The sequence below is a fragment of the Sphingobium salicis subsp. salicis genome (assembly GCF_049472635.1).
Lineage (GTDB): Bacteria > Pseudomonadota > Alphaproteobacteria > Sphingomonadales > Sphingomonadaceae > Sphingobium > Sphingobium yanoikuyae_A.
Map to the genome: position 1 here is coordinate 1,353,207 of NZ_JAYRCS010000001.1, position 57,671 is coordinate 1,410,877.

General features: G+C 65.9%; 47 protein-coding genes (2 of these 47 cut by a window edge). 19 read left to right on the forward strand and 28 right to left on the reverse strand.

The features are described 5' to 3' along the window. The 17 genes from VHN57_RS06565 to VHN57_RS06645 form a co-directional block, all read right to left on the reverse strand. Window positions 1-82, reverse strand: partial view of an acyltransferase family protein gene (locus tag VHN57_RS06565; RefSeq protein ID WP_423283200.1) — the beginning only. It extends 1,004 nt beyond the left edge of the window; the window shows 82 of its 1,086 coding nt (coding positions 1-82); it begins with the start codon at window positions 80-82; its stop codon lies beyond the left edge, outside the window. Next, window positions 79-1,200: an endo-1,4-beta-xylanase gene (locus VHN57_RS06570; protein ID WP_278988720.1), complete on the reverse strand. Its 1,122-nt coding sequence runs from the start codon at window positions 1,198-1,200 to the stop codon at window positions 79-81. The genes VHN57_RS06565 and VHN57_RS06570 overlap by 4 nt, the downstream gene beginning before the upstream one ends. Next, window positions 1,197-2,162 (reverse strand): glycosyltransferase family 2 protein, encoded by a 966-nt coding sequence (locus VHN57_RS06575; protein ID WP_004212417.1) that lies wholly within the window; start codon window positions 2,160-2,162, stop codon window positions 1,197-1,199. Before VHN57_RS06575 ends, VHN57_RS06570 begins: the two co-directional genes overlap by 4 nt. Next, window positions 2,162-3,103, reverse strand: a complete 942-nt coding sequence (locus VHN57_RS06580; protein ID WP_037507003.1) for a glycosyltransferase family 2 protein — start codon at window positions 3,101-3,103, stop codon at window positions 2,162-2,164. Before VHN57_RS06580 ends, VHN57_RS06575 begins: the two co-directional genes overlap by 1 nt. Further along, window positions 3,100-4,029 carry a glycosyltransferase family 2 protein gene (locus tag VHN57_RS06585; RefSeq protein WP_017499216.1) on the reverse strand — a complete coding sequence of 310 codons (930 nt, stop codon included), beginning with the start codon at window positions 4,027-4,029 and terminating at the stop codon, window positions 3,100-3,102. The genes VHN57_RS06580 and VHN57_RS06585 overlap by 4 nt, the downstream gene beginning before the upstream one ends. After that, window positions 4,022-5,404 carry an O-antigen ligase family protein gene (locus VHN57_RS06590; protein ID WP_136187150.1) on the reverse strand — a complete coding sequence of 461 codons (1,383 nt, stop codon included), beginning with the start codon at window positions 5,402-5,404 and terminating at the stop codon, window positions 4,022-4,024. The genes VHN57_RS06585 and VHN57_RS06590 overlap by 8 nt, the downstream gene beginning before the upstream one ends. 3 nt (window positions 5,405-5,407) lie before the next feature. Then, window positions 5,408-6,682: a polysaccharide biosynthesis protein gene (locus VHN57_RS06595; protein ID WP_423283204.1), complete on the reverse strand. Its 1,275-nt coding sequence runs from the start codon at window positions 6,680-6,682 to the stop codon at window positions 5,408-5,410. Next, a complete protein-coding gene (locus VHN57_RS06600) occupies window positions 6,675-7,481 on the reverse strand; it encodes a WecB/TagA/CpsF family glycosyltransferase (RefSeq protein WP_278986306.1) in 807 nt (268 codons plus the stop codon). Before VHN57_RS06600 ends, VHN57_RS06595 begins: the two co-directional genes overlap by 8 nt. Next, complete coding sequence (locus VHN57_RS06605; protein WP_099232688.1) at window positions 7,478-8,383, reverse strand: P-loop NTPase family protein; 906 nt, start codon at window positions 8,381-8,383, stop codon at window positions 7,478-7,480. Before VHN57_RS06605 ends, VHN57_RS06600 begins: the two co-directional genes overlap by 4 nt. After that, entirely contained in the window at window positions 8,380-9,735 is a 1,356-nt protein-coding gene (locus tag VHN57_RS06610) for a GNVR domain-containing protein (RefSeq protein ID WP_010339077.1), read from the reverse strand. Before VHN57_RS06610 ends, VHN57_RS06605 begins: the two co-directional genes overlap by 4 nt. Then, window positions 9,732-11,144, reverse strand: a complete 1,413-nt coding sequence (locus VHN57_RS06615) for an AAA family ATPase (protein WP_278986312.1) — start codon at window positions 11,142-11,144, stop codon at window positions 9,732-9,734. Before VHN57_RS06615 ends, VHN57_RS06610 begins: the two co-directional genes overlap by 4 nt. Window positions 11,145-11,149: 5 nt before the next feature. Next, on the reverse strand, window positions 11,150-12,013 hold the full coding sequence (locus VHN57_RS06620) for a polysaccharide biosynthesis/export family protein (protein WP_278986308.1): 864 nt from the start codon (window positions 12,011-12,013) through the stop codon (window positions 11,150-11,152). 19 nt (window positions 12,014-12,032) lie between these two features. Next, window positions 12,033-13,190 carry a hypothetical protein gene (locus VHN57_RS06625; RefSeq protein ID WP_278986310.1) on the reverse strand — a complete coding sequence of 386 codons (1,158 nt, stop codon included), beginning with the start codon at window positions 13,188-13,190 and terminating at the stop codon, window positions 12,033-12,035. Between the two features lie 261 nt (window positions 13,191-13,451). Continuing rightward, entirely contained in the window at window positions 13,452-13,661 is a 210-nt protein-coding gene (locus VHN57_RS06630; protein ID WP_010339081.1) for a hypothetical protein, read from the reverse strand. 168 nt (window positions 13,662-13,829) lie between these two features. After that, window positions 13,830-15,221 (reverse strand): sugar transferase, encoded by a 1,392-nt coding sequence (locus VHN57_RS06635; RefSeq protein ID WP_278986311.1) that lies wholly within the window; start codon window positions 15,219-15,221, stop codon window positions 13,830-13,832. Between the two features lie 286 nt (window positions 15,222-15,507). After that, window positions 15,508-15,738, reverse strand: coding sequence for a hypothetical protein (locus VHN57_RS06640; protein WP_125997025.1), 231 nt, complete (start codon window positions 15,736-15,738; stop codon window positions 15,508-15,510). Between the two features lie 97 nt (window positions 15,739-15,835). Next, complete coding sequence (locus VHN57_RS06645; protein ID WP_423283209.1) at window positions 15,836-17,983, reverse strand: TonB-dependent receptor plug domain-containing protein; 2,148 nt, start codon at window positions 17,981-17,983, stop codon at window positions 15,836-15,838. Between the two features lie 75 nt (window positions 17,984-18,058). Between VHN57_RS06645 and VHN57_RS06650 the strand changes: the two genes are divergently transcribed. Both VHN57_RS06650 and VHN57_RS06655 read left to right on the forward strand, forming a co-directional pair. Beyond that, window positions 18,059-18,586 (forward strand): hypothetical protein, encoded by a 528-nt coding sequence (locus VHN57_RS06650; RefSeq protein ID WP_278987078.1) that lies wholly within the window; start codon window positions 18,059-18,061, stop codon window positions 18,584-18,586. After that, a complete protein-coding gene (locus VHN57_RS06655) occupies window positions 18,583-19,569 on the forward strand; it encodes a cytochrome-c peroxidase (RefSeq protein ID WP_278987079.1) in 987 nt (328 codons plus the stop codon). The genes VHN57_RS06650 and VHN57_RS06655 overlap by 4 nt, the downstream gene beginning before the upstream one ends. Here the strand turns inward: VHN57_RS06655 and VHN57_RS06660 are convergent. Continuing rightward, window positions 19,564-19,941: a winged helix-turn-helix domain-containing protein gene (locus tag VHN57_RS06660; RefSeq protein WP_278987080.1), complete on the reverse strand. Its 378-nt coding sequence runs from the start codon at window positions 19,939-19,941 to the stop codon at window positions 19,564-19,566. The two genes, VHN57_RS06655 and VHN57_RS06660, sit on opposite strands and share 6 nt — an antisense overlap. 160 nt (window positions 19,942-20,101) lie before the next feature. Here VHN57_RS06660 and VHN57_RS06665 point away from each other — a divergent pair, with 160 nt between their 5' ends. The 3 genes from VHN57_RS06665 to VHN57_RS06675 all read left to right on the forward strand — a co-directional run bounded on the left by VHN57_RS06665 (window position 20,102) and on the right by VHN57_RS06675 (window position 24,655). Continuing rightward, entirely contained in the window at window positions 20,102-22,543 is a 2,442-nt protein-coding gene (locus VHN57_RS06665; protein ID WP_278987082.1) for a hypothetical protein, read from the forward strand. Between the two features lie 62 nt (window positions 22,544-22,605). Continuing rightward, the gene (locus VHN57_RS06670; protein WP_278987084.1) at window positions 22,606-23,574 is read left to right on the forward strand and encodes a magnesium and cobalt transport protein CorA; all 969 of its coding nucleotides are present in this window, start codon (window positions 22,606-22,608) and stop codon (window positions 23,572-23,574) included. Window positions 23,575-23,659: 85 nt separating this feature from the next. Next, window positions 23,660-24,655, forward strand: coding sequence for an AraC family transcriptional regulator (locus VHN57_RS06675; RefSeq protein WP_278987086.1), 996 nt, complete (start codon window positions 23,660-23,662; stop codon window positions 24,653-24,655). Between the two features lie 4 nt (window positions 24,656-24,659). Here VHN57_RS06675 and VHN57_RS06680 read toward each other — a convergent pair whose 3' ends face one another. The 4 genes from VHN57_RS06680 to VHN57_RS06695 all read right to left on the reverse strand — a co-directional run bounded on the left by VHN57_RS06680 (window position 24,660) and on the right by VHN57_RS06695 (window position 27,721). Continuing rightward, on the reverse strand, window positions 24,660-25,499 hold the full coding sequence (locus tag VHN57_RS06680) for a TauD/TfdA dioxygenase family protein (RefSeq protein ID WP_278987088.1): 840 nt from the start codon (window positions 25,497-25,499) through the stop codon (window positions 24,660-24,662). 18 nt (window positions 25,500-25,517) lie between these two features. Then, a complete protein-coding gene (locus tag VHN57_RS06685) occupies window positions 25,518-26,291 on the reverse strand; it encodes an SDR family NAD(P)-dependent oxidoreductase (protein ID WP_278987090.1) in 774 nt (257 codons plus the stop codon). Continuing rightward, window positions 26,288-27,043, reverse strand: coding sequence for an SDR family oxidoreductase (locus VHN57_RS06690; RefSeq protein ID WP_278987091.1), 756 nt, complete (start codon window positions 27,041-27,043; stop codon window positions 26,288-26,290). The genes VHN57_RS06685 and VHN57_RS06690 overlap by 4 nt, the downstream gene beginning before the upstream one ends. A 108-nt stretch (window positions 27,044-27,151) precedes the next feature. Further along, window positions 27,152-27,721 (reverse strand): TetR/AcrR family transcriptional regulator, encoded by a 570-nt coding sequence (locus VHN57_RS06695; protein WP_423283215.1) that lies wholly within the window; start codon window positions 27,719-27,721, stop codon window positions 27,152-27,154. Between the two features lie 149 nt (window positions 27,722-27,870). Here VHN57_RS06695 and VHN57_RS06700 point away from each other — a divergent pair, with 149 nt between their 5' ends. Genes VHN57_RS06700 through VHN57_RS06710 form a run of 3 tightly spaced genes read left to right on the forward strand, consistent with a single transcriptional unit; the run spans window position 27,871 to window position 29,936 of the window. Beyond that, entirely contained in the window at window positions 27,871-29,043 is a 1,173-nt protein-coding gene (locus VHN57_RS06700) for an FAS1-like dehydratase domain-containing protein (protein WP_278986193.1), read from the forward strand. A 41-nt stretch (window positions 29,044-29,084) separates the two neighbouring features. Further along, entirely contained in the window at window positions 29,085-29,333 is a 249-nt protein-coding gene (locus tag VHN57_RS06705) for a hypothetical protein (protein WP_004212448.1), read from the forward strand. Between the two features lie 12 nt (window positions 29,334-29,345). Further along, window positions 29,346-29,936 carry a TetR/AcrR family transcriptional regulator gene (locus VHN57_RS06710; protein ID WP_278986192.1) on the forward strand — a complete coding sequence of 197 codons (591 nt, stop codon included), beginning with the start codon at window positions 29,346-29,348 and terminating at the stop codon, window positions 29,934-29,936. Between the two features lie 38 nt (window positions 29,937-29,974). Here VHN57_RS06710 and VHN57_RS06715 read toward each other — a convergent pair whose 3' ends face one another. The 4 genes from VHN57_RS06715 to VHN57_RS06730 form a co-directional block, all read right to left on the reverse strand. Beyond that, the gene (locus VHN57_RS06715; RefSeq protein WP_278986191.1) at window positions 29,975-30,289 is read right to left on the reverse strand and encodes a hypothetical protein; all 315 of its coding nucleotides are present in this window, start codon (window positions 30,287-30,289) and stop codon (window positions 29,975-29,977) included. Between the two features lie 125 nt (window positions 30,290-30,414). Further along, a complete protein-coding gene (gene nagA, locus VHN57_RS06720; protein ID WP_278986189.1) occupies window positions 30,415-31,548 on the reverse strand; it encodes an N-acetylglucosamine-6-phosphate deacetylase in 1,134 nt (377 codons plus the stop codon). Further along, window positions 31,548-32,591, reverse strand: a complete 1,044-nt coding sequence (locus tag VHN57_RS06725; RefSeq protein ID WP_278986188.1) for an SIS domain-containing protein — start codon at window positions 32,589-32,591, stop codon at window positions 31,548-31,550. Before VHN57_RS06725 ends, nagA begins: the two co-directional genes overlap by 1 nt. 8 nt (window positions 32,592-32,599) lie before the next feature. Next, entirely contained in the window at window positions 32,600-33,343 is a 744-nt protein-coding gene (locus VHN57_RS06730) for a GntR family transcriptional regulator (RefSeq protein ID WP_278986187.1), read from the reverse strand. A gap of 200 nt (window positions 33,344-33,543) precedes the next feature. On the opposite strand from VHN57_RS06730, the gene VHN57_RS06735 reads away from it, so the two are divergent. The 4 genes from VHN57_RS06735 (at window position 33,544) to nagE (ending at window position 42,752) form a co-directional block, all read left to right on the forward strand. Further along, the gene (locus VHN57_RS06735) at window positions 33,544-36,204 is read left to right on the forward strand and encodes a TonB-dependent receptor (protein ID WP_423283220.1); all 2,661 of its coding nucleotides are present in this window, start codon (window positions 33,544-33,546) and stop codon (window positions 36,202-36,204) included. A gap of 130 nt (window positions 36,205-36,334) precedes the next feature. Continuing rightward, the gene (locus tag VHN57_RS06740) at window positions 36,335-38,611 is read left to right on the forward strand and encodes a beta-N-acetylhexosaminidase (RefSeq protein ID WP_278986185.1); all 2,277 of its coding nucleotides are present in this window, start codon (window positions 36,335-36,337) and stop codon (window positions 38,609-38,611) included. Further along, complete coding sequence (ptsP, locus tag VHN57_RS06745) at window positions 38,608-41,076, forward strand: phosphoenolpyruvate--protein phosphotransferase (protein ID WP_278986184.1); 2,469 nt, start codon at window positions 38,608-38,610, stop codon at window positions 41,074-41,076. The genes VHN57_RS06740 and ptsP overlap by 4 nt, the downstream gene beginning before the upstream one ends. Then, entirely contained in the window at window positions 41,073-42,752 is a 1,680-nt protein-coding gene (nagE, locus tag VHN57_RS06750; protein ID WP_278986183.1) for an N-acetylglucosamine-specific PTS transporter subunit IIBC, read from the forward strand. The genes ptsP and nagE overlap by 4 nt, the downstream gene beginning before the upstream one ends. Here the strand turns inward: nagE and VHN57_RS06755 are convergent. Then, window positions 42,749-44,329, reverse strand: coding sequence for an ABC-F family ATP-binding cassette domain-containing protein (locus VHN57_RS06755; RefSeq protein WP_423283223.1), 1,581 nt, complete (start codon window positions 44,327-44,329; stop codon window positions 42,749-42,751). The two genes, nagE and VHN57_RS06755, sit on opposite strands and share 4 nt — an antisense overlap. A gap of 294 nt (window positions 44,330-44,623) precedes the next feature. Here VHN57_RS06755 and VHN57_RS06760 point away from each other — a divergent pair, with 294 nt between their 5' ends. From VHN57_RS06760 to VHN57_RS06790, 7 genes are all read left to right on the forward strand, one after another. Further along, window positions 44,624-45,796: an FAS1-like dehydratase domain-containing protein gene (locus VHN57_RS06760; RefSeq protein ID WP_037521545.1), complete on the forward strand. Its 1,173-nt coding sequence runs from the start codon at window positions 44,624-44,626 to the stop codon at window positions 45,794-45,796. 192 nt (window positions 45,797-45,988) lie between these two features. After that, window positions 45,989-46,336: a hypothetical protein gene (locus VHN57_RS06765; protein WP_099230088.1), complete on the forward strand. Its 348-nt coding sequence runs from the start codon at window positions 45,989-45,991 to the stop codon at window positions 46,334-46,336. Then, on the forward strand, window positions 46,336-47,055 hold the full coding sequence (locus tag VHN57_RS06770; RefSeq protein WP_423283226.1) for a ParA family protein: 720 nt from the start codon (window positions 46,336-46,338) through the stop codon (window positions 47,053-47,055). The genes VHN57_RS06765 and VHN57_RS06770 overlap by 1 nt, the downstream gene beginning before the upstream one ends. Next, on the forward strand, window positions 47,052-51,428 hold the full coding sequence (gene bcsA / locus VHN57_RS06775) for a UDP-forming cellulose synthase catalytic subunit (protein WP_278986861.1): 4,377 nt from the start codon (window positions 47,052-47,054) through the stop codon (window positions 51,426-51,428). The genes VHN57_RS06770 and bcsA overlap by 4 nt, the downstream gene beginning before the upstream one ends. Then, the gene (locus tag VHN57_RS06780) at window positions 51,425-54,799 is read left to right on the forward strand and encodes a cellulose biosynthesis protein BcsC (protein WP_278986862.1); all 3,375 of its coding nucleotides are present in this window, start codon (window positions 51,425-51,427) and stop codon (window positions 54,797-54,799) included. The genes bcsA and VHN57_RS06780 overlap by 4 nt, the downstream gene beginning before the upstream one ends. Then, a complete protein-coding gene (gene bcsD / locus VHN57_RS06785; RefSeq protein ID WP_010339109.1) occupies window positions 54,799-55,263 on the forward strand; it encodes a cellulose biosynthesis protein BcsD in 465 nt (154 codons plus the stop codon). Before VHN57_RS06780 ends, bcsD begins: the two co-directional genes overlap by 1 nt. Then, window positions 55,253-56,263, forward strand: coding sequence for a glycosyl hydrolase family 8 (locus VHN57_RS06790; protein WP_278986863.1), 1,011 nt, complete (start codon window positions 55,253-55,255; stop codon window positions 56,261-56,263). The genes bcsD and VHN57_RS06790 overlap by 11 nt, the downstream gene beginning before the upstream one ends. Before the next feature lie 19 nt (window positions 56,264-56,282). Here the strand turns inward: VHN57_RS06790 and hutU are convergent, their stop codons facing one another. Beyond that, window positions 56,283-57,671, reverse strand: the 3' portion of a protein-coding gene (gene hutU, locus VHN57_RS06795; protein WP_423283230.1) for a urocanate hydratase. The gene runs 279 nt beyond the window's last position; the window shows 1,389 of its 1,668 coding nt (coding positions 280-1,668); its start codon lies beyond the right edge, outside the window; its stop codon occupies window positions 56,283-56,285.

Here is a 57,671-nt window from a genome sequence, read left to right on the forward strand (position 1 = left end):
AGGCCGGCGCATGGGGAATATGGTAGAGCAGGACCGAAACGGCGGCGATGCCGCGCAGGCCCGTGAGCGAGGAAATTCTCATGCGGCATGTCTCCCGGCCGGCGGCGCGTCGTCGAAGGCGGCGGCGATGGCGTCCCACAGCGGCTTGCGGCGCAGGGAACCGTCCAGCGGTAATCCGCGCGACAACTGGCCGTCGGGCCATTTATAATCCTTGTAGTTGGACAACCAGGAATAGCGGTCCGACAGGCCCCAGCAGAGCACGGCCTGCATCGCCGGATTGTCCAGCGCGACATCGATGAAGGCGCGGCCGACACTGGCAACTTCGCTGTCACGCTTGGCCGGGTTGGGCGGGCCGCCAATGTCGGCAATGTCGAACTCGGTAATCTCCAGCTTCAGGCCATAGCCGCGCAGCAGGTCGAGGAAATCGGCGAAGCGGCGCTCGTTGAACCCTTCCTTATAGGGTTTGAGATGACCCTGGATGCCGATCGCGTCGATCGGCACGTCACGCGCCTTCAGCCGGTCGAGTAGCTTCAGCATCGCGGTCCGGCGCCGTTCGCAGCGGGGCGAGTCATGTTCGATGCCATAATCGGTCAGGAACAGGGTCGCCTTGGGATCGGTCTCGCGCGCGGTGTGGAAGGCGATGTCGATATAATGTTCGCCCAGCGCCTGCATCCACATGCTGTCGGCGCGCATCCCGTCGGCGCGGCCATCATTGGGCTCCAGCGCCTCGTTCACCACGTCCCATTCCTGGATGCGGCCGGCATAGCGGGGCATGGCCGTGGTGATATAGCTCGTCATCAGCTTCTGGCGGCCGCGATCGCTGGCGGCCTGCAGTGCGGGCTCCAGCCATTTGGGCTGGGCGGCATACCAGACCAGGGCATGGCCGCGCGCGCGCATGTCATGCTTCTGGGCGAAATCGATGATCTGGTCGGCACCGCTGAAATCATATTGGCCCGGTTTGGGTTCGGTCGTGCCGCGCTTCAGCTCATATTCCTGCACCAGGATATTGCATTCCTGCGCCACCGCCTGGGTGAAGCCCGCATCCTCGCGCAACTGGCGCGACTTGACCGCCGCGCCGAAATAGCGGCCCTTGGCACGGGCATGGGTGGCGAGGCCGGGCGGCATGGCGGCCGCCGCTACGCCAGCGGGCAGTGTCGCCGCCAGTGCCATGCCGCCGGCCAGAAATTCGCGACGCTTCACAGGCGCGGCCTCCCGCCCACCATTTGGGCCATGTCGATCCAACGGTCGGAAATCCGGCGATAGACGGGATCGGGCAGGATGATCTGCATCAGCACGGTCGCGGCCAGCCGCGGGCCGAAGGCGCCGCGCAGCACGGCGCCGACATAATAGCGCATCGCCTGGAACCGGCTGGTCGGCCAGATGCTCTTGGCCGCATGCCAGCCCATATAGGCGGAAAAGGCACGGGCCGAGATATGCGGGCGCAGGTCGCGCAGCCAGATGAGGCTGCCGACGCTGCCGCGCACCGCCGACAGCCGATGTTCGGCATCGCGGTCGGCCCAGATCGTGCCGGGCCGCGCGGTCATCTGGAACTGACCGCCGGCCAGCGCCAGACGCACGGCAAAGTCGGTATCGTCACCGAACTTCACATCCTCGCGATAGCGGACCTTGTTGGCGAGGCCGCGACTGAGCGCCAGGCTGCTGGTCTGGATGAAACCGCGATCGCACATGAGATAGCGGTCGATCGTCTCGCCGGTCGCGATCGCGCGGGGAGGTTTGAGGAAATTGCGTCCCTGGCCGCGATCGACCAGCACCTGGCCGTAGGCGACCACATTCTCGTCCTGTTGCAGCAGGGGCAGCAGGTCGGCGAGATGATGAGGCAGGAAGCGGTCATCGCAGTCGAGGAAGGCGATATAGCGCCCGCGCGCCTGCGCAATCCCGGTGTTGCGCGCCGCCGATGCGCCGCGATTGGGCTGGACGATGACGCGCAGGCGCGGGTCTGCGATCCCGGCCAGCACCTGTTCGGTGTCGTCGGTCGATCCGTCGATCACGACGATCACCTCGATCAGCGCGATGGTCTGGTCGAGCGCGGACAGCACTGCATCGACCACCTTGTCGCGACGCTGATAGGTCGGGATGACCACGGAAAAGAGCGGCGAAGCCGCCTGTTCCTGCAGCGCGGACGGAGGTTGCCAGGCCGCCATCACGAACGGGCGCCGCTACTGAGGGCATCGGCCTTGCCGAAACGCAGGACGAAGCCGTTGACGAGCGAACGATAGAGCGACTTTGGCATGTAGGAGCGCAGCAGCTGGCGCGCGATCACCCGTGGCGGAACACCACCCGCGGTCAGGCCGATGGCGAGGTCGCGGATCGCCGCGACCGGGCGGATCGGCGCCATATGATAGGCGAGCACCGTCGCGCGATAGCCACGCCGCGCCCGGTTGGTCAGCATATGGCCGCAGCGATCGAGCCAGTCGAGCGAGGTTTCATAGCCGCGCACATAGGAGGTGCGGCCGACCTCTGTGGCGTCCAGCCAGATGGTGAGCGGCCGTTCGATCATCCGGAAGCGCGCGCCGGCGCCCTGAAGCCGGACGCAGAAGTCGAGATCCTGCCCCTTCTTGAGCGCGGGGTCGAACAGCACCTGCTGGGCCATCCGGGTCGGTACGACCATCGTTGAGGTCTGCATGAACTGGTTGGCGCAGAAGAGATATTCGCCAACATCCTCATCTTCCCGGATGCCGCGGTCGGGGCGGATCCAGTAGCGATCGACGCCTCGATCGACTTTCATCCGCGAATAGAGAACCGTGCGGCCGCCGTCGCCCGCCAGCGCTTCCGCCATGGTCGACAGCTTGCCGGGCAGGAACAGGTCGTCGGAATCGAGGAAGGCGATGTAGCGCCCCTCGGCGGCGAGAATGCCCCGATTGCGCGCCGCACCACCACCGGCATTGTCCTGCCGGATGTAACGCAGGCGCGGGTCGCCGATCGCTTCGATCACCGGGCCGGGATTGTCATGCGAGCCATCATCGACGACGACGATCTCGAAATCGGTCCAGTCCTGCGCCAGTACCGACCGGATCGTGTCGGTGACCACGTCGGCGCGGTTGTAGAGCGGGATGACGACGGAGAAGAAGGGGATGTTGGTCATGCGCCATGGACCTTTCGATATTCTTCATAATGGATGCCGGTGAGGCCGGCGATTTTGCCCGCGGCGCGATAGAGCTTGCCGAGGCGCTCCACCCGCTTGCCGCGGTCCAATGTGGTGAGGGGGCCGACCGCGCCGACCAGGAAGCCGACCGCGATGCGGGGGCTTTCGCTGAGCGCCGCACGAAGGGCGCCGCCATGGGTGCGGGCGACGATCATGTCGGTCATGCCGACACGATAGCCGCGCATCAGCAGCCATTTGGCGGTAACCCGGCTGGCTGGGATGAGTTCGGTGACCAGCGCTTCCTCCGACCAGGCGAAGCGGAAACCGGCGCGCTGCATACGGGTGAAGAGCTGCTTGTCCGACCCGCCGGTGAGCGCCATGCGCTCGTCGAACGGGCGGGCGCCGATGCGGCGCAATGCGTTGGCGGACATCAGCACATTGGCGGTGCTGTCGACCAGCGAGACCGGGCCGGACTTGTCGCGCCGCTTGGGCTGGAGCAGCGGATGGCGCGAGGCCCAGGCGGGCAGCGGGCTGTCCATCTCGCGCAGCACCGCGCCGCCGACGACATCGGCGTCCCAGCGGTCGGCGGCCGTCACCAGCGCGTCGATCCAGCCGGGGCATGCCGCCTCGTCATCGTCCATCATCGCCACATGGGTGACGCCGGGCCGGGCGAGAGCCGCCTCGACCAGCGCATTGCGGACCAGGGGAATACCGCGCTCCCGCACCAGCAGCGCCTCGATCGGCCAGCGATAGCCCGATGTCGCCAGCGCCTCCACCACGGCCAGCCCCTGCTGCTCCCTGGCATCATTGTCGGCGACCAGCACATCGATCCGGTGGCGGGTTTCGAGCGTGGTGAGCGAGGCAAGCGTGCGCCGCAGCCCCTGGGGGCGATTGCAGGTCGCGATGCAGATGACGACATTAGCCATGGGAAGCCTCCGGGCGGGCGAGAAAGCGGCGGCGCCACTGCGGAAGCGGGCGCGCCTTGTAGGTGGCGTGGGCGGCGGCGATGGCCGCCAGGAAGATCACCCAGACCTGCCGATCCTTGTCGAAGAACGAGGTTTCCAGCAGATTCTGGTAGAGGACGAAGACCCAGATCGCGAAGCAGGGCACCATGATCGGCCGGTTCTGCGGCGTCGCCCCGGTCAGGAACCAGATGGCAGGCAGCGCCAGGAAGGTGAGCAGCAACATGATGAGGCCGAGCGGTCCGGTGGTCACCAGGATTTCCAGATAGCCATTGTGCGAATGGGCGGTCAGGGTCTGAAACGCCTGGTTGAGATAATCGAGCGAGGGGCTGCGATCGCCGACCTGCCAGAAGCCGCCGAAACCCGCGCCCAGGAACGGATGGTCCTTGAGATAGGCGAGGTCGACTTCCCAGATGGACACGCGGCCGGTGAAGGAAGTGGGGTCGGCGAAGATCCGCTCCACCACCGGCTGGAAGGCGACATATAGCCACAGCACCCCGACCATGCCGAGCGCGACCATGATCAGCAGCACCGCCCGTTTCTGGGTGGAATCGCTCAGTGCCCGATAGACGGCGCAGACGCCCAGGATGGCGAAGGACAAGGCGAGCGAGGTCTTGCTCTTGGTGCCGATCACGAAGACGAAGGCCATCACCGAGAAGAGGGCATAATACCATTTCTTGGTATCGACCCAGGCATTGGCCGCGACCATGAAGGTGAGCGCCATGACCGCGCCGGCAATATTCTTGTGGAAAAAGAAGCCGCGCCAGGCGCCGATCAGTGCCTTGTCGCTCTCGGTCGGCGGATGCACTGCCGCGGAGGTCAAGGGCAGCGAGACCCAGCAGATGATGAGGGACAGGATGAGCGCGTAGCGCAGCGCCTGGAGCAGCCTTTCAGGGCCGATCAGGCTGAGCGCACTGAAGGTGATGTAGATCACGATCAACTGCTGCATCGCCCGCTTGAACGATACGAACGGATCGACGCCCCAACTGCAGGTGATGAAGAACCAGGCAAGCATGATGGCCAGCGGCCAGAGCGTGAAGCGATAGCGTGGCGGATAGCGGCGGATCAGCTGCACGCCGGTCAGCAGCATCGCAAAGCCGATGAACAGCGCCTGCTTGAACAGGTCCGAACCATTATTTTCCTGCGCCATGGCGACCAGTTCATCCTGGGTGCGCGAGGCGAAAGGCTGCTGGCCGATGAAGACCAGCATCAGGAAGGTGAAATAGAAGATTTGGGCGACCAGGATCAGCCGGGCGCTTTCGGTCTTCTTGATGGCGGCGACGCCCGGCCGGGCCAGGACCGGCGCGGGAATGTCACGATGCCAGGGGGTGCTTGCCATCGCTCAACCCTCCGCCTGGTTGCGGCGCCAGTTGCGGTCGAGTTGCCAGATGCCGAGCATCATGACGAACTGCGACAGCACGACGCCGGCGATCGAGAAGACGGGCGCGACCAGCAGGGTCAGCAGGGTGACGGCGGCAATGCCGACGCCGCAGCTACGCAGGCTCTGGGCGGCGAGCGGACGGAAGGCCTTGCGTGCCTGGGTCATGACGCTCATCGGCGTCTGCACGCACTGGACCAGCGAGAGCAGGGCGCAGAGCGCCACGGCAGTGATCACCAGCTGATGGTCGAGCGTGGGCTTGAGGATCAGGCCGGGGAAGAAATAGAGCGCGCCGGCCGCGACGACGCAGGTGCCGAGCCACAGGAAGACAAGGGCGCCCATGAAGATGCGTTCCGACTGGATCGCGGCCTGATGATCGCCGCGCGCGACGGCACGGGTCATGCGCGGGCGTTCCAGCTGAGTGAGGGCGGTTATGCAGACATTGACCGGGCGGAAGAACAGCATGCCGACGGCGATCGGCGCGAAGGCGGTCGGCCCCGCGAGCAGGGTCACGGCATAGCTGTGGGCGTTCGACGTCGCCTCGGTCGACAGCACGCCGACCAGCGTCCAGGCCGACTGTTCCTTCCACACCGGGCGATAGGCGCGCAGGGCGGCCAGCGGCGACATGGCGACATGGCGGCGCAGATAGGGGCTGCCGAAGGGCAGCAGGCCAGCGAGGCTGGCGGCGACCAGCATGGTGCCGATACTGGAGAGGTCCGCGCCGGTGCGCATCGCGACCAGCAGGCCAATGAGGATCGTCGCGGCATAGGCGATGTCGGACCGGGCGGCCTGCATCGGCGCATGATGGGCATAGGCGTTGGAACGGCCGAACCAGCGGATCAGCGACAATGTGCCCGCAAGGCCGAAGACCAGCGCGGCCTGTGGCGAGGCGGTGGTCCAGGCGATGGCGGCGCAGATCAGCCCCTGGCTGAGCGAGAGCAGCAGGTTGACCGGAAAGAAGAAGCCATGCGCCGCGCGATCGACATCCTCGCCCTGATTGACGGCGATCGTGTAGGGCGTCGACACCAGCGCGTTGGACAGGCTGTAGCCGAACTGGATGATGACCAGCAGGAAGGCGAGCACGCCGATGCCGGTGGTCGCGAGATGGTGGATCGAGAAGAGCTGGACCAGCAGATGGCTGACCGAGACGATCGCCGAGGAGAAGCTGGCGAGGCCGAAGCGGCCGAATATGGTGCCCAGGCGCTGGGTACGGCCGGAAGCCGCCTGCGCCTCAGCCATGGCGGTGCTTCCAGATCAGCCACAGGGCATGGGGATTGGTGGTGATATAGCGCCAGGCCAGTTCCTTGGGCCGGGTGCCCATGCGGTGCAGCCATTCCAGGCCATTGCGCTGCATCCACATCGGCGCGCGCGGATAGTCGCCGGTGATATAGTTGAACAGGCCGCCGCAGGTGACGATCCAGCCGGCCTTGATACGATCGCGATTGCGCACGCAAAAGGCCTGCTCGCGCGGCTTGCCGGTGCCGACCCACAGGACGTCGGGCGCGGCCGCGTTGATCGCGTCGATCACCGCATCTTCCTCCTCCGGCTTCCAGAAGCCGTTGCGGCGTCCCGCGACGGTAAGGCCCGGTGCCATCTCGACGATCCGATCGGCGCAGGCGGCGTTCACCTTTTCCTCGCCGCCGAGCAGATAGTAGCTGACCCCCGCCTTCGCTGCGGGCACCAGGCTGTCGATGAACATGTCGGTGGTGCTCGACCGGTCGGCGATCGGCGGCTGGCCGACCCAGCGCGAGGCGGCGACGACGATCTGGCCATCGGCATGGATCAGGTCCGCCTGCGCCAGATTGTCGCGAAAGCCCTTGTCCGTGGCGTTCATCGACAGGCCCTGGCCGTTGCAGTCGAAGATCAGCAGCGGGCGCTGGTCGAGCGCGCGGCGCAGCGGCGCCTCGCCCAGCATCTGGTCGATCAGCGCATCGAGCGACAGGGTCGACACCGGAATGCCGCCGACCAGGGCGATCTCCTCCGGCGTGGACACGGGCTGTTGCAGCGGTTGGCGGGGAATGGCCTGCTCAAGGCTCATGCGATCACGCTCCCTGCGATTGCGACGCCGTGGCGATCGAGATCGTCGATCACGCGGCGCATGTCGGCGATCGCGGTCTCACCGCGCCGGGCGACAATGGTGACGGCATCGAAGCCCGCGAGGATGGAGCCGAACGGCGTCTGCTCACCGCGCCGCTGGGCGAGGTAGAAGAGCATCGACGTGTCGTGCAGGCCCCAGCCAGCGGCGGTGTCCGCCAGCGGCCCCTTGGTCACCAGGCTGGATGCGCTGCCCGATGCCCGGCCGGCGGTCATCAGCCACAGGCCATCGACCGCCGTGCGCGCGGCAGGCAGCAGCGCGGCGCTGCCAAGCAATTGTTCGGCCAGACCCGCCTTGTTGGCGACGCGGAACAGCCGATCAAGCGAGGGGCGGTCGATATCGACATCGACCAGCATCGTCTGCCCGTCCATCTGCGCCATTACGACGGCGAGATTGGCGGCAAGGATCGCGGCCTCGTCGCCCGCGTCGATCGACAGGATGGCAAGGCGCAGGGCTGCGCCGTCGCTGTCCTTTGCTGCCGCGCGCATCTTGGCGCGGATGGTGCGGACCTTGGCGGCATAGGCGTCCGCCGGGTCGAAGGCGCTGACCACCAGCGGATCGACCCGCTGGTCGCCGGCCGCCAGCAGCGGGAAGCCGCCCTGCATGGCGAGGATGATGCCCGCCGTCTCGGGATCGAGCAGGCCAAGGTCGATCGCCGCCTGCTGGAAGGGCTGGCCGGCGGCATGGCCATGGGCTTCGATCCGGCCGATGTCGGTTTCGGCGAGGAAGCCATGTTCGACCGCAAGTTGCGCGAAATCCTTGGTATCGCGGGCGCGGGGCTTGAGGCCGGTCGTGGCGCCGGCGGTCAGATGGGGATGGGCACTAGCCGTGGAACGCAGTCTCATGCGGCCTCCTGTCGCTTGGGGAGCCAACCGCCCCGTGCGGGGGCAGGCAGCAATTCGGTGATGACTTCGACCTCGGTCGCGCGGGCCACGCCGGCGGCGGAGCGGACGCGGGGCTGAGCGATTTCGATCAGGACGACCGCCGCAATGCCGCCGACCAGGCCAAGGGCGATGCCACCCACCAGCCAGAGCAGCAGGTTGGGCTTGGCGGGCAGCAGCGGCACGGTCGCCTCGTCGAGCAGGCTGGCATTGGGTTGCGAGATCTGGCTCTTGAGTGCCGCTTCGTTGAAGCGCTGGCGCACCGTGTCATAGGTCTGGCGGGCAGCATCGACGTCGCGTTGCATGACCATCAACTGGTCCTGCACGTCGGACATGCGGATCATGCGGTCTTCCTGCGAGGCCATGTTCGACTTGAGGTCGCCCTCGCGGCGGCTGGCGGCGACGCTGTTGGCGCTGACCGCACCGGCCTGGCTGGCGCGCGCGGCGCCAAGCTTGGCCTGGAGTTCGGACAATTGCGCCGAAGCGGCTGCCATGGTCGGATGATTGGGGCCGAGCGTTTTGCCCAGTTCCTGCACCTTGGCCGACTGGGCCGCGACCTGTTCCTGCAAATTCTGGACGATCAGCGACCCTTCGATGTCGGACACCGAACCGGCGCCGGCCTTGCCGCGCGCGGCGGCGGCTTCGGCCTGGGCCTGGGTCAGCTGATAGGACATGTTCTTCAGCTTCTCGGCCTCAAGATCCATGCGGTTGATGCCGATGATGTCATGGGCACGCTGGAAGTCGGACAGGCGCTTCTGCGCATCCTCATAGCGGCGGCGCACGTCGGCAGTCTGTTCGTTGAACCATTTGGCCGAGGTGCGCGCCGGCGAGGCACGCAGTTCCACCTGCTCGCGCATGTAGATCTGCGCGGCGAGGTTGGCGACGCGGGCGGCGACCTGCGGATCGGGATCGAGATACTGGATTTGCAGCACGTTGCTCTGGCGGCCGGTGGTGACCAGCAGCCCGGCGCGCACGCGCGCGGCGGCCTGTTGCAGGCGGGCATCGGCTGGCATGTCCGCGGGCAGCGCGTCGATGAAGCCCGCTTCCTTGGCGACCGCATTGATCACCTTGGCACTGCGGATGATGTCGGTCTGGGTGCCCAGGATCGAGTCCACCTCGACCCGGCCCTGATTCTGGGTCGTGTCGGTCGGATCGGTCTGCGACAGGTCCAGCATCAGCGAGGTCGTCGCCATATATTGGCGCGACTGCATGAAGGCCGCGACCGCGATCAGCAGGAACAGGGCGCCGCCGATCATCGCGGCGACCCGCCAGCGCGCCTTGACGGCGGCGGCAAGGTCCAGGGGGTTCATCGTCATAGTCCGTCCACTCCTCGGAGCATGGCGCGCATTTCCTCGGCCGGCGTCGGCGCGACGGTGCGCGGCGCGGGCTGCTTGGCCATCAGCAGCAGAAATTGCGGCGCCAGCGTATCTTCAAACATCCACAATTCGCCGCCCGGCGTGGGCGTAAGGGCAGGCTCCAACCGAGCCAGCGCATCGCTGGCATCGGCTTCCATGCCCGGATATTCGCCCAATATGTCGCTGCCGACGCGCAGCAGCCGCTCCAGCGAAATCGCCGACATCTGCGACGCGACGATGCCGGCCAGCGCGATCATCCGGCGCCCGGATGCGCTGTCGCGCAGGGCGCGGGTGAACAGGCCATGGCTGGCGCTGCTCATTTCCGCCCAGTCGTCCAGCGCGCTGGCCAGCCCCTGTTCGACATCGCTGGCGGTCACCTGCTCGCGGCCGCTGGCCTCGGTCACAAGCGCCGCCTGCATGCCGAACAGCCGGGCATGATAGGGCGACCCCATTGCTGCGCCGGCCAGCGCCTCCACGGCTTCGGGCGTGATCGACAGCCCGGCCTTCTCGCCGCAGCTTGCCAGCAGCAGTTCCAGTTCGGGGCGGGCGATCGGGCTGACCCTCTGGGGTGCGATATGGCGGCGGAGCGAGGGATGGGCGGCGATCAGGCCGTCGACATCCCCGGCAATGCCGACCAGTACGACCTGCACCGGCGAATGGATATCGGTCAGCAGCTTGAGCAGCGTTGCGACATCCTGCTTGGCGGTGTCGGAGCGGACCCGGTCATATTCGTCGAGGATCAGGATGGAGCGCTGGCGCACCTCCTCGACCAGCAGGGTCGCAAGGCCATTCACGTCGAGCGGGCCGGTGGCGAGCTTGCGGGCCCGTTCCTGACCCGCGCCGCTCATCGGTAGTTCGGTGAGGAAGGGGCGGAACAGCGAGTCGAAATCGGCCTCGCCGCTCGCCGACCCATAGAGAGCAACGCAGCCCGCCTCGTCCGCCAGATCGCCGAAGACGCGCGCAAGCGAGGTCTTGCCCGATCCGCGCGTGCCGAAGATGATCGCATGCTTGCGCTGGACCACGATCGCCTCGACCAGCTTTTCCAGCTCATTGTTTCGGCCGGCCAGACCATGGCGGTCGGTCACCGGCATGGCGGTGTTGAAGGCGCTATAGATCGAATCCCGGCGCAGGCTGATGGGCTTGAGCGGCGTTGCCATCGCGCCCATCGAAAGCGGTCGCGGGGTGTCGTCGGGCGCCGGTTCGGGCTCTGCCGTCCGGTGGAAGCTCGGTGCAACCGGTTCCTCCAGCAGTAACGGAGCCTGATCGGGGATGACACGGGCGGAGGGGCTGGAGCTGCCGGCCAGTCGGCGCGGCAGGGACCAGAGCCAGTCGAGCGTACCCGCCGAGCGGGCGCCGAAATCATGTTCCATCGCGGTCAAAACAGCTTCTCCCGGATGATGAGGACGTCTTCGGGCTTCACCGGATCATCCAGCTTGGCCTGGACCTCCTGGCCGCCGCGCTTCACCTTGATGCTGCGGGTCGAACCGGCGAGGGTCGGACCACCGGCCAGGGCAAGCGCCTGGCGGAAGGTCTGGCCCGCGACATAGGAGAAGGCGCCGGGCTGCTGGACCTGGCCATAGACATAGACCTTCTCGGCCGGCGGTACGAACAGGATGTCGCCGGCCTGGAGCGGCCGGCCGGCGCCGGCGCTCATGTCGGTGAGCGAGATGCGCACGGCGCCGCTGCCATCGGCCGGGGTCAGGATGACGGCATTGGCGCCGGCCGTGGTCGCGCCGCCAGCCTTGGCCAGCATCGATGCCACGGTATAGTTGCGGTCGAGCGGGTAATTGCCGGCCTGGGGCACATTGCCCAGCACCGTGACCGAGCGGCTGACATAGTCGCTCACCTCGACACTGACCGAGGGTTTGGTCAGATAGCCGCCACCGGCATAGCTGGCGGCGATGTCGGACGCGAGCTGGGACGTGGTCTTGTCTTTCGCATCCACCGGCCCGACCAGCGCGAGCAGCACCGTGCCGTCGGCCTTGATCCGGGTTTCGGTCGACAGGTCGGGCTGGCCGAAGATCGAGATCTTCAGTTGATCGTCCGGGCCGAGCAGATAGCCGGCGGGGGCAGAGGCCGCCGGCCGCGCGGGCGTGGCGGCAACCGCCGCAGCGGCGGCAGCACCGGCAGGCGCCTGTGCTGCCTGGACCTGGGCCGTTTGGGTTTGGGCCGACAATGCGTTCGGCACCGCCAGCAGGGGGAAGGCGGCAAGGATATGGAAGCGTGTCGCTATTCTCATGGGTCAGGCTCCCTTCGGGTCAAAAGCGCAGCAGCGCTGAGAGCGTCACCTGCGTGCCGCTATAGTTGGAGACATCGGTGTCGGTACGACGGCGGTAATGTTGGGCGTCGAGGCTGAGATCGAAGCGATCGGTCAGCTTGCGCTTGAGCGTCGCGCCGAACTGGCGATTGCGGTCCGCCTCGATCGAGAAGGGGCGCAGCGCCGCATCCTGCCGGAACTTGCGCCTCTGCCAGTCGGCATAAAGGCCGGCCGAGGTCAGTTCGCTGATCGCGATCTCCCCCTCGATCCGATAGCTGGAACGGATCGCGAAGCCGCTGGCGATCAGGCTGTCGTTCATGATGTCGCGGGCGGTGGAGGCCGTCAGCTTCACGCGCGGAATGATGCTGGTCGACAGCCGCACATCCCAGCCCATGCCATTATAATTGCCGACCGCGGCGGAATCGCTGCTGACATCCAGCCATTGCAGGTCGGCGTCGATCTGGGTGATCGGCGTCACCGAGCGCTGGTAGCGCAGGCCATAGGCGTTGATACGGTTCTTGATGCCCAGCGTGCGCCGGTCGCTGACCGTCCGCTCATAATAAGTGGTGAGCGTGCCGAAGCTGGGCTTGTTATAGCCAAGGCCAACCTTGAAGCTGTCGCTATCCTGGTCGGCATAGTCGAAATCATCGGCATTGCGCGTCGTGTCATGCTGGTAGCCGGCGACGGGAAAGAAGCCCGGCCGCTCGCACGACAGGTCGGCCCCCAGCGTGGAGAAGCGCTGGAGATTTTCGGTCGCGGCGTTGATGTCGCCATAATCGGCCCGCTGCTGGCGATAGCTGGCGCGCGGCGTGATGCCGCAGGTGGCTCCGAATCGAATCGTCGCCTTGGCCTCCGCATCGAGTCGCAGCTTGCTGCGCTGGGTCTCCGACACGAACTGGTCATAGCCGGCCTTGGCCCGGACCTGGATGTCGTGCCGCCCGAGCGGATGGGCATAGGTCGCCTCGATCGAGGGCGTGACGATCAGGTCGCCGGTGGGGTCTTCGACCCGGTCGTCGACGCGATAGACATTGTCGTCATAGAGAAGATCGAGCCCGGCCGTCAGGTGCAGGCCGAGCGTATCTATGCGCTTGTCATCATCCTGGGCCTGCGCCGTGGAGGGCAGCCCGGCGAACAGCATTGCGCCGCCAAGAGCGGCCATGGCGGCCGCATGCGGCCATCCAAAATCATTTGCTGCGGGCGCACAGGGGCGCGCCCGCAAACACGGGTTATGGGCATTATCCAAACGCATGAATCCTTATTGCATTGCAGCAACAAGGGGCATGCTAATCGTATTTTTACGTAATGCACACGGGTCCGGACGCGACTTGTCGCGCCAAAACAACGGCTCGTTTCATCGACGAAAGGAGCCGTTAACAGCCGATCCCGGCTGTTAATCTGAGGGCAAGGAAACTGGCCCCGATCAGAAGATCAGATAAGCGATCGCGCCGATTGCCGCGCAGAAGGCGAGGATGCCCGCCCAGCGCGAAACAAACTGAATCGGCCCTTCCGCGCGGTCGGCGATCGACAGCGCATGGCCGTTTTCGGGGAGATCGCGGACGGCGATGCCCGCATCGGAAAAGGAGGTTTTCGTTGCGGCAACTGCCGCCAATTCATCAGCCACGACCGTCATCCTGGGAACTTTATGAACGGTCGTTAATATAGGATTTTAGGGTTCACAAATAGTTTACATCGGCATGAAAGCCGGCTCAGCTCATCGCAAAAGCCGGCTTCTGATGCTGAAAATCCTCAATCCTGGTCAAAGCCCCTGTAAACATTGGGGCTTCACCAGCAGGCGGGATCAATAGGCGTTGCGGTGAACCAGAACCCGTGCCGTGCCGACCAGGATGCCGATGTCGCGCATCAGGCTCCAGCCGTGCAGATATTCCAGATCCGCCTCGACCCGGTTCAGAATGTCGCGCCGGGTTTCGGTCGCGCCGCGGAAGCCGCGGATCTGGGCCAGGCCGGTGATGCCGGGCTTGAGCGCATGGCGATGCCAATATTGGCGGTCGACCTGCCAGAACAGCTGGTCCTCGGCGGTCGAGCCCAGCGCATGGGGGCGCGGGCCGACCAGGCTCATCTCGCCGAGCAGCACGTTGAGCAGTTGGGGCAGCTCGTCGATGCTGGTGCTGCGGATGAAGCGGCCGACGCGGGTGATGCGATTATCGTCGCGCTGGGTCGAGGTGGCGCCGGCGGTGTCGCACTGTTCCACCCGCATGCTGCGGAACTTGAGGATGTGGAACAGGCGGTTGCCGCGGCCGATCCGTTCCTGACGGAAGAAGACCGGGCCCGGCGAGTCCAGCCGGATGGCGACGGCAACGGCGATCATCAGCGGCGCCAGCGCGATCAGCACCGGCACGGTCAGGATGATGTCGAGCAGCCGCTTCTTGGCGCGGTTGGCAAGATTGAGCGGGCCGCGTGCCACCACCAGCGTCGACACGCCGCGATGGCTCTGCACCGCGAGCGGCGCCATCGGGTCGAGTTCCGGCACGATGATCTCGCCCAGGATATTGCCACCCTTGAGCATCTGCGCCCAGTCGGCCTTGCGCTCCAACGGGCAGGAAATGACCACCCGATCGAAATCGCGCAGCAGCATGCCAAGGCGATGCAGCATATAGGGATCGTCCAGATCGGCGCGCAGGCCGAGCGTCGGTGCATCCACGATCGTCATGCCATTGACATCGTCTGGGATCAGGCCGTCGTCGATGATCAGCAACTGGGCGAACAGGCCTTCGGCGAAATTGCGGCGAACGGCGCGGACGACCAGCACCCGCTGCATCACGATCAGCGCGCCGCTGAAGAACAGGCCGGTGCTGATGCCCAGGCGCGAGAAATTGTCGGTGACCTTCAGCGAGAAGACGACCAGCAGGAAGATCAACAGGGTTCCGGCGAAGGCCATTACTGCACTGCGGCATGAGGCCGTCATGCTGGTCAGGCAACGCGGGTTATAGGCCTGGTTGTGAAAGGCGATGGTGCCATAGACCAATATCCCGCCGGCAAGTGGTTGCCAGACCTCCATCGACAGGATCGGAATACCCGCCACGCGCAGGCCGATGACGAACCCTGCGGCCAGGGCCATCATGTCTGCAAGCAGCAGAACCAGGCTCAGCCACAGGCGCGCGTTCCGCTGGAAAGCGGCGGTGGCGGGCTGGCGACTGGGGGTTCCTGCAATCGCCAGATCTATTTTGGACATCGGCAACCCTTTAAATGCGTCGTGACGTCATGGTCCGCCCGCCCGTCGTCAGACGGTGGCGATCTTTCCCCAGGACATCCGCTGCCTTTGATTTATGTTGCGTAGCAGCAGGACATAGTTGCTCGGTTGTTACAATTGGGGGAGGGATATTCGGACGCACATTTCCGACGATCCGTTGAGCGCGCATTTTTCATCCTGCCGCCCCTTCGTTCTGTCGCAGGGAAAAACGATCAGATGTGGTCAGAGGCGTCGCTGGCCTGACGGAAACGACGTCGAATCAAATCGCTCAGCGAAACAGCCACCAGCCGATCAGAAGCAGCGCGCCGACAAGGGCCATGGGGCCGGCCCAGCGCGACAGGAACTGCACGCCGGTTTCGGCCAGATGATGGGGGAAAGGCCAGATTCTGGGGCCATCCGCATCCTCGCCATGCTGCGGGACGGGATCATGCCGTGGCGCCGACCGGGCGCTGTCGTGTCCGGCATTGCGATCCTGTGGTGGCGGAAACAGATCGACCATCATCATTCCCGATGCGATGCGAGGATAGCGACCGCGGATCACGATAACCTGCGGCCGGGCAAAGATAAACCATTATCCCTGCCCGGCCGCGTTCGGTTCAATAGCGGAAACGCGCCGACGCATAGACGGTGCGTCCCGGTTCGGGAAAACCATCCGTCAGCGTATAATAGTCATCGAACAGATTGCGCCCGCCAATGCCGAGGTCGATCTGGTCGGTCAGCGCCAGATCGACGCGCAGGCTGGCATTCACATAGGCGCCGGTGCGGTAATAGCGGGCGGGCTGTGAGGCCGGGGTTGCGGTGAACAGGGTCCAGCGGTTCGACGCCAGGTCGACGCTCGGGACGATGTGCAACCGTTCGACAGGCGCCCAGTCGAGATAGGCAAAGCCCTTGTGCGTGGGAACGCCGGTGGGACGGAAGCGCGCGTTGGACGGATCGGTCAGGTCGCGCTTGATGCCGGTATAGTTGATGCCCGCGTCCAGCCCCGGCAGCAGCGTCGCCGACGCCGACAGTTCGATGCCATAATATTCGCCCTTGCCGACATTGCGGCTCTGGCTGAGGTTGGTGAGAGCGCAGCCCGTGGTCGGGACGGCGGGCGGCGTGGTCGACGCGGTGCAGGGATAGGCCGGCGTTGGCACGCTGAAGATCGCGTCCCGCACCCAACTGTAGAAGAGCGCGCCCTCCAGCCGGATGGATCCCTGGCTCCAGCTTCCGCCGATCTCCGCATTGGTCGCCCGTTCGGCCTTCAGGTCGGGATTGGGAATGGCAGTGTTGAAGCGCTGGCTGAACCGTTCGAAGATGGTCGGGAAGCGGGCACGCGATGACAGGCTGGCGTGGAGCGACAGCGCATCGCTGGCCTGCCAGTCGAACCGGCCCTGTGCGTTCCAGGTGTCGGCGTCCCTGCGCGGGTAATTGTAGATGACCGATGGCGTGCCCGACGTGCCGAGCGGGGCGCCATATTCCTCGGCCCGCTCCAGATTGCGCCAGTCATAGCTGCCACCCAGGGTGAAGCGGAGCGTCGGGCTCAGCGCCAGCTCATTTTCCAACGCGATGGAATAGGTGGCCTCGCTCTGGGTCTGTTTCGGCTCAGTGGTCGCAACGCCGGCCGTCGAAAAGCTGGTCTGGAACTCGACATGCTCATCATGGCGATAATGGAAGGCGAGGCGGAGCGTGTCCGCATCGGTCGCACTGAAATCGAGCTGGGCCGATCCGCCCCAGGCCTTGTCCTCATAGGGGCTGTCAAAGGCGTAGGGCCGGCTCTGCGTGGTCTGCGTTCGGTCGTTGAAGGAACGGAGCATCGAATCGAACTGGTTATAATAAGCGCGGGTCTTGAGCGTCGCCCGATCGCCCAGCGCCGTGGTCGACAGGAAATAGACGCTGGTGATGTCCCAGGACGGCCAGTCCCAGAAACGCGCCGTGGTGACCGTGTCGCTGATATGCAGCGGCGCGCTCTTCGATCCTTCCTGATGGGTATAGCTCAGCGCATATTCGTCGGTGGCATTGGGGGTGAATCCCACCTTGGCATTGACCCGCCAGTCTTCCGCCCTTGAAAAGTCGCGCGCGCCGCCATCTTCCAGCGTGGGAACACGCGGCGTGAAACCATTGGGCAGATCCCAATGATCGGTAAAGCTGCGCGCATAGCTGGCCTGCGCATACCAGAGATCGTGCCGGGTGCCGACCTTGGCCGACGTGGTATAGCCGGCATAGTCCATGTCATTGTCGAAGCTGACCTGTCCGCGCAGGTCGATGTCGAGCGCTTTGGTCGGCTTGCTGGTCACCAGATTGATGGCGCCGCCCATGGCGCCGGGGCCGTCCAGCACGGAGGCATAGCCCTTGGCCACCTGGACCTCGGCAATGTCGGTGGTCAGGAAGCGGCCATAATCGAGCCGGTTGTCGGCGGGCAGATAGACACGGATGCCGTCGATCGAGAGCGGCACCTGGAACCGGTCGAAGCCACGCACGAAAACCAGTCGCTCGTTGCGGGTGCCGCCGCTGTTGCCGGCGGACACGCCGGGCATGAGGTTGACCGCATCGTCGAGCGAGGTGCGGTTGAAGCTGTAGATGGCGTCGGAGGACAGGGTGCTGCCGTCAATCTCGATCCCGCTGGTGCGGGGGGCGGTGACGATGATCTGGCCGAGTGAGAAGCGATCGCTGTCGCCGGCCGCGTCGGGCGCGCCCTGCGCCTGGGCCGTCGCGGTCCAGCAGCACGCGCTGGCCAGCAAAATGCGCATCATGGTCTGTCGCATGAAAATCCCCCTATTCTTGGTCGTTCGACTCGCTATATCCCGCCGTATATAGTTTTGCTTTCGGGAGGGAAGCCCGTGCGTCAGCCACTGTTCCTGCTGTTTCCGGCCCTGTGCGCGGCCTTGGTGCCGGCATCGGCCTTCGCGCAAATGTCGGGCATGCCGGCCTGCACTGCCCCGGCCGATCCGCCGGCGGAGATGGCATCCTGGCGCGCGCCGCAGCCGATGAAGGCGGCGGCGGATGCCAAGGGAGCCAGCAAGGTCAAGCTGAAAGCCGGGCAGGCCGTGGCGCTGACCCTGCTGCCGACGCCCAGGATCAGCTATCCGCTTCGGCCGGCCAAACCCGGCGGCAGTGTCAGCTTCGGTGGCATCGTCCATTTCACCGTCGATCAGCCCGGCACATGGCGGGTGGCGCTGAGCAGTGGCGCCTGGGTCGATGTGGTGAAGGACGGCACTGCCGCGACCTCGATCGCGCATGGTTATGGCCCCGATTGCACCGGCATCCGCAAGATGGTCGATTACAGCCTGGAACCAGGCGACTATATCCTGCAACTCGCGGCCAATGGCGATCCGCAGATGACGGTGCTGGTGACCCGTCTGCCGTGAAGCCGGCGCGCTGGTTGCTATTGCTCGCGACGCTGCTGCTGATCGGGGCGGGGCGGCCGTGGCATTGGAACTTGCCCCTGGGCGAAGCACCGCCCCCGGTCCCGGTCGGTAACGCAATGAGCGCGGCGAAGGTCGAGCTTGGCCGTCGCCTTTTCTATGACGCCGACCTGTCGGCCAATGGCACGTTGAGCTGTGCCGGATGCCATGAGCAGCATCGCGGCTTTGCCGACGGCAACCGCACGCGGCCGGGCGTCCATGGCGATCCGGGGCTGCGCAATGTGCCGGGCCTGGCCAATGTCGCCTGGTTGCCGCGCCTCACCATGGCCGATCCGGGGATCACCAGCCTGGAGGCGCAGGTCGCCGTGCCGCTGCTCGGCGAGCATCCCGTCGAAATGGGGATGAAGGGGTTGGAGGCGGAACTCCCGCGTCGGCTGGGCGCCGATGCCTGCTATCGCCGGATGTTCGCGCGCGCTTTCCCGGACCGTCGCGGCCGGATCGACATCGCGACGGTGTCGGCGGCACTGGCGGCGTTCGAACGCACGCTGATTTCGCGTGACAGCCCCTATGATCGCGATCGACGGGGGCAGGCCGATGCCCTGTCGATGTCGGCCCGGCAGGGCGCACATCTGTTCGCGGACAAGGGCTGTGCATCATGCCATGCGGGGCGGGATTTCAGCGACGGCGCCTATCATCGGCTGGAACCGGCGGCGGCCGCCGATCAGGGGCTGGCCGAAAAGACGGGGCTGACCAGTGATGCCGGGCGTTTTCGCACGCCGTCTCTCCGCAATGTCACGGTGACGGGGCCCTGGTGGCATGATGGGTCCGCGCAAACGCTGGATGCGGCGATCCTGCGTCATGGCCAGAAACTGACCGACGCCGAACGGATCGCGATCACGGCTTTCCTCGATAGCCTGACCGATCGGACTTTCCTCACCGATCCACGCTTCGCCATGCCGGCTGAAGCCTGCGGCAAGAAATTATGAAAGAGGGGCGGGCAGGGGGATCGGCCGCAGCAGGGCGTCAAGCTGGCCCTGCGCCTGTCCTCCGGTCGCGGTGAGCGCGGCCTCTTCCAGCGCGCGATAGGCAGCCAGCACGGCCTGACCTGCTTCCGTCACCCGCGCGCCACGATCCCGGCCGCCGCCGGCGACCGTCTCGACCAGCCGGTCGTTCCAGCAGCGGTTCATCGTGTCGACCAGCAGCCAGCTGCGCCGATAGCTCATGCCCAGTGCTCGTCCGGCCGCCGATATGGAGCCGTGCAGCGCGATCGCATCGAGCAGATCGGCCTTGCCCGGTCCCATGGCGATCTCATCCCCGCAAAGGATCTGGATCTTGAGCTTGAGCGTTCCGGTCTGCATGGCCCTGCCTGATTGCGTGCGATTTGCCCCTCTTAGCCCGTTGTCGCAGGTTCAGCGAGGGGGTGGCATGGCCCGCATTTGCTGCCGCCTTGGAATTGCCGAATTCCTGTGGGACAGGCGCAATGGTCGCCGAAAAACATAGATAGCCGGATAGAGAGACATGCCCCAGCCTTCCGCCCCGATCCAGATCGCGCGCCTGCGCCAGCCGATCGGCCTGTTGATCGGAACGGCATTGGGGGCTGCATTGCTGACGCCGGGCCTTGCGGCCGAGCCTGCCCCGTTCGAGCTGACCGGGCCGGACCTCAAGGTCAGCGTGACCCGCGGCACGACCAGCTTGCCGATCAGCCAGGTGCCGAGCCTGCGGGCCGGCGACAAGTTGCTGATCGAGCCGAACCTGCCCAAGGAACAGGGCGCCAATTTCGTGCTGATGTCGGCCTTCCTGCGGGGCGCGACCAATCCGCCGCCCAAGGACTGGATCGACAGCGCGGAGACATGGAAGAAGAAGGACAAGGATCGCCGCCTCGCCTTGACAGTACCGGACGGCGCACGACAGATGGTGCTGTTCCTGGTGCCCGAGACCGGCGGTGGCGAGGGTACGGTTAGTGACGCGGTGCGCGGCAAGCCGGGCGAGTTCGTGCGGGCTACGCAGGAACTCAATCAGGCGTCGCTTGATCGCTCGCGGCTGGATGCCTTCATGACGGCGATCCGGACACAGGAAAACAGCCATCCCGAATTCCTGCGCAGCGTCGCGCCGGCGCTGGCCCGCAGCCTGTCGATGAAGCTCAACGAGGATTGCCTGTCCAAGGTGATCGAGCTTCAGGCGGCCTGCCTGCTGGAGAATAAGGATCAGCTGGTCCTCGCCGATGTTCACAGCAGTTCGATTGCCGAGACGCTGAGTGGCACGCCGACCGACCTGGCCCTGCAACTCGCCTCCACGCGTGAAGCAGGCTATGGCTATTACAGCCCCTATATCGGCGTGGTGCGCGATCTGGCCCGGATGTTCGGGGCCTTTAGCAGCCCCAGTTTCGAATATCTGCCGACCGTCAGCCTGCGCCGCGACGACAATATCGGGCTGATGCTGAACAAGGCGCCGTCCTTTGCCAAGCCCAAGTCGGTGATGGTGGTCGGCATGCCCTCGATCGAGGCGGACAGCCCGCCGCGCCTGCGCAGCGGTGCGCAGGCACCGATCTGCGCGGCATTGCCCGGCACGGTGCTGCCGGTCGAGGGGGCGCCGCTCATCTATTCGACCAGTTATGCGCGCGGCATGACGGTGCAGTTGAAGGCTGCGTCGGGCCAGACGATCGAATATCCGCTGGAGGCGCGGGCCGATCGCGGCGGCTATGTGATCCGCGCCGATGGTCCCTGGCCGGCTGACTTCAGGGGATCGATCGAGGCCCATGTCTATGGTCAATGGGGGTTCGACCGGTTCGAAGGGCCCGATTACATCCTGCAGCGGCCCGATGACGCGGCCTGGCAAGTGAAGGGCGAGGCGCCGACACTGGTCGTGGGCCGCGATAACGGCCTGACGCTGACGGGCGGTGCGCCTTCTTGCGTCGAAAGTGTCACCCTGCGCCAGGGCAATGCAGCGCTCCAGGCGATCGGCTGGAAGGTGCAAGGACGCGATGCTCTGGACCTGACCCTGCCGCTTGCCGATCGACGCGCCGGACCTGTCACTGTCGATGTCAAATATCAGGGCGTGGCCAAGCCGTTCTCCATGGCGCTGCGCGCCTATGCCCAGGCGAGCAAGCTGGACGGGCTGACCGTGCATCTGGGCGATGCTTGGGGCGAAATGACGGGGCAACGGCTCGATCAGGTGGCGAGCGTCGACCTTGGCGGGCGTAGCTGGAAACCCGATGGCCTGACCCGCGACGGTTCGGTCGACCGGCTGCGTCTGACGGCCGCGGGCGATGGGACTGTGCCAGCCGAAGGCGCCAGCGCCCGCGTGCAGCTGGAGGATGGGCGGACCGTATCCGTGCCGGTCACGATTGCCCCCGCGCGGCCCCGTGTGACCCTGCTCAACAAGAGCGTCACGCCCGCTGCGGCAACGGGGCTGCCGGTGACGCTGGGCGGATCGGATGTGCTGCCCAATAATGGCCGCCTCGTCTTTTCCGTGCAGGCGCAGGACGGCACCAAATTGGCCATGGCCGATGCGATCGAGGTAGCGACGCAGGATGGCGGTGCCAGCGTCCGGCTGACGGCCGGTTCCGGCCTGCAACTGCAAAGTCCGCAGGTGATGGTGGCGACCCTGGATCCCGCGGCGCTCGGCCCCGCCTTCGGCCCGCTGCAATTCCGCATCGTGCGGGGCCGCGAACAGGGGGATTGGCAGCCGCTGATGCCGCTCGCCCGCCTGCCGCGGATCGAGGCGGTGGATTGCGCGGGCAAGGAGCAGAAGGATCAGGGCTGCACCATCAAGGGACGCGACCTGTTCCTGGTCGATGCCGTCGCCGGCAATCCCGCCTTCGATCAGCCGGCTCCGGTGGCGCAGGGCTTCACCGGATCGACCCTGACGGTCCCGGCGCCGACGGATGGCAAGCTCTATGTCCGCCTGCGCGACGCGCAGGGCGCGATGCTGGTGGTGCAAGCGCCATCGCCCGCCGCCTGATCGCCTTCCCGATCAAGGCTGGCCGCGCTAAGCTGACAGAATAGCATGATTTCGAGGCCCGAATGACCGTCATTGCCGCCTATCTCTACCGCAACGGCCAGCGCGTGCGCGAAGTGTCGATCAATGAACGGATCGATTGCGCCGAGGACAAGTCGGAATTCGTCTGGATCGGCGTTGCCAGCCCGACGGCCGAGGAAATGCGGACGCTGCAGCAGAATTACAATCTCCACCCGCTGGCGGTGGAGGATGCGATCAAGGCGGACCAACTGCCCAAGGTCGACATTTATGGTGAGCAACTGTTCGTCGTCGCCCGCACCGCCCATGTGGAGGCGCAGACGATCGCCTATGGCGAGACCGCTATCTTCGTCGGACACAGCCATATCATCAGCGTCCGCCATGGTTCGGCGCGCGGGCATATCGAGTTGCGTCATGCGTTGGAGGCGGTGCCGGACCGGCTGGCCCATGGCGTCGATTATGTGCTGCACGCCATCCTCGACTTCATCGTCGATGGCTATCTGCCGATCGTCGAGGGGATCGAGGAGGAGGTGCTGACCATGGAGCAGCACACGGTCGACAATTTCCTCGGCCGTGACGAGATCACCCGTATCTTCAACCTGCGGCGTCAGTTGATCCGCTTCCAGCGCATATTGGGGCCGATGCAGGAGGTCGCGACCAAGTTCGTCAAGATTGACCTGCCCTGCATCGATCCGGAAACCCGACCTTATTTCAGCGACGTGCGTGATCATGTGCGGCGGGTACAGACGATGGTCGACGATCTGCGCGAAGTGCTCAATTCCGTCTTCGAATTCAGCAATCTGCTGGAACAGCAGCGCACCGGCACGATCACCCGTCAGCTTGCCGCCTGGGCCGCGATCCTGGCGGTGCCGACCGCGATCGCCGGCATCTACGGCATGAATTTCGAGCATATGCCCGAGCTTAAGACCCGTTACGGCTATTTCGTCGTGTTGGCGGTGATCCTGCTGATCTGTTCCATCCTCTACCGGCGCTTCCGCAAGCTCAACTGGCTCTGAGCGCATCGCCCCGCCGAAATGGGGCCGCGGTCGCTTGACCTATTCGGACAGGTGGTGAGAGCCTGTCCGAATGGGAGGTCAGGCGATGGATGAGGATCGTGACGCGTTCGAGGCGATCAACGCCCATATGCTGCGGTTCCTGCCGGAGCTGGTGGCGGAACTGGGCGGCGAAGCGCCGGACAGCAGCAATGCGTCACCCAGCTATCGCCAGACCATCGCACTGATCGAGGATGCGGCGCATCGGCTCGCCTGCCCGGATTTCGGCATGCGCCTTGCCCTGCGCCAGCGCGGCGTGGACCTGTTCGGGCCGCTCGGCGACGCGATGCGCAACGCGCCGACCTTTGGCGCGGCGATCGATTATGTGTGCAGCCATAATTATGCGCACAGCCTGGCGGCGTCGGTCTGGCTCCGCCGCTTTCCCGCGGTCCGCCATGTCTTCGTCGGGCATGACATATTGCTCGACGGCGTGCCCAACCGGGCGCAGGCGATGGAGCATATCCTGCTGGTCGGCCATCTCTTCGCGATGGAACTGACCGGCGGGCGGGCACGGGCGCGGCGGGTGCATTTCCGCCACCAGCCGATCTCGCCGGCGCGCATCTATCGCCGCTATTTCGGATGCCCGGTGCATTTCGGCCAGAATGAGGACGGGATCAGCTTTTCCGAGCGCGACATGGCAAGCCCGGTGATCGACCGGGATGCTGCGGTCTTTGCCGTCGTCACCGCCCATATCGAGCGCGAATTTCCCCATCGCCATCCGCCGCTGCATGCGCAGGTGCGCGGCATCGTCATGCAATGGCTGTGGACCGCCCATTGCTCGAATGATCGGGTGGCGGCCGAACTGGGGCTGCATCCGCGCACGCTGCACCGGCGGCTGGCGGCGGAGGGGACGAGTTTCCAGAAGATCAAGGACGAGGTGCGGCGCGACATATTGCGCTACTATCTGGAGCAGACCGACATGGACTTCGCTCATGTGTCGGAGAAGCTCGGCTTTTCCGAACAGTCGGTGATGACGCGCAGTTGCAACCACTGGTTCGGCGCGTCGCCGACGCGGTTGCGGGCGCGGTTGCACGCGCCCGCCTGACCCTTCAGCCCGCAATCGAGGTCCGGTGCATCATGCGTCCGGAATCGCGGGCATAGGGCACCACCCGGTGCAGCGCGCCAGTGTTGCTCCAGATCACGAAGTCGCCCGCCTGCCACTGATGCTGATAGACGAAATCGGGCTGGGTCGCCCATTCGTTGAGCCGGGCGATATAGGCGCGGCCATAGGCCAACTCCATGCCGACGATCCGGTCGGCGGTTGATCCGACGATCAGGCTCTTGCGGCCATTCTTGTGGGTCTGGACCAGCGGCCGTTCCTTCTCGATACCGATCGCCAGCTTGCCCTTTTCCGCTTCGGGAATGGCGTCAGCGATCGAGCGCAGGCTGGCGGCGACACTGTGGATGATGCGCAGATCCTCGATCTCGATGCGCTGCGCTTCGGGCATCTGTTCATAGGCGGCGAAGGTGTTGGCGAACTCGGTCTGGCCGCCCTTGGGCGCCAGGCGCCGGGCCGACAGCAGCGTCGCGAGCGGCGGCGGCATTTCCATCGGCATGCCGTCCATGTGCCAGAAGAAGGTGCCCAGCACATATTCCGGCGCGCGGTTGATCTTGCGATCCAGCGTCACCTGATAGACGTCCTCATCCTTGTTGGTCGTCGCCTCGCTGGTGAGGTTTAGGCGCCCGCCGAGCAGGTCGGTGAAGGCCAGTTGCTCCTCATTGGTGAAATGAACCTGCGGCATGACCAGCACAGTCCGCTCCTCCAGCATGTCGCGACACTGGGCGACCACTTCGGGATCGAACAGCGCCGCCCGATCGGCCTCCACTACCGCGCCGATCAGCGGCTTGACCGGGCGGAAGGTGACGCGGCTCTTGTGAATGACGTTCATGATCCTGCTCCTTCGATCTCAACCCTGTTCGGCGGCCATGCCGGAAAAGCCGATGCAATAGCCGCCATCGACCGGCAGCAAGGTGCCGGTGATGTAGGACGCCTCGTCGCTGGCGAGGAACAGCGCGGCATTGGCGATCTCGCTGGCGAGGCCCCATCGGTCCATCGGTATGCCGGGCACGCGGAAGATGCCGGGCGGCGGTTCGGGATGATCCTTGGCCATCGGCACCAGCCCGGTCCAGATCGATCCGGGCAGCACGGCGTTCACGCGGATATTGTGCGCGGCATAATCGAGCGCGGCGCATTTGGTCATCTGGCTGACCCCGCCCTTGGCGGCGGCATAGACGCCATGCCCCTTCCATCCGACCATGCCGGTGGCCGATCCGATATTGACGATCGCGCCGCCGCCGCTTTCCAGCATGGCGATCACACCATATTTCATGCCCAGGAAAACGCCCTTCAGATTGACGGCATGGACCCGGTCCCAATTGTCGCTGCTCTGTTCGTGCAGCGGCATGATGCCGCCGCCGAAACCGGCATTGTTGACGAGGATGTCGACCCGGCCAAAGGTGTCGCCGGCGGCGGCGATCATTGCCCGCACATCCGCTTCCTCGGCCACGTCGACATGCAGGCCGATCGCGCCGTTGCCGATGGCGGCGGCGACCTCGTCCTGTGCGCCACTGATGTCGGCGCACAGTACCCGCGCGCCTTCCTGCGCGAAGCGCTCGGCCATCGCCTTGCCCATGCCCGATCCCGCGCCGGTAATGACCGCGCTCTTGCCCGCCAGCCTCATGGCATCGGCTCCGTGTCGATGGTCGGCTGGATCAGGATGCGGCTGACATTGGCGCGGCGCGGCAGGCTGACGGCGAGCAATATGCCCGCGACGATATCGTCTGGCGCCATTGCCCCGTCCTTGTGGGTGTGCTGCTGGATCATGTCGCGCCATTGCGGGTCGGAGATGGAACTGGCGATCTCGGTCGCGGTCGCGCCCGGTTCGATGATCGACACGCGGATGCCAGCCTGGCCGCCCTCCTGCCGCAGGCTTTCAGTGAAGCCGGTCAGGCCGAACTTGCTGGTCGAATAGGCGGCGAAGCGCCAGCCCGAGCGGCGCCCGGCGGTCGAGGAGATATTGACGATGTCGCCGCTGCCCTGTGCCTTCATCACCGGGAAGGCGGCGCGGCAGGCATGGATGGTGCCCATCAGGTTGATGTCGATGACCCGCTGCCACTGGGCGCTGGTCAGGCTTTCGATCCCGCCCGCCTCGTTGACGCCGGCGGAGTTGACGAGGATGTCGAGCCGGCCGAACCGCGCCACCGTGTCGGCGATGGCGGCCGCCGCATCCGCCTCGACCGAGACATCGCCGGGCAGGGCGAGCGCCGTGCCGCCTGCCGCTTCGATCCGGGCGACCAGCGCATCGAGCCGATCGCGGCGTCGTCCGTTGACAGCGATGTTGACACCCTCAAGCGCCAGCGCGAGCGCCGCGGCCTCGCCAATGCCCGAGGATGCGCCGGTGACCAGCGCGACCTTGTTTTCCAGTGCTGCCATGACCTCTCCTTGCCCCGCTGGCCTGTGCTGGACCGCGATGCTGAACAGGTTATTAGCAGGGGTGGACGGGGTGGTGCGATGGCAGGGTCGGTAATAGCGCCGGGGCGATCATTTGGCTTCGAGCTGGTCCAGCATGGCCTCGATCATCGCCAAGGCTTGGTCATGGCCTTCGGTCAGGCCAAGCGCCGTTTCGCTGACCAGCATGCGGGCGAGCGAAGCGGCGATCATCACCAGGCCGCTGGCCTGACCTACCTGATCGGCGGGGAGCAGCGCTGCGACCGCCTGCGCCTGATGCGCGCGAAATGCCTGGGCGGCGGTGACGATTTCGGCCCGCACCGCCTCGCGATGATGAGCGATGGCGCTGAGTTCTGCGGCAAGGGCAGCGGTCGAGGGATCGCGCATCATGTCCCACATGGCGCGCAGCGGGCGGGGGGCGGCGAGGGCCTCGGCGAAGCGGGCCATGCGGCGCTCGTTGATCCGCTGCACCACGGCGCGGAGCAGATCGTCCATCGTGCGGAAATAATAATAGAGAAGTTGGGTCTTCAGGCCCGCCTGCTGTGCCACCTGCCGCGCGGAAATGCCATGTTCGCCGACCTCTGTCAGGATCGTTTCGGCCGCGTCGATGAAGCGGGCGCGGTTCTGCGATCCTTCGGCGCCAAGTCTGCGAGCGGTAGCCATATCGTCCTTTCCGTCCTTCTCCCGATCCGCTTCTGGGCAATTTTGCGAGGCGCGGCAATGGCCGGACGCCTGTCCATTTTGGTCAAGTCGCGGTGCCGGGGCGTCGTTAGCCTTGGCATCAAACAAGCCCATTTTCGGAGAGACGATCCATGACCAGCCTGACGCTCGATTGTTCGGATATCGACAATTATCTGGGCAAGCCGATCCAGCCCGCGCGGATGGTCGAGCCGATCAACAATGGCGATATCCGCCGCTGGGTGCAGGCGATGCATTATCCCAACCGGCTCCATTATGATGCGGGTTATGCCGCGCAGAGCCGCTGGGGCGGCATGGTCGCGCCACAGAGCTTTGCCGTGACGATGGACTGTGCGCATGGTTCCGCGCCGTCCTGCATCGGCCGGGTGCCCAATTCGCACATGCTGTTTGGTGGCGACGAATGGTGGTTCTACGGCCCGCGCATGGTGGCGGGCGACCGCATCCTCAATGAACGCATCCCGTTCGACTATACCGTCAAGGACACGAAATTTGCGGGGCCAACCTGTTTCCAGCGCGGCGACAATTTCTATTATAATCAGCAGGGCGACCTGATCGCCAAGCAGCGTTCCACCTCGATCCGCTACAGCCAGGAAGCGGGCAAGGACAATGTCCCGACCGAGGGCTTTGACGATCCTGTCTGGACCGACGACCAGCTGGAGGAACTGGAAGCGCGCAAGATGCAGTGGGTCCAGATGCTCCACGACCTTGGCCATGACCGGCGCTGGTGGGATGATGTGACGGTCGGGGCCGCGCTGCCCGAGCGGGTGGTCGGGCCGCATTCGATCGTGTCCTTCGCGACCGAATGGCGGTCCTATATCTTCACCCAATGGGGCGGCACCCACCGGCGCACCGACCTCGACATGGAGGCGCTGGGTTTCGTCAAGGAAATGGCGGGGCATGAGAATGACCCGGTGATGGAAGCGATCAACCCGGAATTCACCGACGGCGCCTATGTCGGCCCGTCGCGTGGCCATCTCTTCCCGCGCTGGGCGCGGTTCATCGGCATGCCGCGCGGCTATGGCTATGGCGCGTCTATGGGGGCGTGGATTACCGATTATTTCGCGGGTTGGGCGGGGGAATGGGGGATGATCCGCCATTCCGCCTGCAATTATCGCAGCCCGGCGCTGACCGGCGACATCACCATCACCACCGGCACCATCCTCGACAAGTTCGTGGATGAGGACGGCCGGCACAGGGTGCAGGTCGATTGCCGCATGGCCAATCAGGCGGGGGCAGTGCTGGCCACGGCCAAGGCGGAGATCGAACTGCCCAAACGGCCGGCCTGATCCGTCTGGTCAAGCGCGCCGCGCTGTGGGATAGCGCGGCGATGGATTTAGACGATCAATTTCGCCATTATTTCGGCACCGACGACCTTGCCAGCGTACCGCCCGAGGGCATGGCGGCCGGGATCGAGCGGATGCAGGTGGCCTTCGGGCTGGAGACCGACCGTCCCCGGCGCTTCGCCCTGTGGACGTTGCTCTACATGCTGGGCGCGGCGCCTGATCTGGATGTCGCCTTCGAGGATGAAGCCGATCGCAATGCCGCGCGCGACGTGATGGACATGCTGGACGAATAGGCCGCAGGGGCGATGGAAAAAGGCATAACCCGCGCCGGCAGGAAGGAACGCGCATCGGCGCGCGGCGCGATATTGGCCGCGACCGAGAGGCTGATGGTGGAGGAGGGCTATGCCGCCGTCACCACCCGGCGCGTGGCGAAGATCGTCGGCGTAACGCCGGCGCTGGTCCATTATCATTTTGCGACGACCGACGACCTGCTGCTGGCGCTGTTCCGCAGCCTGTCGGCCGGGTTCAAGGAGGAACTGGCCAGCCGGCTGGATACGCCCGATCCGCTGCGCGCGCTGTGGCGGCTCAATTCCGATCCGGACGGCAGCGCGATCGTGCTGGAGTTCATGGCGCTGTCCAACCATCGCAAGGCGATCCGGCAGGAAATCGCCGCCTTTGTCGAGGAATTGCGCGATATCCAGACGCGGGCGATCGGCGCGGCCGATGGCGCGGGGCTGTCGCCGGTCGGGCTTTCCGTGCTGGCGGCGGGCATGGCCCGGTCGATCGTGATGGAGCAGAGCCTGGGCGTGACGCTGGGCCATGAAGAGGCGCTGGCCATGGTGGAGGCTTTGATGCGCCACGCCACCGGCAAGGATGCCAACGGACACGTTGCCTAGCCGGTCAGCCGGCGCGATGGTGCGCGCCGGCCTTACCCTTATTTCTTCACCGGGACCTTGTTGAGATCGGCCTGTACCTTGGCAAGCGCGGCGTCGGTCAGCGTGTCGGCTGCATATTGCTGCACGCCCTTCAGCGTCATCGATCGCGCCATGTCGATCTGCGGATTGGCGGTGAAGCCCGGCAAATTCTTGTCGAGCACCGCCTTGGTTGCAGGATTGTCGAGCAATGTGCCGATGTCGGTCGTCTCGACGCTATAGGCTGGGGCGGGCGCAGCGGCAGGGGCCTGCGCCATGGCGACGTGCGGCGTGGTCGCAGCGAAGATCAGGCTGGTGGCGATCAGGGCAGTTTTCATCGGCATCCTCTCAAGGCAACAGGTCTTGTCCCGACGTCCAGCGGCCGTGAGACGATCTGTATCATAAGCGGGGCCGAGCAGGCAGGGAACCGGGGCGCGATCCAAACGCCCCCGCGATGTTTGGCTCAGTAGGTGCCGCCGATCCAACTGCGCACGACCGCGCCCTGGGCATCCAGTTGCAGCAGGTCGGCACGCAGGCCGGGCGCGATGCGGCCGGTTTCTGCGGCAAGGCCCAGGAAGGCGGCCGGGGCCGCCGATGCCATGGCGATGGCGCGCTCGATCGGAACGTCCAGCATGGCGACGCTGTTGTGGACGGCGGCGATCATGTCGAGATTGGAGCCGGCCAACGTGCCGGCATCATCGGTGCAGGCGCCGTTGCGGACCAGGATATGGCGGCCCTGAAGCATGAACTCATCCGCATCCGACCCGACCGAAGGCATGGCGTCGGTGACGAGCATCAGCGTGCCTTCCGGTTTGCAGCGCAGCGCGATCTTGAGCGCTGTGGCGCTGACATGATGGCCATCGACGATGATACCGCAGGTCACGCTGTCCTGTTCCAGCGCGGCGCCGACGATGCCGGGCTTGCGTGATCCCAGCGGCGACATGGCATTGTAGAGATGGGTGACGCCGGACAGGCCGGCCTCGACCGCGCCGATCATGTCCTCATAGCCGCCATTGCTGTGGCCCGCCGCGACGATCACGCCGCGCTCCACAAGCTGGCGCACCATGTCGGGCGAGGTCCGCTCGGGCGCCAGCGTAACCAGGGTGCGGCCGCGCTTGAGCGAAGACAGCACTTCCAGCCCCTCGGCATCGAGCGGGCGGATCTTGTCGCCGTCGTGAATGCCCTTGCGCTCGATATTGAGATAGGGCCCTTCGATATGGATGCCGAACACGCCCGGCACGCCGGCCTCGATCGCGGCGTCGACGGCGGCGACCGCCTGGCGGATGACGGCCAGATCGTCGCTGATGAGCGTCGGCAGGAAGCCGGTGGTGCCGAAACGACGATGGGCGGCGCCGATCGCGGCGATGCCTTCGACCGTCGGGGCATCATTGAACAGCACGCCGCCGCCGCCATTGACCTGCGTATCGATGAAGCCGGGCACAAGCCGGTCGCCGCCCAGGTCGCGCTGCGCGACATCGGCCGGGACATCGGCGTCGGGCAGGATCGCGGCAATGCGATTGCCCTCGATCAGCAGCGCCTTGCCGGCATGGAAGTGGCCGTCGATCAGGATCGACCCGTTGACCAGAGCGTGACGCATCAGAGGGTCTCCGTCACCTTGGCAAGGTGCGGGGGCTGGTCCGGGTTGAAGCCGCGCCGGACCGACAGCGCGTTGACCGCGCGGTAGAAGGCCTGGACCTGCAGCATCGGTTCGATCGCCGGATGGGCGGTGGGCACGGGAAGGTGGATTGCGCCATCCACCGGCTCCCCGGCGATCAGCACCTGGCCGCCGCGCGCAACGACCTCGCGCACCAGTTCATCGACGCTCTCGGCGGTCTCGTCCGCCTGGCGGAACACCAGCAGCGGAAAATCGGGGCCGACCAGCGCCATCGGACCATGCTTGACCTCTGCCGCGCTGAACGCTTCGGCGTGGAGACCACTGGTTTCCTTGAATTTGAGCGCCGCTTCCTGCGCGATGCCAAAGCCGATGCCGCGGCCGATGACGTAGAGGCCGCGCGCGGTGGCGAGTTGTTCGACCAGCGGTGTCCAGTCGCAGGCCCAGGCCTGGGCGAGGAGCGCTGGGGCAGTCTCCAGCGCCGCCAGCAATTCTGCATCCTCGCTCCAATGGGCGGCAAGGTTCAGCAGACTGGCGATCGAGGCGATGTAGGATTTGGTGGCGGCGACGCTGCGTTCCGGCCCGGCATGGAGCGGCAGCAGCGTATCGACCTGGCCGGCGAGCGGCGAGTCGGCGACATTGACCATGGCGACTGTCCTGGCGCCTGCGCTTTTGGCGGCATCGACCGTGGCCAGGATGTCGGGGCTCTTGCCCGACTGCGAGATGGCGATGGCCAGCATGTCGGCGAGGGCAGGAGCCGTGCCATAGACCGAGGCGATCGAGGGCGCGGCCGAGGTGGTCAGCAGGCCCAGGCGCGTTTCGAACAGATATTTGGCGAAGGTCGCCGCATGATCGGAACTGCCGCGGGCACAGGTGACGATGCCGCGCGGCGGATTTGCGCGCAGGCTGGCGGCCAGCGCCTTGATCGTTTCGGCGTTGGCGGCGAACTGGCGGGCGATGACGGCGCCGGCCTCTGCGGCCTCGGCGAACATCAGGGTATCTTGCGGATTGAGCATCGTGTCAGGCATCTTTTCGGTCAGGCGCGCATGTCGAGTTCGGCAACGAAGTCATAGGCATCGCCCCTGTACCAGCTTTGCGTCGCTTCGATGACGCGGCCATCGTCCAGGAAGCCGCGCCGTTCGATATAGAGGCCGGGCGCCCCTGCCTCGATCCCCAGCAGCTTGGCCTGTTCGGCGTTGAACAGCACGGCGCGCAGGCGCTGGAGGGCGCGGACCGGACGGTTGCCGGCGGCTTCCAGGGCGGCATAGAGCGAGGCGCCGACGACATCGACACCGTCGAGGCCGAAGCCGGGAATGGTCGAATATTCGAGCGCCATCGCGACATCGTCGGCATAGCGGATGCGGTTGAAGCGGTAGACCGCCGCGCCGGGGCTGAGGCCCAGCGTCAGCGCGTCGTCGGGCGTGACGGCGCCGACGCTGCGGCCGAGCCACTCGCTGCGCACGGTGCGGCCGCGTGCCGCCATATCCTCGGAAAAGGAGGAGAGTTTGGCGAACTGCTTCTCGACCCGGTTGGCGACGAAGGTGCCGGCGCCCTGCTTGCGCACCAGCATCCCTTCCTCGACCAGGGAATCCAGCGCCTTGCGCAGCGTAATGCGGGACACCGAGAGTTCCGATGCCAGGTCGCGTTCGGGCGGCAGCGCTTCATTTGGTTTCAGTCGCTGGGTGCGCAGCGCTTCGCGCAGGGCATCTTCGAGCCGGCGATAGAGCGGGCCACCGCCCAGCGCGTCGAGCGGTCCAATCTGTTCGGCAAGCAGCGGCATCTCGTCTCCACCAGCATCTGTGTTGTTTGCACACTAAGACCAATTAAATACCATATGCCAGTGAAAAATTTCAAACATCGTCACAATTTTGAAAATATCCCTCTTGACGGCGATATGACTTCGGCGGATGGTCTGCTTATTGGTATGCAGTTGGTCCGCCCAATTGGTGCCATGCATCAAATATAAATAAGGGGTGAGATATGGGGATTCGGACTTTTCTGGTCGGTGCCGCCAGCGCCATCGCGCTGTTTTCCGGTGCCGCGCATGCGCAGGGAAGCGATGCTTCCGCGCCGGACGCCGATGCAAATGCCAGCGATATCGTCGTCACCGGCTATCGTGCCTCGCTCGCCAAGGCGATCGACGTCAAGCGGAACGCTGACGCGATCGTCGACAGCATTTCCGCCGAAGATGTCGGCAAATTCCCCAATACCAATGTCGCCGAAGCGCTGACGCTGGTGCCGGGCGTCACCGTCGACCGCCAGTTCGGCCAGGGCGAAAAAGTGTCGATCCTGGGCACCGATCCGGCGCTCAACCGCACCCTGCTGGACGGCCAGACCGTGGCGTCGGCCGACTGGTTCATCCTCGATTCGCCGGGCCGCACCTTCAACTATGCGCTGCTCGCACCGCAGCTGGTCGGCCGGGTCGACGTCTACAAGTCGCCCGAACCGCGCATCGACGAAGGTTCGATCGGCGGCACGGTCAATGTCGTGACCCGCAAGCCGCTGGAGCTGAAGCCCTTCACCATGGCGGGCCAGCTTGGCTATCTCTATAATGACCGCTCGAAGAAGGGCGATATCCAGGGGTCGGCGCTGGTCAGCTGGCATAATGAGGAAGGCACGTTCGGCATCCTCGCCTCGTTCCAGCGCGCCAAGGACCGGCTGCGCCGCGACGGCGTCGAAACCTATGGCACGATGAAGGCCGATCAGTGGGCCGGCGGCAATGCCGACAATCCGGTGGACTCGCGCGACAATGGTTGCGTCGGCGAATGCGCCACCACGCTGAGCAATAATCTCGACGCGATCAGCCCCAACGCCTTTGGCACATCCTATTTCGAACAGGGTCGTGAGCGCCTGACCTATTCGGCCACCGCCCAGTGGAAGCCGGTCGACGAGCTGACCCTGGAAGCGAGCTGGCTCAAGATCGACGCCACCTACAACAACCTCAACCAGTCCATGTATGCCTTCCAGGGCAATACCTGGAACAGCCTGGGCGCGCTGACCGGGATCGAGGTCAATAACGGCATCGTCACCAGCGCGAGCTTCAAGAATGCGCTGTCGGTGCTGGACGTCCAGTATCGTGAAGCCGAGATGAAGTCAGATACCTATCGCGGCAAGGCGAGTTGGGACGGCGGCACCTGGGATCTGACGGTCGAAGGCGGCCTGTCCGACGCGGACGGCGGCACCAAGCGTCAGGTCTTCCTCGAATTCCTGAACTGGGCGGATTATACCGTGAATATTGGCGGTGCGCCCAAGTCGCCGGGTTCGCTGAGCTATGCCACCGACGTTCAGGGTAACCCCAATGCCTTCGTCACCGATCCGGGCTGGAGCGGCAACACCGTCACCAAGCCGACCAGCGACAAGGAGCGTTACGGCCAGGCTGACCTCGGCTTCGATTTCGACGGAGCGCTCAAGCGCATCCAGATCGGCTATAAATATCGCCATCACGAGACCGGCCAGCAATATGCGGGCATCGCGCTCAATGGCCTTAGCGTCGCCGCGGCGCAGTTCGATCCCAAGACGGTCGCGGGAAATTATCTGCGCGGCTTCAGCGGCGTGAACGACCAGATGACCGACCGCTTCATCATCAGCGGCCCGTCGATGGTCGACTATCTGGAAGGCCAGACGCTGCCGACCCCGTCGATCTTCGCGGCGGCGGAATTTACCGCCGGCAACTGGAACATCCAGGAAGATATCAACGCGGTCTATGCCCAGGCTAATTTCGACACCGGCACGCTGCGCGGCAATTTTGGCGTGCGCTATGTGAATACCAAGACCGACAGCGCTGGCTATGTCTGCAACGCTGGCGCGCCCTGCAACAGCGCAGCCGACTGGACCTGGCAGACGACCAAGCGCAGCTATGACAACTGGCTGCCCAGCGCGAATATCGCCTGGACCGCGCAGCAGGATCTGATCCTGCGCTTCTCCGCCGCCAAGGTGATGTCGCGCCCCAACTATGCCGACATGACCAATTATTTCTGGCTGTCGGACACGGTGCTGACCGGCGGTGGCGGCAACCCCAATCTGAAACCTTATACGTCGGGCAATCTCAACGCCTCGGTCGAATGGTATTTCAAGCAGGGCTCGATCCTGTCGGCGGAAGTCTTCTACAAGGATATCAGCAACTATATCCTGCAGAAGACGGCACCCGAGAGCTATTTCAACCAGTCGCAGGGCCGGGTGACGACCTATCAGATCAGCCGTCCCTACAATGCCGGCTCGGCCGAGGTGAAGGGCTTTGCTGTCGCCTATCAGCAGAACCTGCCCTATGGCTTCGGCATATTGGCCAACTACACCTATTCCGACGGTTCGGGTGAAGGCGGTCAGGCGCTGCCCTATAATTCCAAGCATCAGGCCAGCGTCAGCCCCTTCTTCGAAAGCGGTCCGGTCGCGCTGCGCGCCACTTACACCTGGCGGTCGAAATATTTCACCGGCATCGACCGCGGCGACAATATGTTCGTGCGGGATTCCGACAATCTGGACGTGTCGGCGACCTATAATGTCACACCGCAGATCGGCATCACCCTGTCGGGCATGAACCTGACCGACGCGGAATATTATGCCTATGCCAACACTACGGCACTGCCGCGCGGCGTCTATCGCTCGGGCCGCAAGTTCCTGGCGACGGTGAACTTCAACTATTGATTGCCTCGCCTGTCAGAAGGCGCATGACTTGAAGACGGCGGGACGGAACGCAACAGCGTCCGCCCGCCGCACGTCCCTTGTCGCGTCCGCGCGGCGCGGCAAGGGCACGCTATTTTCGGGAGCCTGTTTCGTGATCCGTGCCCGCCGCCTGACGCTGCTTGCGTCGCTGATGCTGTCCGGCATCGCCACCGCCCCGGCCATGGCCGAACTGCCCCGCCTGTTGCCGGTGCCCGCGCAGATGCGGGAAGGGCAGGGCGCTTTTCTTATCAACTCGACCACTCCGATCCGGGTTCCGACCGGCGATGCCGCTGCCCGCAACGCGGCCGAGCGGTTCGCCGATCTGGTCGCGCGCAGCCGGGGCTTCCGCCCTCGGATCGAGACGGGGGGCGATAGCGGCAACGCTGTATCGTTTCGCCGGGCAAAGACCGGCACGGCTGAATCCTACACGTTAGACGTGACGGAGAAGGGTGCCAAGATCGCCGCTGGCGACGATGCGGGCCTGCTCTATGGCGCGGTGACGCTGTGGCAGGCGATGACGCAGGATCAGGCAGCCGGCCCGGTATCGGTCGCGGCGATGCACATTGCCGACGCGCCGCGCTTCCAGTGGCGCGGGCTGATGCTCGACAGTGCGCGCCATTTCCAGTCGCCCGCCTATGTCCGCCAGTTGATCGACTGGATGGCGGTCAACAAGCTCAACCGGCTACACTGGCATCTGGTCGATGATCAGGGCTGGCGTATCGAGATCCCCAAATATCCGCGCCTCACGGAAGTTTCCGCCTGGCGCGTGCCCGCTGGCGCACCCGGCGCGCCGCCGCTGCCCAAGGTCGGTGGCTTCTACACCCAGGCCGAAATCCGCGAGATCGTCGCCTACGCCGCCGCGCGCGGCGTCATGATCGTGCCGGAGATCGAGATGCCGGGCCATGCGCTGGCGGCGATCCGCGCCTATCCTAAGCTCGGCATGGGCGTGCCGATCCCGCCGGGCACGGAGTCCGACTGGGGCGTCTTCCCCTGGCTCTATAATGCCGATGACGCGACCTTTGGCTTTCTGGAGGACGTGCTGACCGATGTGATGGCGCTGTTCCCGTCGGCCTATATCCATATCGGCGGCGACGAGGCGGTGAAGGATCAGTGGAAATCCTCGCCCGCGATGCAGGCGAAGATGAAGGCGCTGGGCATCGGCAGCGAGGATGCGATGCAGGGCTGGTTCATGCACCGCATCGACGATTTCCTGACCAAGCATGGCCGCAAGCCGATTGGCTGGGACGAGATATTGGAAGGCGGTGCCTCGCCCCACGCCACCATCACCTCCTGGCGCGGGATCGAGGGGGCGGTGACGGCCGCCAAGTCGGGCCATGACGCGATATTGAGCCCGGCCCCGATCCTCTATTTTGACAATCGCCAGGGATTTGGGCCGCTGGAACCGCCGGGGCGTGGCCATCTGTCGGACCTACGCAGCGTGTATGACTTCAATCCCGAGCCTGAAGGGCTGAGCGCCGCCGAGCAGCAGCATATTTTGGGGCTGCAGGGCAATCTCTTCACCGAGCATGTCCGCACCGAGGAACGCGCCCAGTGGCAGCAATTCCCGCGCGGCAGCGCGGTGGCCGAAGTCGGCTGGTCGCCGGTCGCGAGCCATGATTTTGCCAGCTTCATGGACCGGCTGGTGCCGCAGATGGCACGCATGGGGACGCTGGGCCTCAAACCCGCGATCAGCGCGCTGACGGTGAACGCAAAGACCGACTATGCGCCGGGCGACAAGACCGCGCGGGTGACGCTGGAAAGCCAGTCGGGCTTCCCGATCCACTATACGCTGGACGGTAGCGGAGTGACGCCGCGCGCGCCGGTCTACAAGGACAGCCTCAGCCTGCCTATCGGTACCCGGCTGCGCGCTGGCACCGCCTGGCGCGGCGGGATGATGCCGGGCGCGATCGACATCGGTCTCGACGCGTCCTTCCTGCGGCGCCGCACCGACGAGCAACTGGCAAGCTGCGCCAACAAGGTCGTGCTGTCGCTGGAGGATGATGCTCCGGCGCAGGGCGAGCGGGCGCATTTCCTGACCGATATCCTGCAGCCCTGCTGGCTCTATGTTGATGCGCCGGTTGGCGGCGCGACCAGGATTGCGATCGACGTCGGCCAGCTACCGTTCAACTTCCAGATCGGCAAGGATCGCGACGCCATCCATTTCCGCGCCCCGGCGACCCCGGCCGGCGAAGTGGAGGTTCGGGCCGGCGGTTGCGAGGGCGAGCGCATCGCCGTGTTGCCGCTGGCACCGGCCGTCGGCAATCCGGAAGTCACCCGGCTGGTCGCGCCGATCGCGCCGCGCAGCGGCAAGGAAACATTGTGCATCACCTATACGGCGAAGGATGTTGAGCCCCTATGGGCGATCAAGCAGGTGGAACTGATCCCATGAGCGGGATGATGGCCAGCGTGACGTTGCGCGCGCCCTTGGCGGGCTGGCTGGCACCGATCGAAAGCGTACCCGACCCGGTCTTTGCCGAGCGGATGATGGGTGAGGGCTTTGCCATCGACCCGATCGAAGGCGAAGTGCGCGCGCCGGCTGACGCGACCGTGCTGACGGTGGCGCCGACTGGCCATTCGGTCTCGCTGCGTCTTACCAATGGCGCGGAACTGCTGATCCATGTCGGGCTGGAGACGGTGACGCTGGGCGGCAAGGGCTTTACGCCGCAAGTGAAACCGGGCGATGCCGTCGCGGCCGGAGACCTGCTGATCGGTTTCGATCTCGATGCCGTGGCGGAAGGGGCCAGAGCGCTGATCACGCCGGTGGTGCTGGCGGGCGAGGGCTATGCCCTGTCGCTGGAGCCGCTCGATCGGCTGGTCGGCTGGAATGATGGCGTCGCACGGATCACGGCGCTGGCGCCGGTGGCGGCCAAGGGTGACAGCGAAGGCGACAGCCATGAGCGGGTCGTGCGCGTCGACGCCCCCCATGGCATCCATGCCCGCCCGGCCGCGCGGATCGCGGCGCTGCTGCGCACCTTCGTCGCGCCGGTGGCGATCCTGCGGGACGGCAAGAGCGTCAATGCGCGCAGCGCGGTCGCGCTGCTTGGTCTGGGCGTGCGCTCCGGCGACGAGATCATGATCCGGGGCGAGGGCAGCGATGCCCGCGCGGCGGTCGAGGCGCTGGTGGTGCTGATCGCAGCGGGGCTGGGTGAGGAGGCGAAGGCCGATCATCCTGCGCCGGCGCCGGTCGTGCCGCAGCATGGCCCGGTGACGGCTGCACCGGGGCTAGCGATCGGGCAGGTGGTGCAGCTGCGCGTCGCCGATGTCGACGTGCCGCGCGACGGGCAGGGCGGGACGGCCGAACATGCCGCGCTCGCGCGAGCGATGGCAGCGGTCGATGCCGAATTGTCGGCCGGCCATGGTCTGGCCGCTGAAATTGCGGCGGCGCATCGCGCGCTGCTGGCCGACCCGGAACTGGCCGAGGCGGCCGGGCACCAGATCGATGCCGGGCGCAGCGCAGCCTTTGCCTGGCGCCATGCGACCGCGCAGGCGGCCGAGGCGATCCGCGCGACCGGCGACCCGCTGCTGATGGAACGTGTTGCCGACCTGATCGATATCGAGCGACAGCTGATCGCCGCTCTGCTCGGCAATGACGCGAGCGCGGTGCCGGTGCTGCCCCCTCAAAGCATATTGATCGCTGAGGATCTGCTCCCCTCGCAGTTCCTGGCGCTCGATAGGGACCGTCTGGTCGGAATCTGCACGGCGGCCGGCGGTCCCACTTCCCATGTCGCGATCCTCGCCGCGTCGGCCGGCATCCCGATGCTGGTCGCCGCTGGCCGGGATGTGCTGGCCATTGCCGAGGGACGGACGGTCATTCTCGATGCGGACGGGGCCCGGATCGATGCCGATCCGGGCGTGAACACATTATCGGAGGTCAGCGAACGGATCGCCGCCGCGCGCGAGCAGCGCGGCCGCGACCGGGCAGAGGCCCATGCCGATTGCCGCATGGCGGACGGCACCCGGATCGAGATTTTCGCCAATCTGGGATCGCAGGCCGATGCCGCCGCCGCGGTGGCGGCCGGGGCAGAGGGCTGCGGCCTGCTGCGCACCGAATTCCTGTTCCTGGAGCGGGCGGCGGCGCCGGACGAGGCCGAACAACGGGAAATCTATTCCGGCATCGCAACGACATTGAGCGACCGGCCGCTGATCGTGCGGACGCTCGACATTGGCGGCGACAAGCCGGTGCCCTATCTGCCGATGGCGGCCGAGGAAAATCCGGCGCTGGGCCTGCGCGGGGTGCGCTTGAGCCTCGCCCGGCCGGACCTGATGCAGGTGCAGTTGCGCGCGATCCTGCGTGCCGTGCCGGCGGACCAGTGCCGCATCATGCTGCCGATGATCGCCGACCTGTCCGACTATCGCGCGGTGAAGGCGATGCTGGACGCGGAGAAAGCGGCGCTGGGCATCGATGCACCGGTGCCGCTGGGCGTGATGATAGAGACGCCGGCGGCGGCGATGCTGGCCGACATGCTGGCGGCCGAGGCCGATTTCCTGTCGGTCGGCACCAATGACCTGACCCAATATACGCTGGCCGTCGATCGCGGCAACGCGGCGGTGTCGCACCGGATCGATGCGCTGCATCCCGCGGTGCTGCGCCTGATCCGCGAAGTCGGGCGCGGGGCGCAGCGCCATGGCCGTTGGGCCGGCGTCTGTGGCGGCCTTGCCTCCGACCCGCTGGCCGCGCCGATCCTGATTGGCCTTGGCATCACCGAATTGTCCGCCACCCCGGCCGCCATCGCCCGGCTGAAGGCGGTGGTGCGCACGCTCGACATGGACCGCTGCATCGACCTGGCGGAGCGTGCCTGCGCCGCCGGAAGCGCCGCCGCGGTGCGCGAAATGGCCCAAGGAGTCCTGGCATGAGCTTTCGTCCCGCCACCCTGCTGGCCCGGCTCCAGCCGCTCGGCCGGGCGCTGATGCTGCCGATCGCGGTGTTGCCGATCGCGGCGCTGCTGCTGCGCCTTGGCCAGCCCGACATGCTCGCCATTCCCTTCATCGCGGCGGCGGGCGACGCGATCTTTTCCAATCTCGGCCTGCTCTTCGCCGCTGGTGTCGCCGTGGGCTTGGCCCGCGAAAATCATGGCGCGGCGAGCCTCGCCGGGGTGATCGCCTATCTGGTGACGACCGAGGGGGCAAAGGTGCTGCTGGTCCTGCCACCCGACGTGGCGGAGGCGGCGCAGGCCGCCTGGCGCGCCAAGGAAATCGCCAAGGTCTCCGTGCCAGCCGGCATCCTGTCGGGCATCGTCGCGGGCCTGCTCTACAACCGCTTTTCCGACATCAAGCTGCCCGACTATCTGGCCTTCTTCGCCGGGCGGCGCTTCGTGCCGATCGTCGCGGGGCTGGCCGGCCTGTTCGGCGCGCTGATGTTCGGCCTCGGCTTTCCCTGGATCGAGGCGGGGATCGATCGCCTCAGCCAATGGGTGGTGGCGGCCGGGCCGCTTGGCCTGTTCGTCTATGGCCTGCTCAACCGTCTGCTGCTGATTACCGGGCTGCACCACATCATCAACAATGTCGCCTGGTTCCTGCTTGGCGATTTCCATGGCGCGACCGGCGATATCAAGCGCTTCTTCGCGGGCGATCCGACCGCCGGCGGCTTCATGTCGGGCTTCTTCCCGGTGATGATGTTCGGCCTGCCGGCCGCCTGCCTTGCCATGTATCGCACCGCCTTGCCCGATCGGCGCAAGCGGGTCGGCGGCCTGCTGCTCAGTCTCGCGCTCACTTCCTTCCTTACCGGCGTGACCGAGCCGATCGAGTTCAGCTTCATCTTCCTGGCGCCGATCCTCTATGTCGTCCATGCGGTGCTGACCGGCCTGTCGATGGTCGTCATGGACGCGCTGGGCGTGAAGCTGGGTTTCGGCTTTTCCGCTGGCCTGTTCGACTATCTGATGAACTATGGCCTTGCGACCAAGCCACTGATGCTGATCCCGGTCGGGCTTGTCTATTTCGCTGTCTATTATGCCACCTTCAGCTGGTGCATCCGCCGCTTCAACCTGAAGACGCCGGGGCGCGAGGATGAACCCGCCGCTGCGGCCGGGGACGTGCCGAGCATGGCCGGTGCGCGTGGGCCGGCGATGGTCGCGGCGCTGGGTGGCAAGGCCAATGTCCGATCGGTCGATGCCTGCACCACCCGACTGCGGCTGGTGCTGGGCGACAGCACAATCGCTGACGAGGCTCGTCTGCGAGCGCTGGGCGCGCGCGGCGTCGTCCGCCTGCGCGATGGCGGTTTCCAGGTCGTTCTGGGGCCGATAGCCGATCAGGTCGCAGCGGAGATCCGCAGCGCGCTGGCCGAGCATGATCCGGCGCCGGTCGCGGGCACGTCCGATCTGGTCGCGCTGCTCAAGGGTGCCGGCGTGCGCGCTGTCGAGCCGCGCGGCACGCGTTTGCTGGTGCGCGTCGATCGGCCCGCTGCCGTGGACGCGGCGACGTTGCGGGGCGCTGGGGTCAAGGCCTGGGTGCTGCCGGCATCGGCCGATGGCTGGCTGCACCTGATCCTGGGCGATCAGGCAGAGCCACTGGCGGATGCGTTGCGGGCCGCCTAGCCGAGTGCGATCCGGCGCCTGATGCCGATCGCGTCGAGGAAGCGCTCGTCATGGCTGACGATCAGCAGGGCGCCGTCATAGCCGCGCAGGCCCGCCTCCACGGCCTCGATCGCTTCGAGGTCGAGATGGTTGGTCGGCTCGTCGAGGATCAGCAGCGGCGGCGGTGCGCTGCCCAGCACACAGGCCAGGCCCGCGCGCAGCATCTGTCCGCCGCTGAGGCTCGCGACGCGCTGTAGCGCGGCGCCGCCGCGAAAACGGAAATGGGCGAGCAAGGCGCGACGACCATTTTCGTCCAGTTCGGGATGCAGGCGCGCGAGATTGTCTGCGATCGACAGCGCGGGATCGAGCAGCGCGGCGGTCTGGTCCAGCACGGCGTGGCGCACTGGCCGATCGATCCGCCCGGCGAGCGGCGGCAATGTGCCGGCCATGGTCGCAAGCAGGCTGGTCTTGCCCGATCCATTGGGGCCGGTGATGGCGATCCGTTCCGGCCCTTCGACCAGCAGGTCGACATGTTCCAGCAAGGGCATGGCGGGATCATGACCGACGCTGACATCGGTGAGGCGCAGGACGATCCGATCCGGCGCAAGGCCGGTCGAGGGCAGGGTGATGCGGATCGGCTCCAATATCTCGACCCGGCTGCGTGCGGCCTGCGCCTGATCCTCCGCTTCGGCGCGCAGCCGCTCCGCGACATGGCGACCGGCGGCGGAGGAGGCTTCCGCCTGGTTCTTGCGTGCGCCGATCAGGATGCGGGGCATGTCGCCGCGCGCGCCCTTGCGCGCGCCGGCGGCGTCGCGGCGCTGCTGGCGCTCGGTCGCGACCTGGGCCTTGCGCGCGGCCTGCTTCACCTGCCGCTCGGCGATGTCGAGGTCATGGGCCGCGGCCGTGAGTTCGACCGCCTTGCGCTCGCGATAATGGGACCAGTTGCCGCCATAGCGCTGGGCGCCGAGGCCGGTGAGTTCGACGATCGCGTCGACCCGCTCCAGCAGCTCGCGATCATGGCTGACGAGGATTAGGCCGGCGCGCCAGCCATCGACCAGTTCGGCAACGGCCGCGCGCCCGGCCCGGTCGAGATTGTTGGTCGGTTCGTCCAGCAACAGGAAATCGGGGGCTTCCAGGATCGCGCCGGCAAGCGCGGCGCGGGTGCGCTGGCCGCCCGACAAAGTGCAAAGCCGGGTATCCGGCCCGGCAGCGAGCCCGACCCGCTCCAGCGCGGCGTCGATCCGGCTTTCCAGCGTCCAGTCGGCATCGGCCAGTTGCTCGGCCGTGGCATCGCCGCTTTCGGCCAGGCGCAGTAGGGCGATGGCATCGGCGACGCCCCACAGATCGGCGATCCTTTCATCCGCGCCGAACTGCACGGCCTGGCGCAGGCGGGCAAGCCGGCCTTGCACGGCGATGCTGCCGCTGCTGGGGGTGAGATCGCCGGCGATCAGGCGCAACAGGGTCGTCTTGCCGACGCCGTTGCGGCCGACAAGGGCGGTGCGCTCGCTCTGGAAACGAAGGTCTAGACCGAAAAGGACGGACTGGCCGTCAGGCGTGGTCCAACCGAGATTGGAACAGGATATGGCGGGCATGAGCATGAATTTCCCTGGCAGCGTTGCGGATCGGCATTGCGGTCAGGTTGAAATCCACGGCACGTCTCTTTTCTTGTGAATTGAGGCATCAATCTAGCTGCAATCGCCACCCTGTTCAAGCTCCGGGCGGCACAGGACAAACATCGGCATCGCGATAAACGGCGAAAAACCGCGCTTTTCTGCGGCCTGACGGGATGTTCCCGCTTGTCGGTGCGCATGCTGTCGCCGGCCGTGGACTTGTGCCGTCGGGCGCTGCTCCGCCATGGCAGGGCAGAACAAAGATTTCCTCGGAGGGGAACCATGAGCATAGCCGTCTTCGACTGTTCGGACATCGACCAATATCTCGGCAAGCCGATGCAGCCCGCGCGGATGCGCGAGCCGATCCACAATAATGACATCCGCCGCTGGGCGCAGGCGATGCATTATCCCAATCTGCTGCATTATGATGCCGATTATGCCGCCGAAGGGCGCTGGGGGCGGCTGGTCGCGCCGCAGAGCTTTGCCGTGACGATGGATGATGGCCATGGCGCAGGGCCGGCGTGCGTCGGCGCCATCCCCAATTCGCACCTGCTGTTCGGCGGCGACGAATGGTGGTTCTATGGTCCGCGCATCCAGGGCGGCGACCTGGTCCATAATGAGCGCATTCCGTTCGACTATACGGTCAAGGATACCAAGTTCGCCGGGCCGACCTGTTTCCAGCGTGGCGACAATAATTATTACAACCAGAATGGCGAACTGATCGCCAAGCAGCGCTCGACCTCGATCCGCTATCTGGCCGAGGCGGGGCGCGAGAAGACGACCGATGTGGTCGAGGGCACCGAAGATCCGGTGTGGAGCGACGAGGAACTGGCGCAGATCCAGGATCGCAAGTTCGACTGGGTGCAGATGCTGCATGAGCTGGGCCATGGCAAACGCTATTGGGACGATATCCAGATCGGCGCCGCGCTGCCCGAGCGCGTCATCGGCCCGCACAGCATTGCCAGCTTCACCACCGAATGGCGCGCCTATCTCTTCACCATCTGGGGCGGCACGCACCGGCGCACCGATCTCGACATGGAGGCGCTGGGCTTCGTCAAGGAAATGGCGGGGCATGAAAATGACCCGGTGATGGAGCGGATCAATCCGGAACTGACCGACGGCGCCTATTTCGGCCCATCGCGCGGCCATCTCTTCCCGCGCTGGGCCCGCTTCATCGGCATGCCGCGGGCCTATGGCTATGGCGCGTCGATGGGCGCCTGGATCGTCGATTATCTGGCGGGCTGGGCCGGCGAATGGGGCATGGTGACCCATTCGGTCGCCTCCTATCGCGGGCCGGCCTTCACCGGCGACATCACGATCATGACCGGCACGGTGGTCGACAAGTTCGTCGACGATGACGGACGCGACGTGGTGCAGATCGACTGCCGCATGGTCAATCAACTGGGCACGACCCTGGCGACCGCCAAGGCGGAAGTTGCATTGCCGCGCAAATAAGCGCGGCAATGGCCGCGGCGCGTTTTTGCGGCTCGCGGCGCCAAGATGTTGAAGCAAAAAGGGGATTTTCCTGCGTGCGACGAACGGTGCGTCGCACGCAGCGCCCGCAATGCCGCAACTTCTTCGAATTTCTAAAGATTTTGTTAACCATTTTACTCTAGGTTTTCCTTGGATATCAGGGAGAACAGGGCCATGCGCTCCGACGCAGAAAGCCTTCTGGCCCGGCTGGGGCGCCGGGATTTTCGCTATCGCGAGTTCGCGGACAGTTTCGCGGACATGGAATTGTGGCCGATCTTCGAGGCCCTGCTGACCGACCCGCGCGTGGTCGGACGCCCCCTGTCCAAACTGGAAGCGCGCGAGGCTGAAGCGGTGCTGGCGGTCCGCCGCGCCGAGCCCGAGCAACATGCGCCCGCACCCCGCGCCAATGTGACCAGCATGTTCGACGCCTATCAGGACGCGCCGCCATCCGCTGCGCCGCGCGGCAATCTGCGCGATTTCCTGGGCCATCTGTCGAACGACCCCGACAAGCGAGATTATTGATGCCGCTGATCCTCTGTCATTCGCCCAAGGGCGGCGTCGGCACCAGCTTCATCGCGGCGCAACTGGCGATCCATCTGGCGCAGCGTGGGCATGATGTCAGCGCGCTCGACTTCACCTATCAGGATTCTCTCAAGCTCTATTTCGGCCTGACCCCGGCCCAGGGTCTGCCGGAACTGAACGACGGCAGCGCCGATCAGATCGCGGTGTCGGGCGTCGCGCTCTTTTCCGCCTATGGCCTGCGCCGTGACACGACCTTCCAGGATCTGCTGGGCAAGCCGGATCATTCGCCGTTCGCCGGCAAGAAGATCTTCATTGCCGATGTGGCGGCGGGGGACCGCGAGACCAAGGACATGTTGCTGCCGCATGCCGCCCTGCATGTCTGCCCGCTGCATCCGCGCCCCGGATCGCTTGCGGCACTGCCCAAGGTAGAACCGGGCACGGCGACGATCGATCTTGCCAAGACCGGGTTCGTGCTCAACCATCTGGACGATACGCATCGCCTGTCGCGCCACACCCATATCTTCCTGCGCGAACTGTTCGGCAGCAAGCTGCTCGGCACGATCCGCCGTGACGAGGCGGTGAACGAGGCAAGCGCGATGTTCGAGCCGCTGGCCCGCTTCGCGCCGGCCAGCGTGGCGCTCAACGATCTGCGCAGGCTGGTGACGACCGTGGAACAGGCGGCCGGGCTGGTAGAGGCGGCCGAGGAGGCTACTTCGTGAAGGGCCGGCAGGCGATCCTGAGCAACGGACTGCTGGTGCTGGCCGGGCTGTTCGCCCTGCTGGCGATCACCGTGCCGCTCGATCTGGAAGCGCAGTGGATCTTTGCCGGCATCACCATCGTGGGCGCGACCATATTGGGCCGGTTGCGCAGTCGCCGCGCACTGCTGGTGCTCGCGATCCTGTCGATGATCGTATCGACCCGCTACATGTTCTGGCGCACCACCGAGACGCTCGAATTCGGCACATTGGCAGAATTTCTGCTGGGGTCGGGCCTGTATCTGGCGGAAGTCTATGCCTGGCTGATCCTGGTGCTGGGCTTCCTGCAGACTGGCTGGCCGCTTGACCGCGAGGTGGTCGAGATCGAGGGTGAGCCCGATCAGTGGCCCAGCGTCGACGTCTATGTCCCGACCTATAATGAAAGCCTGGAGATCGTCCGCAACACCGTGTTCGCGGCGATGGACATGGATTATCCCGCCGATCGCTTCCGCGTCTTCATCCTGGATGACGGCCGCCGGCCCGAGTTTCAGGCGTTCGCGCGCCAGGCCGGCTGCGGCTATCTGACCCGTGGCGACAATCTTCATGCCAAGGCCGGCAACCTCAATGCCGCGATGAAGAAGACCAATGGCGAACTGATCGCCATCTTCGACTGTGACCATGTGCCGACCCGCGCCTTCCTGCAGATGACCGTCGGCTGGTTCCAGCAGGATCCCAAGCTGGCGCTGATGCAGACGCCGCACCATTTCTATTCGCCCGATCCCGCCCAGCGCAATCTGGGCACGGTGCGCGACCTGCCGGGCGAGGGCGACCTGTTCTACGGTGCCGTCCAGTCCGGCAACGACCTGTGGAACGCGACCTTCTTCTGCGGTTCCTGCGCCGTCATCCGCCGTGATGCGTTGGCCCAGACCAACGGCTTTGCCGGTGAGACGGTGACAGAGGACGCGCATACCGCGTTGAAGTTGCAGCGCATGGGCTGGAATACCGCCTATATCGGCGCGCGCCTGTCCGCTGGCCTCGCGACCGAGCGTCTGGTGCTGCATATCGGCCAGCGCATCCGCTGGGCGCGCGGCATGACCCAGATCCTGCGGATCGACAATCCGCTGTTCGGACGCGGCCTCAATTGGCAGCAGCGGCTTTGCTACCTGAATGCGATGCTGCATTTCCAGTTTCCGCTGCCGCGCATCGTCTTCCTGACCAGCCCGCTTGCCTATCTGATCTTCGGCCAGAACATCATCCATGCCTCGGCCTCGCTGATCTTCGCCTATGCGCTGCCGCATCTTGTTTGTTCGATGACCTCGTCGGCGAACACGCAGGGCGGGGATCGCCGACCGTTCTGGGGCGAAATCTACGAGACGATCCTGGCCTTTCACCTGGCGCGCCCGACGGTCATGACCTTCTTCCAGCCGCGCAAGGGCAAGTTCAACGTGACGGACAAAGGCAGCCTGCTCGACCGGACCTATTTCGACCTGTCGACGGTGCGCCCGCACCTGATCTGCATCGGCCTCATCATCTTCGGCATCGGGCTGGCGATCGTGAAGCGGGTCTTCTTCCCGCATCTGTTCAACATCCAGACCGATACGCTGGTGCTGAACGTCGTCTGGGCCGTGTTCAGCCTGATCATCCTGATCGCGGCCGTTTCGGTCGCGCGCGAGACGCGGCAGGCGCGCGAATATATCCGCATCGTCACCGAATTGCCGGTCACCCTCTACATGGCCGATGGCTATGTGATCGACGCGACGACGATCGACATTTCGATGGGGGGCGCCGCGATCGCCGTGCCGCCCGACTTCCCGCTGCGCGACCGGCGTGTCGCCTATATGTCGCTGCCGATGGGTGACGAGAAGCTGACGATCCCGGTCGAAATGGTCCGGTTCGATCGGGGCGAGGTCAATCTGCGCTTCCAGGAACTGGACATGATCTCTTCGCGCCACCTCGTCCGCGCGGTGATGGGCCGTGCCGATGCCTGGCAGCCCGCTGCCCCCCGCAAGCCGGTTTCGGCCCTGCACTCTCTCTGGGATATCATCGTGGTCGACTATATGACCCTCAAGCGCCTGTTCCGCCTCAACCGCACGGAGCGCCGCAAACAGAAGAAGGCCGTTCGCCTGGCCGCCGCGGCGAAAGCCGCCAAGCAGGCTGCGACCGCATTGCTGGGCCTGGCCGCGATCGGGACGCTGCTGCTCGCAGGCAGCGGGCACGCCTTCGCGCAGGCGGCACCGGCGCCTGCCGCGACGCTGGCACCCGCCACCGCAGCGGGCGTGCAGAAGCAGCGACTCAGCTTCCGCGACCTGCAGGTCAAGATGCCGATCCGCCTGGCCGGCACGCGCGGCGAAATCGGGATTCCCTTCGGCATGCGCCGCAACGAGGTGGTGACCGACAGCAGCCTGACGCTGAATTTCGCCTGGTCGCCGGCCATGCTCGGCGATCTCAGCCAGCTGGTCGTGCTGCTGAACGGCGAAGTGGTGCGCACCATTCGCCTGACCCCGGCGGAATCAGGTGGTCAGAACATCACCATTCCGGTCAATCCGGCGCTGTTCCTGCCGGGCGACAACCAGCTCAACCTACGCCTGGTCGGCCATTATGCGCGCGATTGCGAGGATCCGTTCCACAGTTCGCTCTGGGCCAATATCAGTAATGTCCGGTCCTGGTTCGACCTCAGCGTCCAGACGCTGCCGATGGCGCCGGATCTGGGCCGTCTGCCCGGTCCCTTCTTCGACCGGCACGACAATCTGCCGCTGCGCCTGCCCTTCGTCTTCGCCGGCACGCCGCGCGCAGGTGAATTGGAGGCGGCCGCCAGCCTGGCTTCCTGGCTGGGTGCGCAAGCCAGCTATCGCGGCTTTTCGTTCAAGCCGGTCTACAACCAGATCCCGACCGGAAACGCGATCCTGTTCGCGACGCCGGACCGGCCGATCGCCGGCCTGAACCTGTCGATCACCGGGCCGAGCGCCACGGTCATCCGCAATCCGCGCGACACGTTCGGCGAATTGCTGGTGGTGATGGGCCGCAACGCCAGCGAGTTGAAGCTGGCCGCTGCGGCGATCGCCAGCGGCCGCGGCGTGCTGAGCGGCGCGCGGATGAATTTCGATGGGGTCCGCATCCCGACCTATGCGCGCTATGCCGCGCCGCGCTGGCTGCGCACCGACCGCCCGGTCCAGCTGGGCGAGATCATGGACGCCAATGCGCTGCAGGGCATGGGCCTGCCGCCTGGCCCGTTGTCGGCGCGCTTCCGGGTCGCTCCCGATCTCTTCTTTTGGCCGCGCCAGGGCGGTCGCCTGGACCTGCGCTATCGCTATCCGGCGGCCAAATGGCTCGATCGTCGCGCTTCGCGCCTCGATGTCTCGATCAACAACCAGTATCTGCGCACGCTGCCGCTCGCAGGGGCTGGCTGGTGGGACAGCCTGTTCGGGGCGCAGGGCGCATCGTCCAACGATTCCAGCGCCTCGATCGTGCTGCCGCGCTACAATCTGTTCGGCCAGAACGAGCTGATCTTCGACTATAATCTGATCATTGCCGACAAGAAGAAGTGCGAAGGGACGCTGCCCGATAATGTCCGGGTCAGCGTGCGTCCGAGCAGCAGCATTGACCTCAGCCGCGCCTATCACGCGCTGCACATGCCCGATCTCGCGACCTTTGCCGGCGCTGGCTATCCCTTCACCATTCGTCCCGACCTGTCGGAAACCACGGTGCTGATGGGCGGCCAGCCATCGGCCGGGGCGGTCGAGGCCTTCCTGGTGCTGATGGGCCGCATGGGCGATTCCACCGGCGCGCCAGTGACCGGGGTCGTCGTCGCCAACGCTGTCGATGGCGAGCGGCTGCAGGGGCGTGACATCATCGTCATCGGTGGCAGCAGCGTGGCGGGTTCCGACCAGCTCTTCGCCGGCGCACCGGTCCGCTATGAAAATGGCCGGCTGCAGGTGACGGAGATGAGCCCGATCCAGCGCATCTTCGCCTTCTTCTCGCCGTTCGATCGATCGGGAGATGGTGAGGCGGATGCGTTCGTGACCTCGTCCAGCGGTTTTGCCGGCATTGTCGGCTTCGAATCCCCGTTCGAGGGTGGTCGCAGCGTCGTGGCCCTGCTGGCGGACGATCCGCGCGCATTGCCCGACCTAGTCGGCGGCATGGCCGATGCCAAGATCAACGCCCAGATCCAGGGCGACCTGGCCGTTGCCAGCGGCGACGGGATGAGCAGCTTTGCCGTCGGACCCGGCTATTGGGTCGGCTATCTGCCCTTCTGGATGAAGGCGGCCTTCTGGCTGAGCCAGCGGCCGTTGCTGATGGCCGCCTGCGGCCTGCTCGCGGCGCTCATCCTCGCCGGACCGCTCTATCTCTACCTCAGCCGGCAGCAGCGCCGTCGCCTGAGCAAGGAGGATGAGGCATGAGCCGCACCCTCCGTCTGCGTGCCACCTGCGCCGCCCTGGCGCTGGCCTGCATGGCGCCGACGCCCACGCTGGCCGATGTGCCGGGCGTCGCGCCGCTGATTCAGCAGGGCCGTTACTGGCAGTCCAAGGGGCGACAGGATCTCGCCAACCAGGCCTATCGCCGGGCGCTGGCGCTCGATCCCAATAATGCCGAAGCGCGCAAGGGACTGGCCGGCCCGCCGCCCAAGGCACAGCCGGCACCGAAACCCACGCCCGCGCCCGCGCCGGCACGGCGCGCCGAAACGACGCCACGCCCGACGCCCACGCCGGCTGCGGCCCCCTCGGCGGCAAATCGGACGCAAGCAGCGCGCCCGAGCGGCAATGCTGGCGGTGGCGCGTCGCGCGCGAGCGGTTTCAAGGCGCTCGACGCCAATGATCTGGATGGCGCCGAGCGGGCGTTCGAGCGCGCCGTGGCGGCCAATCGCAATGATGCGGACGCGCTGGGCGGTCTTGGCCTGGTGCGCTTGCGCCAGGGGCGCTTCGGCGAAGCGCGTGACCTGCTCGATCAGGCGTCGCAGCGCGGTTCGGCGGGCCAATGGGCGCAGGCGCTGGCCTCCGCGCGCTTCTTCGGCGGTCTGGCCGATGCGCGTGCGACGCTGGCGCAGGGCCGGCTTGGCGAAGCGCAGGCCGATGCCGAGGCGCTGGTCCGTTCCGGCTATCCGCAGCGTGGCCCGGCGCTCGAATTGCTGGCCGATATCTATGAGCGGCAGGGGCGCTATGCCGATGCGGCAGACCTCTACCGGCAGGCAAATGAAGGGGCCAAGCAGTCCGATGGTCGGCTGGCGAGCCGGGCGGCGCGCGATCGCGCCCGTGCCGCGGCCGCGCGCGGCGATGATGTCACCGCCGAACAGGAATTTCATTCCGGCCTGTTGCTGGACCAGCAGGATCCGTGGATCCGTTATGAATTTGCCCGCTATCTGATCCAGCGCCAGCGCCTGCCCGAGGCGGAATCGCTGATCAACTCGCTGGGATCGTCGAGTGATCCCGACTGGCTTTATGCCGCTGCGCTGCTCAACGCCGATCGCGGCCGGGCGTCGGCCGCCGATACGCTGATGGCGCGGATTCCCGAAATGCAGCGCACGGAACAGATGCGCAATTTCGCTGTCGGCCTGAAGGTGGACGGCGCGATCGAGCGGGCCAAGGCGATGGCCGCGCAGGGGCGGCAGGCCGATGCGCTGATGGCGCTGCGCCAACTGGCCGCGACCCCCGGCATCGACCCGACCAAGCAGGCGGCGGTGGCCGATGCGATGTTCGAACTGGGTGACCGGGAAGGGGCGGCGCAACTGGCGCAGCAGGCGCTGACCGCCGGCACCATCACCGACCCGGCCGGCTATGAGCCGATCGTGCGCGTGCTGGCCAAGACCGGGCGCGATGCCTTTGCCACCAGCGCCGTGCAACGCGCCGCGCAACTGGCGGGCAATACGCCCGACGGCCAGCGTGTCGTCGCGCGCATGAACGGCATCATGGCGGCGTCGCAGGCGGATCGGCTGCGGCTGGCAGGCCAGAACGCCCAGGCGTTCGACCTGCTGCAGGGCGCGTGGAACGCTGTGCCGGGTAATCAGGAAGTGCTGGCCGCGCTGGCACGGCTCTATCAGTCCGGTGGCATGCCGGCCCAGGCGGCGCAGACCTATCAACTGGTGCTGGCCCAGTCGCCCAATGACAAGGGGGCGCTGATGGGCCTGATCGAGACGGCGGGGGCAGCGGGCGACAAGGATCTGGCACGCGCCACGATCGAGCGCGCCTTGCAGCAATCGCCCAATGATTATCAGATCTACATGGCGGCGGCGCGGATGGAGCAGGCGCGGGGCGACGAGGGCGCCGCATTGCGCTATCTGAAGCGTGCGAAGGAAGTCTATGCCGCGCAGAGCGGCGCAGGCAATGTTACCGCCAGCAACCCCTTTGCCGCGACGATGCAGGGCAACAACCCGTTCCGCAACCAGTCGGCTGCGGCCGCTCCGGCGGCGGTCAATCCGTTCGCACTGGGATCGGGCGCGCGGCTGGTCGGACAGGCGCCGTCGCCGGCAGGCATGGCGTTCGCGCCGATGCCGCAGGTTGGCGAAGCCGGCGGCTTCCCGCCCGCGGTCGTGGCCCAGTCCGCTCCGATGCCGGGCGGCTATCCGACCGTCGGCATGTCGGCGTCTGCGCCGGGCGGATCGATGATGACAAGCGGCGATCCGGTGATGGATCGCATCCAGACCGAGATCCGAACCCTGACCCGCGACAGCGGCCCGCGCGCCGAACTGCGCACCGGCTATCGCGAGCGATCGGGTGAAGCGGGGCTGAGCGAACTCAAGGAACTGACCGGATCGGCCGAAGTCTCCACCAGCCTTGGCAACGGCCGGATCAAGGCCAGGGCGGAAGCGGTGGTGCTGGATGCAGGTCGTCCCAGCCGGTCGGGCCTTGCCCGCTTCGGTCGCAATGCGACGCCCGAAGCGCAGGGGATCGTCGATCAGGAGGAATCCGCGCTGGTGGATGCCGATACCCAGCATGCGTCGGGCGTGGCGCTGTCGGCCGGCTACGAGACGCCATTGTTGAAACTGGAGGTCGGCGTCACGCCGCTCGGTTTCGAGGATAGCGACGTGACCTGGCATGCGGCGATCAGCCCGCGCTTCTCACCCTATGCCACGGCCCGCGCCTGGTTCGAGCGCAAGCCGGTGACCGACAGCGTCCTGTCCTATGCTGGCACACGCGATCCCGTGACCGGGGCGATGTGGGGGCAGGTGATGCGGACCGGCGGCGGCGCATCCTTCTCTTATGATCAGGATGGGGCGGGGGTTTATGGCGACCTGTCCTATTATAAATATGCCGGGCATGATGTCCGCAAGAACCATGGTTTCCAGGCCAATGTCGGTGGCTATCTGCCCTTCTATCGCGGCGATCGCTCGTCGATCACCGGCGGCGTCAATGTGAACTATCAGGATTTCGACAATAATCAGAACTACTTCACCTACGGCTTTGGCGGCTATTTCAGCCCGCAGAGCTTCTTCAGCATCAGCCTGCCGGTGCGTTATGCCTATGCGTCGGACCTGCTGGAGGTGAAGGCGGGCGTGGCGCCTGGCTATCAGAGCTACAGCCAGGATCAGGTCAATGTCTATCCGACCGATCCGGCGGCACAGGCGGTGCTGGATGGCCTCAAGGCCCAGAACAGCGATGTGCGCTCTTATTATGACAGCCTGAGCAAGACCGGCTTTGCCCTTTCGGCGGACGGCGCGATCTATTATCGTGTCAGTCCCAGCACGCGGGTCGGCGGTGAGATGAGCATCAACACCTTCGGCAGCTATGACGAGTTCAAGTCGCTGATTGGGATCAAACAGTCTCTGGGAGGCAATTGATGATCCGGGAAGCCGTGGAATATCAGCCCGCCGAAACTGATCAGTGGACGATGGACGGGCTGTCGCTGCTGACCGCGATGATTGGCAGCGAGGTGTTCGGCACCGCGACCCGTGGCCAGGCCGACGCCTTTTTTGGCGCAGTCGGTCGGCGCATCGCGTCGCTGCTTCAGGTCGCCGACATTTCGGACGGAGACGCGCTGATGGCGCGGATCAACCGGCTGTGGCGGACGTTGGGCTGGGGTGAGGCGCAATTGCGGATGACGGACGATGCAATCATGATCCAGCATGTCGGTTTGCCCGAAACGCTCCAGGGCGATGTCGATGGCCGCTGGGCGGACATGGCGCCGCCGCTGCTGCGTGGCGCCTATGATGCCTGGTTCCGGGCGCTGGGCGGCGGCGCGGACCTGCATACATCCGTGCTGCAATGGCGCGACGGCATCATGGAAATACGCCATGGGCGTTGACCGGCGTGCGTTGCTGGTGGGGATGGGACTGGTTTTCACGGCAGCCTGCGCCAAGGCGCGTCAGCCGCGGGGCAGCAGCGTGACCAATGGCGACTGGGCCCGGTTCAAGGCGGCATTCCTCGATCCGTCCGGCCGCATCATCGACAATGGCAATGGCGGTGTCAGCCATAGCGAGGGGCAGGGTTATGGCCTGGGCCTGGCATTGTGGAACGATGACCGGGAAGCGTTCGACGCGATCCTGCACTGGACCGATAGCAATCTGGTCCGGCCTGATATGGCGCTTTACGCCTGGCGCTATGACCCCCGGCAGCCCAATCCGGTGGCAGACACCAATAATGCGACCGACGGCGATCTGTTCATTGCTTGGGCACTGGCGGAGGCGGCCAAAAGCTGGGGCGAGGGGCGTTATGCCACCCGCTCGGCCGAGATCCGCGCCGCCATCCGCCAGCATCTGGTGCTGGAACGCCATGGGCGCAAATTGCTGCTGCCCGGCCTTCAGGGCTTCGTCACGCCGGAGGCGGTGACGCTCAACCCTTCCTATTTCGTCTGGCCCGCGCTCGACGCCTTCCGTCGCCTGGATGGCGAGGCTGCCTGGGGGCGGATCATCAGTGACAGCGAAGCGCTGATGGCGGCGGCGCAATTCGGTCCGCTCAAGCTGCCGACCGATTGGGTCGATGTGACGGGACATGACATGGTCGTGCCGGCCATGGGCAAGCCCGCCCGTTTCGGCTTCGACGCGATCCGCGTGCCGCTCTACGCGCAGGCCGGGCGCCGGGCTGCGCTGTTGAAGCCGATCCGGGATTATTGGCAGGGCTATGTGACGCGGCAACAGCCGATCCCGGCCTGGGTCGATGTCCAGTCCGGGGAGGTCGCGCCCTATGCCCTGTCGGCGGGGGGCATGGCGATTGCCGGCAAGATCATGGGCCTGCCGCAACCGGCAGGCCTGTCGACCGATTATTATGCGGCCTCGCTGCAGATGCTGGCCGGTAAGCTCGCCTGATCGGGGCTGAGCCGGCGGCTCAGCCCAATATCCCTGGCAGATCCAGCCCCTTGTCACGGGCACAGTCGCGCGCGATTTCGTAGCCCGCATCGGCATGGCGCATCACGCCGGTGGCCGGGTCGTTCCACAGCACCCGTTCCAGCCGTGCGGCTGCTTCCGCCGTGCCGTCGGCGACGATCACCATGCCGCTATGCTGGCTATAGCCCATGCCGACGCCGCCACCATGGTGCAGCGATACCCAGGTCGCACCCGAGGCGGTGTTGAGCAGGGCGTTGAGCAGCGGCCAGTCGCTGACCGCGTCCGACCCGTCCATCATCGCTTCGGTCTCGCGATTGGGGGAGGCGACCGAGCCGCTGTCGAGATGGTCGCGGCCGATGACGACCGGGGCCTTGAGTTCGCCCTTCGCCACCATCTCGTTGAAGGCGAGGCCAAGGCGATGGCGATCGCCCAGGCCAACCCAGCAGATGCGGGCGGGCAGACCCTGGAAGTGAATCTTCTCCCGCGCCATGTCGAGCCAGTTATGAAGATGGGCGTTGTCGGGCAGCAGTTCCTTCACCTTGGCGTCGGTCTTGTAGATATCCTCCGGATCGCCCGACAGCGCCGCCCAGCGGAACGGGCCGATACCCCGACAGAAGAGCGGGCGGATATAGGCGGGGACGAAGCCGGGGAAGTCGAAGGCATTGTCGACGCCCTCGTCCTTCGCCATCTGGCGGATATTATTGCCATAGTCGGTCGTGGGCACTCCCGCCGCCTGGAAATCCAACATGGCGCGGACATGGACGGCCATGCTGGCCTTGGCAGCCTTGGCCACCGCTTCGGGTTCGCGTTCGCGCCGCTCGATCCATTCGGCGACGCTCCAGCCGGCGGGTAGATAGCCATTCACCGGGTCATGGGCGCTGGTCTGGTCGGTCAGCAGGTCGGGGCGGATGCCCCGCGCGAACATGTCGGGCAGGATTTCGGCCGCGTTGCCGAGCAGGCCGACCGAGACGGGTTTCTTGTCGGCGCAGCTTTGCTCGATGATCGCCATGGCTTCCTCGATCGTCGCGGCCGCGACATCCAGATAGCCGGTGCGCAGGCGCATCTCGATGCGGCTCGGCTGGCATTCGATCGCCAGGCAGGACGCGCCGGCCATGACGGCGGCGAGCGGCTGCGCGCCGCCCATGCCGCCCAGGCCCGCCGTCAGCAGCCATTTGCCGTTGAGGCTGCCGCCATGATGCTGGCGCCCCATCTCGACGAACGTCTCATAGGTGCCCTGCACGATGCCCTGGGTGCCGATATAGATCCAGCTACCCGCAGTCATCTGGCCGTACATGGCCAGACCCCGCTTATCGAGTTCGTTGAAATGCTCCCAATTGGCCCAGTGCGGCACCAGATTGGAGTTGGCGATCAGCACGCGCGGCGCATCGCG

Coding starts and splice junctions, on each gene's coding strand:
- VHN57_RS06575 (WP_004212417.1), bottom strand. CDS start 2,162: ATGGCGGCCTGGCAACCTCCGTCCGCGCTGCAGGAACAGGCGGCTTCG.
- VHN57_RS06580 (WP_037507003.1), bottom strand. CDS start 3,103: ATGACCAACATCCCCTTCTTCTCCGTCGTCATCCCGCTCTACAACCGC.
- VHN57_RS06585 (WP_017499216.1), bottom strand. CDS start 4,029: ATGGCTAATGTCGTCATCTGCATCGCGACCTGCAATCGCCCCCAGGGG.
- VHN57_RS06590 (WP_136187150.1), bottom strand. CDS start 5,404: ATGGCAAGCACCCCCTGGCATCGTGACATTCCCGCGCCGGTCCTGGCC.
- VHN57_RS06595 (WP_423283204.1), bottom strand. CDS start 6,682: ATGGCTGAGGCGCAGGCGGCTTCCGGCCGTACCCAGCGCCTGGGCACC.
- VHN57_RS06600 (WP_278986306.1), bottom strand. CDS start 7,481: ATGAGCCTTGAGCAGGCCATTCCCCGCCAACCGCTGCAACAGCCCGTG.
- VHN57_RS06605 (WP_099232688.1), bottom strand. CDS start 8,383: ATGAGACTGCGTTCCACGGCTAGTGCCCATCCCCATCTGACCGCCGGC.
- VHN57_RS06610 (WP_010339077.1), bottom strand. CDS start 9,735: ATGACGATGAACCCCCTGGACCTTGCCGCCGCCGTCAAGGCGCGCTGG.
- VHN57_RS06615 (WP_278986312.1), bottom strand. CDS start 11,144: ATGGAACATGATTTCGGCGCCCGCTCGGCGGGTACGCTCGACTGGCTC.
- VHN57_RS06620 (WP_278986308.1), bottom strand. CDS start 12,013: ATGAGAATAGCGACACGCTTCCATATCCTTGCCGCCTTCCCCCTGCTG.
- VHN57_RS06625 (WP_278986310.1), bottom strand. CDS start 13,190: ATGGCCGCTCTTGGCGGCGCAATGCTGTTCGCCGGGCTGCCCTCCACG.
- VHN57_RS06630 (WP_010339081.1), bottom strand. CDS start 13,661: ATGACGGTCGTGGCTGATGAATTGGCGGCAGTTGCCGCAACGAAAACC.
- VHN57_RS06635 (WP_278986311.1), bottom strand. CDS start 15,221: ATGTCCAAAATAGATCTGGCGATTGCAGGAACCCCCAGTCGCCAGCCC.
- VHN57_RS06640 (WP_125997025.1), bottom strand. CDS start 15,738: ATGGTCGATCTGTTTCCGCCACCACAGGATCGCAATGCCGGACACGAC.
- VHN57_RS06645 (WP_423283209.1), bottom strand. CDS start 17,983: ATGCGACAGACCATGATGCGCATTTTGCTGGCCAGCGCGTGCTGCTGG.
- VHN57_RS06660 (WP_278987080.1), bottom strand. CDS start 19,941: ATGCAGACCGGAACGCTCAAGCTCAAGATCCAGATCCTTTGCGGGGAT.
- VHN57_RS06665 (WP_278987082.1), top strand. CDS start 20,102: ATGCCCCAGCCTTCCGCCCCGATCCAGATCGCGCGCCTGCGCCAGCCG.
- VHN57_RS06670 (WP_278987084.1), top strand. CDS start 22,606: ATGACCGTCATTGCCGCCTATCTCTACCGCAACGGCCAGCGCGTGCGC.
- VHN57_RS06675 (WP_278987086.1), top strand. CDS start 23,660: ATGGATGAGGATCGTGACGCGTTCGAGGCGATCAACGCCCATATGCTG.
- VHN57_RS06680 (WP_278987088.1), bottom strand. CDS start 25,499: ATGAACGTCATTCACAAGAGCCGCGTCACCTTCCGCCCGGTCAAGCCG.
- VHN57_RS06685 (WP_278987090.1), bottom strand. CDS start 26,291: ATGAGGCTGGCGGGCAAGAGCGCGGTCATTACCGGCGCGGGATCGGGC.
- VHN57_RS06690 (WP_278987091.1), bottom strand. CDS start 27,043: ATGGCAGCACTGGAAAACAAGGTCGCGCTGGTCACCGGCGCATCCTCG.
- VHN57_RS06695 (WP_423283215.1), bottom strand. CDS start 27,721: ATGGCTACCGCTCGCAGACTTGGCGCCGAAGGATCGCAGAACCGCGCC.
- VHN57_RS06700 (WP_278986193.1), top strand. CDS start 27,871: ATGACCAGCCTGACGCTCGATTGTTCGGATATCGACAATTATCTGGGC.
- VHN57_RS06705 (WP_004212448.1), top strand. CDS start 29,085: ATGGATTTAGACGATCAATTTCGCCATTATTTCGGCACCGACGACCTT.
- VHN57_RS06710 (WP_278986192.1), top strand. CDS start 29,346: ATGGAAAAAGGCATAACCCGCGCCGGCAGGAAGGAACGCGCATCGGCG.
- VHN57_RS06715 (WP_278986191.1), bottom strand. CDS start 30,289: ATGAAAACTGCCCTGATCGCCACCAGCCTGATCTTCGCTGCGACCACG.
- nagA (WP_278986189.1), bottom strand. CDS start 31,548: ATGCGTCACGCTCTGGTCAACGGGTCGATCCTGATCGACGGCCACTTC.
- VHN57_RS06725 (WP_278986188.1), bottom strand. CDS start 32,591: ATGCCTGACACGATGCTCAATCCGCAAGATACCCTGATGTTCGCCGAG.
- VHN57_RS06730 (WP_278986187.1), bottom strand. CDS start 33,343: ATGCCGCTGCTTGCCGAACAGATTGGACCGCTCGACGCGCTGGGCGGT.
- VHN57_RS06735 (WP_423283220.1), top strand. CDS start 33,544: ATGGGGATTCGGACTTTTCTGGTCGGTGCCGCCAGCGCCATCGCGCTG.
- ptsP (WP_278986184.1), top strand. CDS start 38,608: ATGAGCGGGATGATGGCCAGCGTGACGTTGCGCGCGCCCTTGGCGGGC.
- nagE (WP_278986183.1), top strand. CDS start 41,073: ATGAGCTTTCGTCCCGCCACCCTGCTGGCCCGGCTCCAGCCGCTCGGC.
- VHN57_RS06755 (WP_423283223.1), bottom strand. CDS start 44,329: ATGCTCATGCCCGCCATATCCTGTTCCAATCTCGGTTGGACCACGCCT.
- VHN57_RS06760 (WP_037521545.1), top strand. CDS start 44,624: ATGAGCATAGCCGTCTTCGACTGTTCGGACATCGACCAATATCTCGGC.
- VHN57_RS06765 (WP_099230088.1), top strand. CDS start 45,989: ATGCGCTCCGACGCAGAAAGCCTTCTGGCCCGGCTGGGGCGCCGGGAT.
- VHN57_RS06770 (WP_423283226.1), top strand. CDS start 46,336: ATGCCGCTGATCCTCTGTCATTCGCCCAAGGGCGGCGTCGGCACCAGC.
- VHN57_RS06780 (WP_278986862.1), top strand. CDS start 51,425: ATGAGCCGCACCCTCCGTCTGCGTGCCACCTGCGCCGCCCTGGCGCTG.
- bcsD (WP_010339109.1), top strand. CDS start 54,799: ATGATCCGGGAAGCCGTGGAATATCAGCCCGCCGAAACTGATCAGTGG.
- VHN57_RS06790 (WP_278986863.1), top strand. CDS start 55,253: ATGGGCGTTGACCGGCGTGCGTTGCTGGTGGGGATGGGACTGGTTTTC.